The organism is Paraburkholderia sp. RL17-383-BIF-A, assembly GCF_046028015.1.
Taxonomy (GTDB): domain Bacteria; phylum Pseudomonadota; class Gammaproteobacteria; order Burkholderiales; family Burkholderiaceae; genus Paraburkholderia.
Map to the genome: position 1 here is coordinate 1 of NZ_JARESR010000009.1, position 57671 is coordinate 57671.

The 57671-nt window shown below is 61.3% G+C and carries 52 protein-coding genes and 1 pseudogene (1 of these 53 running past the window's edge); 21 read left to right on the top strand and 32 right to left on the bottom strand.

The genetic code is table 11. From position 1 onward, the window contains the following. A partial coding sequence (locus P0D71_RS12725; protein WP_408480309.1) for a hypothetical protein occupies positions 1-204 on the bottom strand: 204 nt, incomplete at its 3' end. A 570-nt stretch (positions 205-774) separates the two neighbouring features. On the opposite strand from P0D71_RS12725, the gene P0D71_RS12730 reads away from it, so the two are divergent. From P0D71_RS12730 to P0D71_RS12755, 6 genes and pseudogenes are all read left to right on the top strand, one after another. Continuing rightward, positions 775-1752 carry a chromate resistance protein ChrB domain-containing protein gene (locus P0D71_RS12730; protein ID WP_408480311.1) on the top strand — a complete coding sequence of 326 codons (978 nt, stop codon included), beginning with the start codon at positions 775-777 and terminating at the stop codon, positions 1750-1752. Then, positions 1752-2924: a chromate transporter gene (locus P0D71_RS12735; protein WP_408480494.1), complete on the top strand. Its 1173-nt coding sequence runs from the start codon at positions 1752-1754 to the stop codon at positions 2922-2924. The genes P0D71_RS12730 and P0D71_RS12735 overlap by 1 nt, the downstream gene beginning before the upstream one ends. Before the next feature lie 104 nt (positions 2925-3028). Next, positions 3029-3223: pseudogene (locus P0D71_RS12740) on the top strand (hypothetical protein); the annotation flags it as partial. Between the two features lie 7 nt (positions 3224-3230). After that, positions 3231-3602, top strand: a complete 372-nt coding sequence (locus tag P0D71_RS12745; protein WP_408480516.1) for a DoxX family protein — start codon at positions 3231-3233, stop codon at positions 3600-3602. Between the two features lie 51 nt (positions 3603-3653). Next, on the top strand, positions 3654-4697 hold the full coding sequence (locus tag P0D71_RS12750; protein WP_408480496.1) for a YncE family protein: 1044 nt from the start codon (positions 3654-3656) through the stop codon (positions 4695-4697). A gap of 65 nt (positions 4698-4762) precedes the next feature. Next, positions 4763-5818 (top strand): Cj0069 family protein, encoded by a 1056-nt coding sequence (locus P0D71_RS12755; protein ID WP_408480313.1) that lies wholly within the window; start codon positions 4763-4765, stop codon positions 5816-5818. 244 nt (positions 5819-6062) lie between these two features. Here P0D71_RS12755 and P0D71_RS12760 read toward each other — a convergent pair whose 3' ends face one another. After that, positions 6063-6248, bottom strand: a complete 186-nt coding sequence (locus P0D71_RS12760) for a hypothetical protein (RefSeq protein ID WP_047897880.1) — start codon at positions 6246-6248, stop codon at positions 6063-6065. A gap of 547 nt (positions 6249-6795) precedes the next feature. Here P0D71_RS12760 and P0D71_RS12765 point away from each other — a divergent pair. The 5 genes from P0D71_RS12765 (at position 6796) to hutG (ending at position 10809) form a co-directional block, all read left to right on the top strand. Further along, a complete protein-coding gene (locus P0D71_RS12765) occupies positions 6796-7545 on the top strand; it encodes an IclR family transcriptional regulator (RefSeq protein WP_091808898.1) in 750 nt (249 codons plus the stop codon). 84 nt (positions 7546-7629) lie between these two features. Continuing rightward, positions 7630-8385, top strand: coding sequence for a transporter substrate-binding domain-containing protein (locus P0D71_RS12770; protein ID WP_091803640.1), 756 nt, complete (start codon positions 7630-7632; stop codon positions 8383-8385). 17 nt (positions 8386-8402) lie between these two features. Next, positions 8403-9071, top strand: coding sequence for an amino acid ABC transporter permease (locus tag P0D71_RS12775; RefSeq protein WP_408302243.1), 669 nt, complete (start codon positions 8403-8405; stop codon positions 9069-9071). Beyond that, positions 9068-9844, top strand: coding sequence for an amino acid ABC transporter ATP-binding protein (locus P0D71_RS12780; RefSeq protein ID WP_408188030.1), 777 nt, complete (start codon positions 9068-9070; stop codon positions 9842-9844). Before P0D71_RS12775 ends, P0D71_RS12780 begins: the two co-directional genes overlap by 4 nt. Beyond that, complete coding sequence (gene hutG / locus P0D71_RS12785) at positions 9841-10809, top strand: formimidoylglutamase (RefSeq protein WP_408480315.1); 969 nt, start codon at positions 9841-9843, stop codon at positions 10807-10809. Before P0D71_RS12780 ends, hutG begins: the two co-directional genes overlap by 4 nt. 327 nt (positions 10810-11136) lie before the next feature. Here hutG and P0D71_RS12790 read toward each other — a convergent pair whose 3' ends face one another. The 12 genes from P0D71_RS12790 to P0D71_RS12845 all read right to left on the bottom strand — a co-directional run bounded on the left by P0D71_RS12790 (position 11137) and on the right by P0D71_RS12845 (position 24982). After that, entirely contained in the window at positions 11137-11637 is a 501-nt protein-coding gene (locus tag P0D71_RS12790) for a hypothetical protein (protein WP_091803649.1), read from the bottom strand. A 250-nt stretch (positions 11638-11887) separates the two neighbouring features. Continuing rightward, positions 11888-12871, bottom strand: coding sequence for a Solitary outer membrane autotransporter beta-barrel domain (locus P0D71_RS12795; protein ID WP_408302247.1), 984 nt, complete (start codon positions 12869-12871; stop codon positions 11888-11890). A 599-nt stretch (positions 12872-13470) separates the two neighbouring features. Beyond that, complete coding sequence (locus tag P0D71_RS12800; protein ID WP_408302249.1) at positions 13471-14472, bottom strand: response regulator; 1002 nt, start codon at positions 14470-14472, stop codon at positions 13471-13473. Then, complete coding sequence (locus P0D71_RS12805; RefSeq protein WP_408186425.1) at positions 14472-15593, bottom strand: ATP-binding protein; 1122 nt, start codon at positions 15591-15593, stop codon at positions 14472-14474. Before P0D71_RS12805 ends, P0D71_RS12800 begins: the two co-directional genes overlap by 1 nt. A 7-nt stretch (positions 15594-15600) precedes the next feature. Next, positions 15601-16935: a sensor histidine kinase gene (locus P0D71_RS12810; protein WP_091803660.1), complete on the bottom strand. Its 1335-nt coding sequence runs from the start codon at positions 16933-16935 to the stop codon at positions 15601-15603. A 21-nt stretch (positions 16936-16956) separates the two neighbouring features. Further along, complete coding sequence (locus tag P0D71_RS12815) at positions 16957-18345, bottom strand: class I SAM-dependent methyltransferase (RefSeq protein ID WP_091803662.1); 1389 nt, start codon at positions 18343-18345, stop codon at positions 16957-16959. Positions 18346-19129: 784 nt separating this feature from the next. After that, complete coding sequence (locus tag P0D71_RS12820) at positions 19130-19576, bottom strand: SRPBCC family protein (protein WP_091803666.1); 447 nt, start codon at positions 19574-19576, stop codon at positions 19130-19132. 107 nt (positions 19577-19683) lie between these two features. Then, a complete protein-coding gene (gene lipA, locus P0D71_RS12825) occupies positions 19684-20682 on the bottom strand; it encodes a lipoyl synthase (protein WP_091803668.1) in 999 nt (332 codons plus the stop codon). Between the two features lies 1 nt (position 20683). Further along, positions 20684-21796, bottom strand: a complete 1113-nt coding sequence (locus P0D71_RS12830; protein WP_408480318.1) for an acetoin dehydrogenase dihydrolipoyllysine-residue acetyltransferase subunit — start codon at positions 21794-21796, stop codon at positions 20684-20686. A 3-nt stretch (positions 21797-21799) separates the two neighbouring features. After that, complete coding sequence (locus tag P0D71_RS12835) at positions 21800-22804, bottom strand: alpha-ketoacid dehydrogenase subunit beta (protein ID WP_091803674.1); 1005 nt, start codon at positions 22802-22804, stop codon at positions 21800-21802. A gap of 89 nt (positions 22805-22893) precedes the next feature. Beyond that, positions 22894-23877 carry a thiamine pyrophosphate-dependent dehydrogenase E1 component subunit alpha gene (locus P0D71_RS12840; RefSeq protein ID WP_091803676.1) on the bottom strand — a complete coding sequence of 328 codons (984 nt, stop codon included), beginning with the start codon at positions 23875-23877 and terminating at the stop codon, positions 22894-22896. A gap of 40 nt (positions 23878-23917) precedes the next feature. Beyond that, a complete protein-coding gene (locus P0D71_RS12845; protein ID WP_091803679.1) occupies positions 23918-24982 on the bottom strand; it encodes an ATP-NAD kinase family protein in 1065 nt (354 codons plus the stop codon). A gap of 440 nt (positions 24983-25422) precedes the next feature. Between P0D71_RS12845 and P0D71_RS12850 the strand changes: the two genes are divergently transcribed. Then, complete coding sequence (locus P0D71_RS12850; protein WP_408480320.1) at positions 25423-27387, top strand: sigma-54-dependent Fis family transcriptional regulator; 1965 nt, start codon at positions 25423-25425, stop codon at positions 27385-27387. 40 nt (positions 27388-27427) lie between these two features. Here the strand turns inward: P0D71_RS12850 and P0D71_RS12855 are convergent, their stop codons facing one another. The 7 genes from P0D71_RS12855 to urtA form a co-directional block, all read right to left on the bottom strand. Beyond that, positions 27428-27757, bottom strand: coding sequence for a zinc ribbon domain-containing protein (locus P0D71_RS12855; RefSeq protein ID WP_408186432.1), 330 nt, complete (start codon positions 27755-27757; stop codon positions 27428-27430). Positions 27758-27875: 118 nt separating this feature from the next. After that, on the bottom strand, positions 27876-29108 hold the full coding sequence (gene fmdA / locus P0D71_RS12860) for a formamidase (protein ID WP_408480322.1): 1233 nt from the start codon (positions 29106-29108) through the stop codon (positions 27876-27878). 36 nt (positions 29109-29144) lie between these two features. After that, entirely contained in the window at positions 29145-29834 is a 690-nt protein-coding gene (gene urtE, locus P0D71_RS12865; protein WP_408302268.1) for an urea ABC transporter ATP-binding subunit UrtE, read from the bottom strand. Positions 29835-29906: 72 nt separating this feature from the next. Then, positions 29907-30650, bottom strand: a complete 744-nt coding sequence (gene urtD / locus P0D71_RS12870) for an urea ABC transporter ATP-binding protein UrtD (RefSeq protein ID WP_408480324.1) — start codon at positions 30648-30650, stop codon at positions 29907-29909. After that, on the bottom strand, positions 30647-31810 hold the full coding sequence (urtC, locus tag P0D71_RS12875; RefSeq protein WP_408302270.1) for an urea ABC transporter permease subunit UrtC: 1164 nt from the start codon (positions 31808-31810) through the stop codon (positions 30647-30649). The genes urtD and urtC overlap by 4 nt, the downstream gene beginning before the upstream one ends. 60 nt (positions 31811-31870) lie before the next feature. Continuing rightward, the gene (urtB, locus tag P0D71_RS12880; RefSeq protein WP_091808902.1) at positions 31871-32788 is read right to left on the bottom strand and encodes an urea ABC transporter permease subunit UrtB; all 918 of its coding nucleotides are present in this window, start codon (positions 32786-32788) and stop codon (positions 31871-31873) included. 74 nt (positions 32789-32862) lie between these two features. Next, positions 32863-34128, bottom strand: a complete 1266-nt coding sequence (gene urtA / locus P0D71_RS12885; protein ID WP_408480326.1) for an urea ABC transporter substrate-binding protein — start codon at positions 34126-34128, stop codon at positions 32863-32865. A gap of 253 nt (positions 34129-34381) precedes the next feature. Here urtA and P0D71_RS12890 point away from each other — a divergent pair, with 253 nt between their 5' ends. Both P0D71_RS12890 and P0D71_RS12895 read left to right on the top strand, forming a co-directional pair. After that, on the top strand, positions 34382-37846 hold the full coding sequence (locus tag P0D71_RS12890; protein ID WP_408480328.1) for a hybrid sensor histidine kinase/response regulator: 3465 nt from the start codon (positions 34382-34384) through the stop codon (positions 37844-37846). Next, positions 37839-38897, top strand: coding sequence for a response regulator transcription factor (locus P0D71_RS12895; RefSeq protein ID WP_408186435.1), 1059 nt, complete (start codon positions 37839-37841; stop codon positions 38895-38897). Before P0D71_RS12890 ends, P0D71_RS12895 begins: the two co-directional genes overlap by 8 nt. Positions 38898-38956: 59 nt before the next feature. Here P0D71_RS12895 and P0D71_RS12900 read toward each other — a convergent pair whose 3' ends face one another. Next, a complete protein-coding gene (locus P0D71_RS12900) occupies positions 38957-39490 on the bottom strand; it encodes a GNAT family N-acetyltransferase (RefSeq protein ID WP_408480330.1) in 534 nt (177 codons plus the stop codon). Positions 39491-40047: 557 nt separating this feature from the next. On the opposite strand from P0D71_RS12900, the gene P0D71_RS12905 reads away from it, so the two are divergent. Continuing rightward, positions 40048-40245: a hypothetical protein gene (locus P0D71_RS12905; RefSeq protein ID WP_091803705.1), complete on the top strand. Its 198-nt coding sequence runs from the start codon at positions 40048-40050 to the stop codon at positions 40243-40245. Positions 40246-40354: 109 nt separating this feature from the next. Here P0D71_RS12905 and P0D71_RS12910 read toward each other — a convergent pair whose 3' ends face one another. Next, positions 40355-40540: a hypothetical protein gene (locus P0D71_RS12910; protein ID WP_091803709.1), complete on the bottom strand. Its 186-nt coding sequence runs from the start codon at positions 40538-40540 to the stop codon at positions 40355-40357. Positions 40541-41610: 1070 nt separating this feature from the next. On the opposite strand from P0D71_RS12910, the gene P0D71_RS12915 reads away from it, so the two are divergent. Further along, on the top strand, positions 41611-42594 hold the full coding sequence (locus P0D71_RS12915) for a GlxA family transcriptional regulator (RefSeq protein WP_091803712.1): 984 nt from the start codon (positions 41611-41613) through the stop codon (positions 42592-42594). Positions 42595-42941: 347 nt separating this feature from the next. Beyond that, complete coding sequence (locus P0D71_RS12920) at positions 42942-43250, top strand: hypothetical protein (RefSeq protein ID WP_408480332.1); 309 nt, start codon at positions 42942-42944, stop codon at positions 43248-43250. A 23-nt stretch (positions 43251-43273) separates the two neighbouring features. Here the strand turns inward: P0D71_RS12920 and P0D71_RS12925 are convergent, their stop codons facing one another. The 4 genes from P0D71_RS12925 to P0D71_RS12940 all read right to left on the bottom strand — a co-directional run bounded on the left by P0D71_RS12925 (position 43274) and on the right by P0D71_RS12940 (position 47564). Next, positions 43274-44521, bottom strand: a complete 1248-nt coding sequence (locus P0D71_RS12925; RefSeq protein WP_408480334.1) for an enolase C-terminal domain-like protein — start codon at positions 44519-44521, stop codon at positions 43274-43276. Between the two features lie 53 nt (positions 44522-44574). Further along, entirely contained in the window at positions 44575-45867 is a 1293-nt protein-coding gene (locus tag P0D71_RS12930; protein WP_091803722.1) for an MFS transporter, read from the bottom strand. 97 nt (positions 45868-45964) lie between these two features. After that, complete coding sequence (locus tag P0D71_RS12935) at positions 45965-46732, bottom strand: SDR family oxidoreductase (protein ID WP_408302283.1); 768 nt, start codon at positions 46730-46732, stop codon at positions 45965-45967. A 109-nt stretch (positions 46733-46841) separates the two neighbouring features. Next, positions 46842-47564 (bottom strand): FadR/GntR family transcriptional regulator, encoded by a 723-nt coding sequence (locus tag P0D71_RS12940; RefSeq protein ID WP_408480336.1) that lies wholly within the window; start codon positions 47562-47564, stop codon positions 46842-46844. A 210-nt stretch (positions 47565-47774) separates the two neighbouring features. Between P0D71_RS12940 and P0D71_RS12945 the strand changes: the two genes are divergently transcribed. The 3 genes from P0D71_RS12945 to P0D71_RS12955 all read left to right on the top strand — a co-directional run bounded on the left by P0D71_RS12945 (position 47775) and on the right by P0D71_RS12955 (position 51654). Continuing rightward, on the top strand, positions 47775-48482 hold the full coding sequence (locus tag P0D71_RS12945; protein ID WP_091803729.1) for a gluconate 2-dehydrogenase subunit 3 family protein: 708 nt from the start codon (positions 47775-47777) through the stop codon (positions 48480-48482). Positions 48483-48544: 62 nt separating this feature from the next. Then, the gene (locus tag P0D71_RS12950) at positions 48545-50317 is read left to right on the top strand and encodes a GMC family oxidoreductase (RefSeq protein WP_408480339.1); all 1773 of its coding nucleotides are present in this window, start codon (positions 48545-48547) and stop codon (positions 50315-50317) included. A gap of 2 nt (positions 50318-50319) precedes the next feature. Continuing rightward, positions 50320-51654 (top strand): c-type cytochrome, encoded by a 1335-nt coding sequence (locus P0D71_RS12955; protein ID WP_408480341.1) that lies wholly within the window; start codon positions 50320-50322, stop codon positions 51652-51654. A 96-nt stretch (positions 51655-51750) separates the two neighbouring features. On the opposite strand, the gene P0D71_RS12960 is transcribed toward P0D71_RS12955, so the two are convergent. Genes P0D71_RS12960 through P0D71_RS12975 form a run of 4 tightly spaced genes read right to left on the bottom strand, consistent with a single transcriptional unit; the run spans position 51751 to position 55508 of the window. Further along, the gene (locus P0D71_RS12960) at positions 51751-52575 is read right to left on the bottom strand and encodes an amidohydrolase family protein (RefSeq protein WP_408186442.1); all 825 of its coding nucleotides are present in this window, start codon (positions 52573-52575) and stop codon (positions 51751-51753) included. Beyond that, positions 52572-53420 (bottom strand): sugar phosphate isomerase/epimerase family protein, encoded by an 849-nt coding sequence (locus tag P0D71_RS12965; RefSeq protein ID WP_408480343.1) that lies wholly within the window; start codon positions 53418-53420, stop codon positions 52572-52574. Before P0D71_RS12965 ends, P0D71_RS12960 begins: the two co-directional genes overlap by 4 nt. After that, positions 53417-54157, bottom strand: coding sequence for an SDR family NAD(P)-dependent oxidoreductase (locus tag P0D71_RS12970; protein WP_408480345.1), 741 nt, complete (start codon positions 54155-54157; stop codon positions 53417-53419). Before P0D71_RS12970 ends, P0D71_RS12965 begins: the two co-directional genes overlap by 4 nt. Positions 54158-54176: 19 nt before the next feature. Then, positions 54177-55508, bottom strand: coding sequence for an MFS transporter (locus P0D71_RS12975; protein WP_408480347.1), 1332 nt, complete (start codon positions 55506-55508; stop codon positions 54177-54179). Positions 55509-55697: 189 nt separating this feature from the next. Here P0D71_RS12975 and P0D71_RS12980 point away from each other — a divergent pair, with 189 nt between their 5' ends. Beyond that, a complete protein-coding gene (locus P0D71_RS12980) occupies positions 55698-56612 on the top strand; it encodes a LysR family transcriptional regulator (protein ID WP_091803748.1) in 915 nt (304 codons plus the stop codon). Positions 56613-56836: 224 nt separating this feature from the next. Here P0D71_RS12980 and ctlX read toward each other — a convergent pair whose 3' ends face one another. Beyond that, a protein-coding gene (gene ctlX, locus P0D71_RS12985) for a citrulline utilization hydrolase CtlX (protein WP_408480349.1) crosses the window boundary here: on the bottom strand, positions 56837-57671 show its 3' portion. It continues 104 nt past the right edge of the window; only the last 835 of its 939 coding nucleotides appear in the window; its start codon lies off the right edge, out of view; its stop codon occupies positions 56837-56839.

Below are 57671 nucleotides of genomic sequence, written 5' to 3' on the forward strand. Positions count from 1 at the left end.
TAACGACTCAAGCATCGTGGTGTATCGCTGGACGCCGCCCGCAATGACTGGAACCGCAGCGAGTGCGACCAAGACAATGCTGGCGTTGCCATTCAGCGTCAATTGACACGGAAATTCCTGACAGGCTGGCAAACGCAGCAACCAATACCGCCGCAAGCTGGCCAACCGTCGAAAAAAGGTGCTCAGTGCTGAAGGTTTATCCATTTCGGAGCAAATTCGTAATCGATGCCGTGCCATACGAATGTCCGCGTCCCAACTACGAGGCAAGCTGTCAATACGATTAGCGCCGCGATAAAAGGAATCCTGGTGACCCGTCCCACGTCATTCCCCTCGTTCACGCTCTGTTCGGAATTTTGGTGGACAAAGGCGCCTGATGCCACTTGTCTTGCGAGGAGAAAAGTTGAGCACGCCTGGTGAGGAACCGAAAGGCCGATCACCTCATCGATCGTGAACAAGGAAACGGTCGCAATGGACCACGGAAAGAATGCTCACACTCACAACACGCCGTCGTTGAGGCGGAACGGTCGATGACGGGAGACGCTGTCAGTCAGAGAGACATTGCCCGGCTCTTCGATTTCCACCGACACACGCCTGTTACCCATACGCACGCGCATTTCCCCGATATTCATCACCGCCACATCCACTGAGGCCGCGAGGGAGTTCTTGTTTCGTGCGCCTGACACCAGAATTCAATTCCATACTGGCCAATACGGCTCCGCCGAAGTCAAAATAAAAAATTTGTAAAGGACGCTACATGCGCGTAGTTTACTTTACATGACCACCTTGACCACCTGGGCCGTACTGGTCCTGACCTTTCCCACCGAGAACGCCACCGCGCGCATGCGGGCGTGGCGGGCGCTGAAAGCGAAGGGGTGCGCCGTCCTGCGCGACGGCATCTACCTGCTGCCGCATACCGCAGAGCGCGAAGACATGCTGCGCGAGCTCGCCGGCAGCATCGACGAAGCCGGCGGCACCGCCCATCTGCTGCGGGCACAAAGCCTGCACCCGTCGCAGGAAGTGGACTTCCGCGCACTGTTCGATCGGAACGACGATTACGGTATGTTTGTCGCGTCACTGGGAGCCGCGCGGAAAACGCTGGGAGGCCAGGCACCAGCGGAGATCACCCGCCTTCTACGTCGCCTGCGCAAGGACTATGACGCGATCCGGACGATCGACTACTTCCCGGGCGCCGCGTCGACCGACGCTGAAATCGCCTGGGAAGACTTCGTAGCGCTCGCGGATACAGTCCTGTCGCCGGGTGAGCCGCATGCGGCCGAGCGGGCCATCCAGCCATTACGGCGCGACGAGTATCAGGCCCGCACGTGGGCAACCCGGCAACGGCTATGGGTCGACCGCGTCGCGAGCGCATGGCTGATCCGTCGCTTCATCGATCCTCAGGCGCGCTTCCTGTGGCTCGTGTCGCCGGAGGCCTGCCCGACGGACGCGCTCGGCTTCGACTTCGACGGCGCCGCCTTTACGCACGTGGGTGAGCGCGTGACGTTCGAGGTGCTGCTCGTGAGTTTTGGTCTCGACGACGACCCCGCGCTGCTGCGGCTCGGTGAGATGGTGCACGCATTGGATGTCGGCGGCGCACCGGTGCCCGAGGCGATCGGCTTCGAAGCGGTGATGGCCGGCGCACGGCAGCGCGCGTTGGACGACGACCGACTGCTCGACGAGATGGGGCACGTACTCGATTCGATCTACGCGCACTTCGCAACGAGCAAGAAAATTAGCAGCGCTGAGGGCCGATGATGAACACCACGACAGCGCCCGCGCCCGGCTACACGCTCGGCCAGATGGTCCTTTACATGCTGCGGCTCGGCACCTTCGGTTTTGGCGGTCCGGTGGCGCTGGTCGGCTATATGCACCGCGACCTCGTCGAGCGCCGGGGCTGGATCAGCGAACAGGACTACAAGGAGGGGCTGGCGCTGGCTCAAATGATGCCAGGGCCTCTCGCCGCACAACTTGGTATCTACCTCGGCTACGTGCATTACCGCGTCGTCGGCGCAACCGTGGCCGGTATCGCGTTCGTCCTGCCGTCGTTCCTGATGGTTGTAGCGCTTGGCTGGGCCTACGCGCAGTTTGGCGGACTCTCCTGGATGCAGGCTGTCTTCTATGGCGTAGGCGCCGCGGTGGTCGGAATCATCGCGATGAGCGCGTACAGGCTGACCAGGAAGACCATCGGCAAAGACAGACTGCTGTGGGCGATATTCCTGACACTCGCTGTCGTCACCGTGGTCACTGAATCCGAGATCGCATGGCTGTTCATCGGAGGCGGGCTGCTCAACTGGTTCCGGCGTGCTCCCCCGCAATGGCTTGGCAAGGGCGGATTGAACGCGCTTGCCGTAACGCAGGCGCCGGGTGCGAGCGGTGTCCTGAGTGGTCTTGACCTGCCGCTGCTCGGTCAGATCGGTCTGTTCTTCGCCAAGGCCGGCGCGTTCGTGTTCGGCTCGGGACTCGCAATCGTACCCTTCCTCTACGGCGGTGTCGTGACCGAACATCACTGGCTCAATGACAAACAGTTTGTCGATGCGGTGGCCGTCGCGATGATCACGCCGGGGCCAGTCGTGATTACGGTTGGCTTCATCGGTTATCTCGTCGCCGGATTCCCGGGCGCCTGCATCGCCGCACTCGGGACTTTCCTGCCTTGCTATCTGTTCACGGTGCTGCCCGCGCCGTACTTCAAAAAGTACGGCAAGTTACCGGCCGTCAAGGCGTTCGTCGACGGCATTACGGCGGCGGCCGTGGGCGCGATCACGGGCTCAGTCATTGTCATCGCGCGGCGCTCGATCGTCGACTGGCCGACTGTTGTGCTTGCTCTTGTGACGCTCTTGCTGCTCTGGCGTTTCAGGAAGCTGCAGGAGCCGGTCATTGTCGTTGTGGCCGCCCTGTTTGGTCTGGCTGTCTATCCGCTTATCCATTAGCACGCCTTCTGAAGGCAGCCGCGTGCGCGCATCCTACGAGGCTCGTCATCATGGCAACACGGCGTACCTTCCTGCAAGACTCCGCTGCGCTCGACGCGGGAATCATGCTGACCCAGGCACAAACCGTACGCGCCGCAGAAGAGCCGGGGCTGCACACCATTTACTGGACCAGCATCTCGGGGAAAGGTGGTGAGCCGAAGGGCAACCTGGCAAAGATCATAGACAGAAATTCCGGTTCCTATGCGAAGTTCAAGGCACAACTGGTTGCCGCGACGATTGCTGTAGAAGCCTCCGGCTGGGGTGTCGTTGGTTACCATCCCGCGACGGGCAAGCTTGTTGTCATTCGGCACCGTTGCCATCGGCACGATCCTTCGCGCGATCGAGATTCTCGCGGGATTGAGTTTCATTGCCGGACTGGGAACAAGGCTGGCGGGGTATCCGATCGTCGCCATCTTCGCCGTGCGGGCAGTGGCCAATTCCGCGAACTCATTGACCTCGCTGCGGGATGCGGTGAGCAGCGTCATCGTGCCTCACGGCGACTGGGGCTATGGCGCAATGTATTTCGGCATAGTGCTGCTCCTTAGCGAGTTGCTGGGCGCCAGCAGCGGCTCATGGTCGGTTGATCACCGGGTTTCAAGGAAATCCAGCGGAGCCGGGAAGTCCGATTCCAGTCGTTGAAATGCACAGACACGTTTGATGCAACAGGACACACGGATGAAAACTCGCATCATGAACGCACTTTGGAATCGGCCTGAAGCTCGTTGGCTGCTTGCTGCCGCGTGCGCTATCGCTGCCGCGCTGGGAGGCGCGGTGTTCTCTGCCTCAGGGGCGGACGACGGTCTTAAAACGGGCAGCCTGCCGTTAAAACATCTCTCCGACGTGCCGCTTGGCGGACAGCCGACCCGTCTCGACTACGCAAGCCTTGACCAGGAGCGCCACCTGCTATTCATTGCCCATCTGGGCGACGGCGAGGTGGTCGTGTTCGACACGCGTGCAGCGCGTGTGATTGCCCGGATTCCGGACGTGGCCTCAGTGCATGGTGTTTTAGCGATTCCAGCACTGTCACACGTGTATGCGTCGGCCACCGGTTCAAATGAGATTGTCGCGATCGATGAAGCCACACTAAAGATCGTCGCTCGCATGCCGGGTGGCAGCTACCCGGACGGCATGGCCTACGCGCCCGATGCGCACAAGCTCTATGTATCCGACGAAACGGGCGACACCGAGACGGTGATCGACGTTCGCTCTAACACGCGGTTTGCAACGATCCCGCTCGGCGGTGAAGTCGGCAATACCCAATACGATCCGGTTTCCCGACATATCTTTGAGAATGTGCAATCCCGGCGCCAACTACTCGAAATCGATCCCGCCACGGACCGGATCATCACACGGATCGATCTGGCAGGCGCGCAGGGCAATCACGGGTTACTGATAGAACCCCAACAGCGGCTGGCTTTTATCGCGTGTGAAGGCAATAACAAGCTGCTTGTGCTCGACATGCGCACGATGCGAGTCACGTCGTCCCTCGGCGTTGGTCAAGATCCGGACGTCCTGGCCTTCGACCCACAACTGCATCTGCTCTACGTCGCGGGCGAAGCCGGCATCGTGTCGCTGTTCAAAGCCGACGCCGGAAACGTGTCGAAGATCGGCGACGGCCGCGTCGGCCCTAACGCGCATGTCGTCGCGGTGGATGAGTCGACGCATCGTGCCTACTTCCCGCTCAAGGATGTTCAGGGACAGGCGACGTTGCGCATCATGGCACCGCAAGGCTGAGGCAGTCGTGGCCCACACGGGGCGGTTAAACACTTCGTCAGTTGGCCGAGTCGCTGGAGGATGAGATGAGTCAAACTGAAACGGACAGGGTGGCCGTATTGTGGCGCGGCGATCTTGAGACGCGTAAAAGTGCGACACCGGGGAATAATCGCTTTTATCGCATCTTCGAAGAACTGACGGCGATCGGCATCCAGGCGGAACCCGCCGTCTATTCCGATGAGATGGTAGACGAAGTGCGTGAGCAACTCCTGAATGTCGATGGAGTACTGGTATGGGTCGATCCGATTCACGACGGACAGACTCGAGTCGTTCTCGATGCGATGTTGCGAGAGGTGGCGTCGCGCGGACCCTGGGTCAGCGCCCACCCTGACGTTATCCTGAAGATGGGCGTCAAGGAAGTTCTACATCGCACCAAGCATCTCGGCTGGGGAACGGATACCCATCTATATCCAGGCAAATCCGCGTTTCAGTCCGAGTTCCCGTTCCGGCTGCAATCGGCAGGACCGCGCGTGCTCAAACAAAACAGGGGCAATGGAGGTCAAGGGGTCTGGAAAGTCGAGCAAATCTCGCCGATGGGCAGCGACACCGTAGTGGTTCGAGTTCTGCACGCACTCCGAGGAAGCATGCCTGAAGAGACGACGCTTCACGATTTCATGGCGCGCTGCGAGGCATACCTCACGCCCGATGGCTGCATTGTTGACCAACCCTTTCAGTCCCGCCTGCCCGACGGCATGATTCGCTGCTACATGGGAACCGACAGGGTTGTCGGGTTTGGACACCAGTTGATCAAGGCACTGATACCGCCGCCGCCGGAAGGCCCCGACTCCGACGCTGCGCAGCCCGGGCCACGTATCATGTACCCTGCCTCGGCCGAACCCTTCCAGGCCCTCAGAGCGAAAATGGAACTCGAATGGACGCCGCAAATGATGGAACTCCTGAACATCGATAGCGCTTCGCTGCCGATTATCTGGGATGCCGACTTTCTGTATGGGCCGCGCACCGAATCGGGCGAGGATACTTACGTGCTCTGCGAGATCAACATCAGCTCGGTTTTCGCCATACCGGAGCAGGCGCCGGCGGCCATTGCTCGCCTCGTGAGTGAACGTCTGCGTAAAAAATAGACCTCGGTCCGAGGTTCCGCTGAGGTGCACGCGTGGTGAGGAATCGCAAGCCCGGTTACCTCATCGATCGTGGACGAGGAAACGCTCGCAATGGCCCTCAGAAAGAATGCTCACGCTCACGACACGCCGTCGAGTTGAGGCTGAACGATCGGTATCGGTGCAGCGCAGTTAAAGTCACCGGAAGCGAATTCAAGGAGGCCCCTCGTTGGCGGGGGCCTTGAGATACGAAATCACCGTGTTTCTGTTAGTACGTCACAGAAGCCCCACTGCCAGTAAAACTGTGCTGCGTAGGAGCGTCATTTGCGTAGTCGGAAACGGCCTGGATGATGTTCACGATCTGCTGCGGCAACCTGCCGCCGCTGACGGCGGTCATAGCAGTACGATCCATCTCAACGGCGACGGGGAGGTCCTTGATTACTAGCGTGTTCATTTCAATTCTCCAAGCGTAAGTTAGTCAGTCAGGATGTCAGAGTGACTTTGAGGGTGTCGGCACTCCTTGATGAGGATTAAGGCAAAGGGCGTGCCATCCGGTGGCACCTCGCCAAGCGATCACACAACCACTTGAAAATATTGAATTTTCAATGGCGACTAGTGCGAAAGGTAGACAGAGGTGCGCGCTGCGGTCGGTGGTTCGGACCCAACTCTTCGTCTGGCGCTGTGGGTTAGATCGCGACACATGCGGTCCGCTTGCGTATCCCGTGTTGGTACGATGTCCTCGAGGCTTAGAAGCCGATCAAAGCCGGGCGCGCCGGATAGCTGCCTCGGTGGAAAAAGAGTTCGGGAAATAACCCGGCCCGTTCTCTATCGTTTCCTTTTCAACGCCACGGCAACTCCCGCGCCAGAACTAACTCGCGCCGCCGACGCCCCTTCCTCGGGAAATCCCTCCCCTTTTATTCCCATCTAATGGGAATATGTTTTTTGAAATCCGAGAATCGTCTGGCATTCTGAGTTCTTGATGGTTTGTGGGTGGCGTGATCGTGAACGTGGAACAGGGTGTGACAGGGGCCGAACGGGTGTTGCTGGTGCTGGCCGCGCTCGCCAGTCATGGCAAGGCGATGTCGGTCAAAGATCTGCTAGCCGTGACCGGGCTTGCGCAAAGCACGCTGTACCGTCAGATCGCGCTGCTCAAGCGTTGGGGTTTTGTCGCCGAAAACGCCGGATACTACGCGCCCGGTCCGATCAGCTTGCAACTCGCGCTTGGCTTCGATGTGAATTCGCTGCTCGTCGAAGCGAGCCGCAGTGAGATGCAGCAGCTCGCGCGCGTGTCGCAGGAAAGCATTGGACTGGTGGTCGCGGTCAGGCATCAGGTGATGTGCCTTGAGATGGTCGACAGCCAGCATTCGTTGCGCTGCTCGTTCGAGAAAGGCCGCGCCGTGCCGCTCAAGGCGGGCGCCTCGGCGAAATCCCTATTGGCATTCATGGCCGACAGGGCGCGCGCCGAAGTGCTCGACAGTGTGTTCGACAACGACCCCGTCGGCCGTGCCGCGATCGAAGCAGAGCTTCAACAGATTCGAGCCCAGGGCTACGCCGTTAGCGACAGCGAAGTCGACCCCGGCGTGTGGGGCGTCAGCGCCCCGATCTTTCATCACAGTGGACGCGGCGCCGGCAGCAGCGCGTCGATCACGTTGATGGCGCCATCAACGCGCGCCATCGGACGAGAAAGCCAATTCATCGACGGGACGCTACGTACGGCCCGCGCCATTTCCGAGCATATGCAAACCGAGTAACGGGACGAAGCTTTTCAATTTCATCCTGCAATTCGGGATCCGAATTAACCGCATGACTTGAAAGAACCACAAGGAGCCTACCCCATGAAGCTGCAACGACTGTTGTCCCTCGCATGCGTCACGTTCGCCGTGACGTTGGGCGGATTTTCCGGCGCGGCATCAGCACAAACGCCGGATGTGCTGAACGTCGCCACCGACGCCACTTTCCCGCCGATGGAGTACACCGAGAACGGCGCGCGCACCGGCTTCGACGTCGACCTCATGAATGCGCTCGCGAAAGCGATGGGTAAACGCGTGCAATGGACCGACATTGACTTCAAAGGTCTGATTCCAGGTTTGATCGCGCATCGCTTCGACGCTGCGATTTCTGGCATCTACATTACCGACGAGCGCGCGAAAGTGGTCGACTTCACCGATTCGTACTACGCGGGCGGTCTGGCCGTGCTGGTCAAGAGCGATTCACCGATCAAGACGGTGACCGATCTGAACGGCAAGAAAGTCTCGGTCCAGGTAGGCACGAAGTCGGTGAGCTTCCTGCGCGATAACTTTCCGCAGATCAATCGCGTCGAGGTCGAGAAGAACCAGGAAATGTTCGACCTGGTGGGGATCGGTCGTGCCGACGCTGCTGTGACGGGTAAGCCGGCCGCGTATCAAGTCGCGAAAACGCGTACCGGCTTCCGCGTACTCGACAAAACGCTGACCACCGAAGCCTACGGCATCGCCGTGCGCAAAGACGAGCCGCAATTGAAGACCTCCTTCAACACCGCGCTCGCCAAGATCAAGGCTGACGGCACGTATGCGGCGATCGTCAAGAAGTGGTTCGGCGCGAGTGCGCAATAAACGGCCGGGCAAACGAAATGGAACTTGACTTCTCGCCAGTGATTGCCGGTTGGCCGGACATCATGCACGGCGCGCTGGTGACGGTCGAAGTGACCGCCGCGTCGCTCGCGCTCAGTTGCGTACTTGGCCTGTTGATCGGCATCGGCCGCCTGACGCCGCAGCGGCGCATCGTGTACGGCTTCTGCACCGCGTACCTGACGTTCTTCCGCGGCACGCCGTTGCTTGTGCAACTCTTCCTGCTGTTCTTCGGCCTACCGCAATTCGGCATTCTGCTGCCGGCGTTTTTGTGCGGCATGCTGGGGCTCGGCCTGTATTCGGCGGCTTACGTATCGGAGATCGTGCGCGGCGCAATTCAGTCCGTCGATCGCGGCCAGATGGAAGCGGCGCGTTCGATTGGGATGTCGTCGGGGCAGGCGATGCGCGCGATCATTCTGCCGCAGGCTATCGTGCGGATGATCCCGCCGCTTGGCAACGAATTCATCGCGTTGATCAAGAATTCGGCGCTGGTGTCGCTGCTGACGATCGACGATCTGATGCATGAAGGCCAGAAGATCATCAGCGTGTCCTATCGTTCGCTCGAAGTGTATCTCGCCATCGCGCTGGTGTACCTCGTGTTGACGCAGGCGACCAATTACGCGCTGCATCGCGTCGAACGTCGTTTGCGTGTGGGAGGAATGGTGCAATGAATACCGTGGCCAAAGTCAATGAGCCTATCGTCAGCATTCGCGGTCTGACGAAATCGTTCGGCTCGCATACCGTGCTCAACGGCATCGATTTCGATATTCAACCGCAGCAGGTCGTGGTGGTGATCGGGCCGAGCGGCTCGGGCAAGAGTACATTTCTACGCTGCTGTAATGGACTCGAACAAGCAGAAGGCGGCACGATCGACATATGTGGGCATCGGCTAGTCGACCAGGGCGAGATGCTCAAGGAGCGTTCGCTCAATGCGCTGCGCACCGAAGTCGGCATGGTGTTTCAGTCGTTCAATCTGTTTCCGCACCTGTCGGTGCTGCATAACATCACCGTGGGGCCGCGCATGTTGCGTGGCGCCAGCAAGGCGCAGGCCGAATCGGCTGCGATGGCGTTGCTGGAGAAAGTCGGGCTCGCGCACAAGGCGCATGTGATGCCGGCGAGTCTGTCGGGCGGTCAGAAGCAACGGGTTGCGATTGCTCGCGCGCTAGCAATGCAGCCGCGGGTGATGCTGTTCGACGAGCCGACATCCGCCCTCGATCCCGAACTGGTCGGCGAAGTGCTGCAAGTGATGAAGCTGCTCGCGAGCGAAGGCATGACGATGGTGGTGGTCACACACGAAATGGGCTTCGCGAAGGAAGTAGCCGATGTGGTCGTAGTCATGGATGGCGGCGTGATCGTCGAAGCGGGGCCGCCCGCGGAGATTTTCTCTGCGCCCTCACAGCCGCGCACACGCGCATTCCTGCAGGCGGTGTTGTCACGCGCATGAGAGTTCCATTCAACGACAAGGTGTGGGCGGGCCGTTCCGACGACGGCGAGCCCGGCGACACGCGGCGTGTTTTCAATCAGGTGACGCCGTTCGGCAGCGCGGTGCAGGTGCAGCGCGATGCGCCGGTAATCGTAGGCTTCTGCTCCGATGAAGGCGTGCGCCGCAATCAAGGCCGGATCGGCGCAGCGCATGCGCCCATCGAATTGCGCCGTGCGCTGGCCGGCTTGCCAGCCAAAACGGCGATCGCGGCACTTGCCGACGCAGGCGACGTGGTGTGCGACGACGGCGACCTCGAAGCCGCGCAGGCGGAACTGGCCCACGTGGTCAGTGAGGTGCTGGCGGGCGGCGGACGCCCGCTGGTGTTTGGCGGCGGTCATGAGGTCGCGTGGGGCACGTATAGCGGTTTGCGGCTGCATCAGCAGAGTGAAGCCGAGAATGAGGCCACGCTGCTCATATCGCGCAAGCTGCTGATCATCAACTTCGACGCTCACTTCGATCTGCGTCAGAAGCGTCCCGCGAATTCCGGCACGCCGTTCGATCAGATCGCGCTTGACTGTGAGCAACGAGGGGTGCCGTTCAACTATGCGTGCTTCGGCATCAGCGATCTCAGCAATACAGCTTCGCTGTTCGCGCATGCGGAGCGACTCGGCGTGCACTACGTGTTCGACGTCGATATGCAGGAAACGCAACTGCCGCAGCGTCTGAAAGAGCTTCAGAAGTTGCTGGACGCGGCGGACGACGTCTATCTGACGATCGATCTCGACGTCTTGCCGGCCGCCACGGCGCCGGGTGTGTCGGCGCCCGCTGCGCTGGGCGTACCGCTGTCGGTGATCGAAGCGATGGTGCTGCGCGTGCGGGCTTCGGGCAAGCTGCGCGCGGCGGATATCGCGGAGTACAACCCCACGTTCGATCAGGACAGGCGCACCGCGAAAGCGGCCGCGCGACTGGCGTACCGGTTGCTTTAAATCACGTCATCACGCTCACCGTATCGCGTGAGTAGTACAGACGTCGCCGGATCCCTGAACTGAATTTAGCAAGTTCTGCCGCTTGCGTTGATGGTCACAGTTGAAAATCGGTTAATTTGCGGCTCGATGAACGTGAGCCGGGCGAGGAACTGATCGATTGTTAGCGATCTTGGGCCTGATGTCGAACGACCCCTCATGGCCGATCGCTACCGCACTGCCCAGCACCCTCACCCGACAAACCAGCCTCATCCTGACGAAGCTTTTCCATACGGATCAACCGCTACATGTCACGCCAGCTATCCGCGCAGCACATCCGCCACAACGCCATCACACTTTCTTGTCTTCACGTTTAGCCTCCGCCATGGCCTCCGGCTCCAACTCTTCCGCCGACCGATTCAGGTGGACGAACACGCCCCATGACGCAAGCAGCAAGGCTGTCGAAGCAATCAGCCAGGCCGCATACCGAAGCTGCGAGGGATCCTGGTGCAGCGCTTTGAACGTTGCCACGAGCCCTTCAATGGCAAGCGCGACGACGACAACCACCAGGAATCGCGACATGAAACGCCGTACCCGCGTCGGCGCGCTCACGTCGGCCTCGCGTATGACCTCTTCCTCTACGATCGTCTCGGCGATCTGCAAGGCGACAACGGCCCCAGCCAGCAGCCCCAAAGCTTCAATGACGGATAGCGCGCTTGCCTCGTCCCATTGACTCGCAAATGCACTCAATCCGACGCGAGCGGCAATCGCAATCAACATCAGCGCCGCGCAGGTGAAGAGAGCCGCCATCAGCCCATGAACGATCGTAAAGAACCGCAAAAGTAACTTCATTCTTTTGGCTCCCTTGAATTGCAAGTGAGTGGTCCATGCCGTGTTCCATCGACTCCTGAACGGCGCGGCGACGAGGGCTGATTGTAGAGGCGGAACGGATGGGCCTGACAATGGGGCCAAACCCGCGGACCAAACCCGCGCCTCACGAATTATCGTTCCGGCCACCAGCGTGCGCGGATGCAACCGCCTTGCAATTCGTCCCTGACGTGGCGGACATGCAGCACACTCGCCACGAAGGTCCGTCCAACGATCAATATGCGAGACCCAAGCTGACTGCCCATCCTTTAACGTGGTGACCAAACACATAGGCTGCGCCAACTCGCAGGCGTTTCGACTGTGCGTCCTGGCTCGAAAGAGGAACTTCAAATCCGCCCCCGACGTTGGCTAGTGTTGAAAAACCCAGCGCGCCGTAATTGGGTCCGAAAAATCCGCCATATCCCGCATTGACAACGTAATTCAGCGGGCGCGCAAATAGCCGGGCACCCGTCGGCCCCGAGTAAGACGACTGTATCGACCATGAACCCGCTGTTTCCCTGAACCGGAGTAAAGGATCCGACTCGTCAAAGCTGGAGACCCACGACCATGCAATATGCCCGCGAATAGTCAGCGTCTGTGCCTGCGCTATATTCGCCGTCCATTCGAGCGCTGCATTCGGCGTGATCAGCCATGCATTTTCGTGCCAGTTAAGCAGGGGTCCGTCGGTAGCGGGTTTCAAGCTAGTGGCCGCGCCTGCATACGAAGCGTCATTGAGCAGCCTGGCGACGCTGAGGTCGAGGCCGGGCTCGAATGTAAACCCATAGCCGAGTTTGCTTTTCAGGAACAGACCGCCCGTCGCGCTGAAGGCCGACCACCTGCTTACGATGCTCCCTGCCGCGCCGTTTGGCGCATTGATCATGAAATCAGCTTTTTCATGAAAGTAACCACCGGACACTCGCCAGCCAATACTGTTGCGATCGGAAAAAGTGAGCAGACTGCCCTCGTAGGGGATTCGGGTGACAGTAAGCGATTGCGGCACGGCACCGTCCGAAATGTCGAGGTGCGCGGAGCTGATGTCCGGGGTCGCGCTCAAATTGACGATTTGCGAATACCCCGAACCGAGACGTGCAGCGCCGATGAGGTCCCGGGTGGACTGCGCAACGGCAGGGGCCGCGCTGGTGACAACGGAAAAAACGAAGAGAAACTGGGCCACACAGACCGGCGCAACGCTACATTGGGTTTGAGCCGAAGATCGCATGCGGGGTTCTCTCCGTGTGGCGAATGAATACGCGCTAGGTATTCAATGTACCGCATGCAATGTACCGCATGGATCCGGGCGAAGTCATTGAACTAGAAAACGGCGCGTTCACCGGGACGGCGCACTCGGCTCATATGTGCTTCAGTCATGCCGAAGGTATTTCAAGTCTGAGAGCTGATTCGCGGGGAAAATGGACTCGGCGAGTTCCCGCAACCTCAATCACCATCCAGCAGGCTGTTGAATCAATCGGATGCGTTACGTTTTAAGCAATGACCATCAAATCACGCTTATTTCGCGTGTGCGGCAATCCTCTCCCTGTTCCTTGCGTGATCTCGGCTTTTCTATGGCGGACTTTAGGCTCGATATCCGCTTTGCTTTGCGTCGCTAAATGGTCTACTGGCATCGCCGCGATTTACTTGTATTTATTTGCGTGAGCCAAACGGAAGAGCAGCGTCGCCATTGAGTCTCTTTTGGCATTAGCGCGCCGCCGGCTGATTCACGACTTCTCGCCCACACATATCGGAATGGTCTGCCCGAGGTGGGCGCCACTGTCAGCAATGGACGAACAACGCCACTCCCACTCCCACCCGCAGCGGCGCTCAGAACTGCTCGATCCACGTCGCGAGGCGATCGGCAGAAAACTCTGTTTTATATTGGGTAGGCCGAAACGCGACGGCGTTGCCTTCACGTACCGGCTGGAGCGCGAGGTCGTTCGCGTCCAGCCAAAGCAGGCTTGCCAACCATGCAGCGTGCCGGCTCGATACGGCCTGGTTTGCCGGTTCTCCCAGAAATTCGGTAAGCGCCGCAAGCTCGTCCCACACCAGAGCATCCGCTTCGCGCCTGACCCTGATGCCCGCCTCCTCCAACGTGTCAGCCAGCGCCGCCACAGCGTCGCCACCGCCAGAAACGGCACGTCGGTTACGCAACTCCGCGAGCTTCGCCGACACCATGTTGCCAAACGCCCCGCTCCGGCTACTTTCGGCCGCGACCAGATCCGAGTAGTCCAGCAACAGCCAGTCCGGCTCGGCATTGTGCACGTCGGCGAGCAGTGCGGCCGCGAGGTACGTCTCCACCGGTTGGAAGCGCTCGGGCCCGATCAGCGTGGCGGACAGCGCACGAATCAGACCGATCCGCGTGGCGAGAGTCTGCTTTTGCAGCACGCCGAGTTTCTCGCGCAGCAAATGGTCCCGCTCCTTGCGCAGTTCGGACAGTTCGAGCGCCTGCTTCAGTTCCATACGCAACGCTGCAATGTCCCACGGCTTTTTGATGTAGCGGTGGATATGACCGAGGTTGACGGCGGCAACAGTCTGGTCGATCTCCGAATAAGCGGTAGTCAGTATCCGCACGACATGCGGATAGCGCTCGCTTGCATAGCGGAGCAACTCGTTGCCGAACTCGCCCGGCATGCGCTGGTCGGAGACAAGGACTCCCACCGTGTCACCATGTGCGTCCAGTAGCGCTTTGCCCTCTTCCACCGAGTTGCCAGTCAGGACTGGCGCCAGGCTTCCGATGGCACGCTGGAAGTATTTCACGGCCGTGGCCTCGTCATCGACGAAGATGATCGCCGCCGACGACTCCTGTGTGGCTTTCGCTTCGTTCATCAACAACTCCTGTGCGTTTGACCTTTGATAGGGGGGAAATCCAGCATGACGGTGGTGCCAACCCCCGACGTGGACTCGATCTGGAGTCCGCCGCCACAGGACTGCATGACGCGATTGCACAGAATCAGGCCCAAGCCGTTCCCGCCGGATTTCGCGTGCGTTGTAATCGGGTCCGTCAACAGGCGGGCCTTTATCTCGGGCGGAATTCCTGGCCCGTTGTCGCTAATGCGAATGCCGGGGCCGTGCTCTGCTGTCACGGTAAAGCGCACCGACGGAGAAGGCACATCCGCCAGCGCGCGCAGCGCATTCGACAATAGCGAAGAGAGCACGAGCGCCACGCAATTGGGCTGCGTCACGACGGGAAAGTCGCCGATGATCTCAACCTGCACCCACGACCGCTGCGCCGCCGCAAACGGATAGGTGTCGAGCAAAGCCGAGATCAGTCCATGTGCCGTGATCTCGGTGCGGGCATCGCCCTCCGCCATTTTCCGGTGCCCATTGTGAACCGATCGCCAGAAGGACGAGACCACCGCAATGCAGTATTGTGCGCTCTCGCGCATCGCTCTAACGGCCCCGGTGATCTCGAGCGGCGAATCGTGCTCCCTGTCGTCGCGATTTTCGATGCTGCTCGCGTTCAACGCGATGGAAGCGAGCGGCGTGTTCAGTTCGTGCGCCAGAAAGGCGAGCGTCTCGTCTATCGCCATCAACCGCTGGTTCTGAATGGCGCGCTCGCGATAGCGCTCGATCGCCATTTGCAGCGTCTCGCGCACGGAAGCGGGCTTAAGCGGTTTTTCGAGGATGCGGAAAACCTCGCCGGTATTCACCGTTTGTAGCAGCACGTCCACGTCTGCGTAAGCGGTGACCAGAATACGAACGATGTGCGGGTATTCCTGCGCCACCTGTCGCAACAGGTCGCCGCCATCGCGGCCAGGCATGCGGAAATCCGTCACCAGCACGGCAATGCGGGCGTTGTCCTGTTGCAGGATCGCAATTGCTTCGTCACTGCTTTTCGCGAGCAGGACCTCATAATCCGCATCGACCGCGCGTGCGAAATATTTGCCCGCCAACTCTTCGTCGTCGACGTAGAGAATAGTGGGCTGCGTCTGCCTGATGTCGTTCATGGGGTTCTCACGGGGCGCGCGACAGATCGAAACTGAACGATGCCCAACTTCCCAGTTCGCTCTCAGCGTACAGCAGGCCGCCATGGCGTTCGATAACGGCATAACTGATCGACAGACCCAGGCCCAGGCCCTGCCCGACATCACGCGTGGTGAAGAACGGCTCGAACACGCGCGCCAGATGCTCATCCGCGATACCCGGCCCGTTGTCCCGCACCGTCACATGCAGGCGTTGCTCCGACCACTTCACCGAGATGTGAATCGTCGGCCCGGCGGTGCCCGCATTGCGCATGGCCAGCACTGAATTGGAAAGCAGGTTGATCAACACGCCGATAATGGCCGCTTCGTCGCCCAGCACGAGCGTATCCGCGGGAAGGTCACGCGTCACGGCTACACCGCGCAATTCATGCGCGATGAGCCGAATTGCCGAATCGAGTGCCTTTTCGAACAGGAAAGGCGTGCCCGCCTCCGCCTCGGCGCCGGGCCGGCGGTAAGCGAAGGTCTTGAGGTCCGACACGATGTGCTGGATCCGCTGCATGCCCTGCCTCGCGTCGACAAGGCATTCCTGCAGCGTCGGTTCCGTTTTGGTCACGGGCTCCTCCAACGCGACCTCGATCGCCATCAGGCAAAAATTCACCGGGTTGTTGACTTCATGCAACAGGCCCGCGGCCAGCGTACCGACTGCCGCCATTTTTTCCTGCTGCAGCAGTTGGCCTTTGATGTCGAGCAACTTGCTGTTGGTCTCTTCGAGTTGGGCATTCTTTTCCGACACTTCGGTCTTCAGGCGGAACAACATGAAGCGCACCCGCTCATTGAAGAAAGTGTAGACAGCACTGGCGGCAGCGGCGAACAGAAGAAGCAGTACGTTGACGGTCATCGTGCCGACCAGCACGGCGCCATGCGGAGGCAGCAGGCAGGCAAGCAGGTACAGGACGCAGGACAGCACCCCGAAAACCAGGTTCTGCCACAGCCCGAATGGTAATGCGATACCGGAAGCGAAGATGGCAAGATTCAGACCCATATAGTAGGGCGACTGAACACCGTCGGTCTGCCAGATCATCCACGAAATCATGGCCTGCGGCAGCAGCAGCCAGGAGAGCGTCAACCATGGGGACATGCGTCGGCCCCATGCGGTGCCCAGCATGATCACGATGCCACCGATCAGCAGCGAGACGAGCAGACGCGCGGCGGCGAACGACGTCTGCAGTTGCGGATACTGCGCGTGATCCAGCCCCACGCCCAGCAGGACGAGCACAATGGCCGTATACGCGCCGCCGCGGCTGAACGTCACGCGGAAGTCCGCCAGCTCGGTCTGATAGCCTGTGTGCAGTTGACTGATACTCATGGATGGGTGTCTGCTGACGTGTCAGAGGATCGTGGCTTCAGCGAACACATTCACCCCGGTCTCGTCGACGTAGAGCTTCTGTTCGGTGGACTGTGCGGGCAGCAGCGAGCGCATGCCGCTCTCGTCCCGATAGATCAGATACCACTCGAGCAGATGCTCCATGCCGAACTTCTCGGGGTTCGCCGAGTGGACGTTGGTGACCAGCAGTTGCCCGCCAGGTCGCGTACGCGCAGCGAAATAACTCAACAGGCGCGCGCACACCTTGTCCGATAGATAGTCGAACAGGCCCGCACAGTACACGGCGTCGAATTCCCGCAGAGACGCATCGGGTGTAATTTTGCGTTTCAGCAAATCGTGCACCGATTGATGCACCGTCTCCACCGAAACCGTTTTTCCGGCCTCGGCCGCCGCGCTTTCGATGGCGGCCTTCGTGAAAGCCAGTGTTTCCTCGCTGAAGTCCACTAACTGGAACGACAGCAGATCGGGACGCGCGTATTCGCGCACGAAGCGCTGGATCTCGAAAGCCGGTCCGCAGCCAACGTTGAGTATCCGGAACGGTCTGCCGGCAACGCGCGCCGCTTCGGCCTGACGCGTCAGAAAGTCGATCAGCAGCGTGATCCGGTTCCGGTGCGCGGTCGCCACGGCGGCCTTGAGGAAAGCCGTATTGACGATCTGGAAGTAGGTGGTCGGTCCCTGTTGCGGATCGTTCAGGATCTGGTTGACCATCTCGTAGTCGCCGGCATAGCCCAGCGGCTTCGTAAACGTCCGGTAAACGAAAGGGGCTCGCAGCAGCAACGGATGCAGTGCCGCTTGCGCGTACGTACGATGCACGGGGGCACTGTCTACGTCGACGAGTCCGGCCTCTTCTTCGAGCCGCACGAGGTACGACTTGACCTTGTGCATGATCGGCGTGGCGAGTTCGTAGAACAGATCCTCGCGCAGCCTGCCGTCGGTCTTTGGCAGGCTCTCGGTGAGATCGACCTGCTCGACCCAGCGCGACACTTCCGAGAGGAACGCGCGCATCTCGTTGACCACGATCTGGTAGCCGCGCCGGATATTGAAGCGCGCATCCCAGTCGCTGATAAAGAGTTCGGCTTCTCGCCCGACCGACCTGGGTTCATTGGACAGGACGCTCAGCTCGCGCCATTCGTCGATCAGCGCCAGCGATACCACCGCCGTGAGGCCGGTGTTCACCAGACTGACGACCACGGCCTTGCCCAGATAGGCGTTCTTGCTACCCATCCGCACGCTCAGCTCGCTTAACACCTCGCTGACCTGCACGATCGAGTAGGGGTTATAGACCTCCATCACCAAAGACTTTCTCTGGAGGTTAATGATCGTCCCACGCACGTGCTCGCGTTGCGAGTTGCGGAAGCTGACTACCGGATCGATTTGCGTTTGAGAGTACACGGTATAAGAACCTGAGGAATCTGGAAAACGCAGTTGGGTGTTGGATGAAGTCCAGTGATTGGCTGCCGCACTTACGACATGGGATACGAGCCGTGGACGTGGATCAAACCAGTGTTGCGCGGGCAACAATAAAACCCTTTGCCAGAAGCTGGCCTCCGGCGAGTCGCAGTGTAACACCAACAACGGTTAATTCTGAACCACGCCAAATTAGCGGGGAAGCACGTCGGCAAGTTTGCCTTACGAGCGCCTACACGTGCTGGAATTGGAGTGTTGACGAGCCGTCTTTCTCAATGGCCGCTACTGTGGACAGGAAGATGATTGCTATAGCGCGAATTAGTCCGCTACGCAATAGCGACGCTCAGCCGCGCTGGGTCTACGAATGCGGGCGTGACTCACCGCGCTATTCCGAAGCCGGCACAAGGGCTCTGGCGGTTCGCTCGGATTGAGCTTCCGGGAATTGACCCAAATAGCTTTAGCTTTCCGTTTTATTACGTGTTAAAAGGCGCCTGCGCACGGGTGAATTACGCAAATAGCATCTTGATTTGACCTTTGCCAACCGTATAACGTCCAATTGCAAAATTGTTAGCTATTGGCTTTGCCGCGCTCTTGGGCCCGATGTGCTTCGAAATACGAATGCCTTTGCCAGCCCTACGGCGCATCTATCCAATTGGACAGCATGCGCCGGCCGGAACGCGCGTGTAAGCACCTCATAGACCGCGGTTCGGCATAAGCAGTGAATCGCGGTATGAAGGACAGCACCGCGCCCACGCCCATGCCTGCGCAGTCAACCTGGAATCTCGGGCTCGACCAGCTTGGCCAGTTGAACCAGCGACTCTTGCCAGCCGAGGTAGCACATCTCGACAGGAATGACCTCGGGCACGCCCTCCTGCACGACGGCGAGTTCGGTCCCGCAAGACACCTGCCGCAGTGAAATGGTGGTGATCATCTGGCCGGGCAGGTTCGGATCGTCGAACCGGTCCGTATAGCGGATCTTCTCGGACGGCACCAGCTCGAGGTATTCGCCGCCGAACGAGTGACCGTTGCCGGTGCCGAAGTTACGAAAGGACATCTTGAACGTACCGCCCACCCGCGCGTCCATGTGGTGAACCTGACAGGTAAATCCGTAAGGAGGAAGCCATTTTGCCAGCGCATCGGCTTCGAGGAATGCCCGGTACACGCGTTCGGGAGTAGCGCGCAGGATCCGATGAAGGTTGACGGTTCCGGTAGTCATGGTGTGTTCGCCTTTCACTAAAGAGTTGGACATACTCCTACGACGAACCGGCGCCAGCAATATCGACATGGCAATGACCCGGGAAAACCCGTAGACACCAACGGACTTCACCCGTGACCGTTCCTCCGGCCTGCGGCCGTCACCACATCGGCGGCATGATCCGCGTGATACGACGAACGCACGAGCGGCCCCGCAACCACCTCGCGAAAGCCCATTTTCAAACCCTCGTCGCGCCACGAAGCAAACTGTCCCGGCTCGACGTATCGACGCACCGGCATATGAAAGCGCGACGGCGCAAGATACTGGCCGATGGTGAGGATATCGACATCATGCGCGCGCAAATCGCGCATGGTGTCGATTAATTCCTGGTCGGACTCGCCAAGTCCGACCATCAATCCCGACTTCGTCAATACGGCCCCATTCGCCTGCTTGACGCGCGCGAGCAACGCGAGCGAGCCGCGATAGTCCGCGCCGGCACGCGCGGCCCGATACAGCGACGGCACCGTTTCGATGTTGTGATTGAGCACGTCGGGCCACGCCTGCGAGAGTTCGGACAAGGCCCGCTCCACGCGCCCCCGAAAATCCGGCGTCAGCACTTCGACCCGGATGCCCGGTACACGCTCGCGCAGCAACGCGATGCAACTTGCGAAATGCGCGGCGCCGCCGTCGCGCAAATCGTCACGATCCACCGAGGTCACCACCACATAGCGAAGACCGAGCGCCGCCACGGCTTCGGCGAGCCTGCGCGGCTCGCCATCGTCCAATGGCTCCGGCCGGCCGTGCGCGACGTCGCAGAACGCACAACGCCGCGTACAGATGCCGCCCATGATCATGAACGTGGCGGTGCGCTGTGCAAAACATTCGCCGATGTTCGGGCACATCGCCTCCTCGCACACCGAATGCAATCGATGCTCGCGCAGAATCGCCGCCACGCCGGCAACCGTCTCGCTCATCATGGGCCGCGCATGCAGCCACGGCGGCTTCGGCAAGGCTTCGCCGCCGGCGAGCGGCACGATCTTCACCGGAATCCGCGCGAGTTTGTCGCCACTGCGCTTGCCGTGCTGGCCAAGTGCAGTGACGCTATCGCCATGCAGGGCGGCGTCCATCTCAACGCCCCAGGAAGTCGTTGAGCAGGCGGTTCACCTCCGAGGCCGCCTCCATCTGCACCATATGCCCCTTTCCTTCGAGCACATGAACGCGGATATCGCCCTGGAGTTCCTGTGCATGCGAAGCCGGAATGATCTGATCCTGAGCACCCCAGATCACCAATGCGCGAGGAACCAACTCCGCAAGCCGGTCGCGATAGCCCGCGCGTTGGGCGTCGCCATCGAAAGCAGACGCGGCAATCTTGCGTAGCGTGTCCTGCACGCCTTCGAGCCGCTTGTACTTGACGATGTCCTCCACGAGTTGGCGCGTCACGAGCGTGGGGTCGGCAAACAGCTTCGCCAGGTGCGGCTTGAGCGCGTTGCGATTGCTGCCCTCCGTGAATCCGCTGATGTACCCGCCATTGATTTCATTGCCGAGCCCCGCGCCCGCGATCAGCGAAAGCGACGCGACGCGCGCAGGCGCTCTGGCGGCCACCGTCATGGCCACCAGCGCGCCCATCGAATGACCGACCAGATGAGCGTTGCCGATACCGCGGTCGTCCATGAACGCGATTACGCTATCCGCCAGTTCTTCCGCACTGCCGGTCTCGACCGCTTTGCCGGATTCGCCGTGGCCGGGCAAATCCAGCGCCCACACGGTGCGATGCGCGGCGAGATCGGCATGATTGAAAAGCCAGTTGTTGAGGTCGCCGCCAAAGCCGTGAATCAGCAACGCGGGCGTGCCGCCATCGCCCAGTTTCAGATAGCGCACGGTGCGCCCGCCGATCTGCGCTTTTTCCGGCTGGGGTCCGGATTCGCCGGCCTCGGCGCTCGCCGGCACGAAGTCGCGCTGAAATGCTTCGACCGCCGCGTCGATCTCCGCATCCGCCGCCTCCGCGTCGGCTACCACGGCAAGCAACGCGCCGATCGGCAGCGTGTCGCCCTCCTGCGCGATCTGCCGCCGCAAGATGCCGTCGAACGCGCACTCGACGCCGGACGAAATCTTGTCCGTCTCCACGTCGAGTATTTCCTCGCCTTTGGTGACCTTGTCGCCGATCGCCTTGAGCCAGCCGTTGACCTGCCCCTGCTCCATCGAAAGGCCCCACTTGGGCATCGTAATCATATGGATCGGCATCGCTTAACCTCTCACTTTCAACACGGCGTCAGCGATCTGCCTGGCCGACGGGATATACATATCTTCGAGCACACCGGCGAACGGCGTGGGCGTATGCGGCGCGGTCACCATTTCGATCGGCGCCTTCAGCGAGTGAAATGCGCGTTGTGCTATGAGTGCGGAGATATCCGTAGCCATCGAGCAGCGCGGATTCGCTTCGTCCACGACCACGACGCGGCCAGTGCGCCTCGCGCTTTCGAGAATGGTCTCTTCGTCCAACGGCGAGGTGGTGCGCAGATCGATCACCTCGACCTCTATGCCGTCTTTCGCGAGTTTTTCCGCGGCCTCGGTGGCGTAATGCACCATGCGGCCGTACGTGACGATCGTGGCGTCGTCCCCGTCCCGTACGATGTTCGCCTCGCCGAACGGAATCGCATACGACTCTTCGGGCACGTCGCCTTCGCGGCTGTATAGCAGCTTGTGCTCGCAGAAAATCACCGGGTCGTTGTCACGAATCGCCTGGATCAGCAGCCCTTTCGCGTCGTACGGTGTGGACGGACACACCACTTTCAGTCCGGGTATGTGCGTAAACAGCGAGGTCAGCATCTGCGAGTGCTGGGCGGCCGCGCGCAAACCAGCGCCCTGCATTGCACGTATCACGACCGGCGTCACCGCCTTGCCGCCGAACATGTAGCGGAACTTGGCGGCCTGATTGAAAATCTGGTCGAAGCACACCCCCATGAAATCGATGAACATCAACTCGGCCACCGGCCGCATGCCGCACGCGGCCGCGCCCACCGCCGCGCCGATATAGCCGCCTTCGGAAAGCGGCGTATCGAGCACGCGGCCCGGATACTTGTGAAACAGGCCTTTCGTGACGCCGAGTACGCCGCCCCACGCATCCTGTTCGCCGGGCGAGCCTGCGCCGCCCGCGTTGTCCTCGCCCATCACGATGACGGTTTCATCGCGGGCCATTTCCTGACTCAGTGCTTCGTTGATTGCCTGAGAAAATGTGATCTTGCGTGCCATGTCTGTCTCCTGGCGACCGGCGTTAGCGCTGTCGCGCCGACTTCGGTTCCGTGAAAGTTTGCGAATCGTTCGGGTTTGCCGCGGGCGCGTTACGGATAGGACACGTAGACGTCGCTCAACAGGTCTTCTGCGGTTGGCAGCGGAGCGGCCTTGGCCTCGGTCACGGCGCTATCGATCAACACCTTGACTTCCGCATCGACGCCGCGCAATTGATCCGCGCTGAGCATCTCTGAGCGCACCACGCGTTCCTCGAAACGCTTCAGGCAGTCTTTCTCGTCCCGCAGTTTCTGCACTTCGCCCGGCGCGCGATAGGTTTGCGCATCGCCTTCGAAGTGGCCGAAGTAGCGCGAGAATTTCACTTCGACGAGCGTTGGTCCGCCGCCGTGACGCGCCCGTTCGATCGCCTCGCCAAGCGCCTCATGCACCGCGAAGAAATCGAAGCCGTCCACGATTACGCCTGGCATGCCGAAACCGCTCGCGCGATCGGCAATGTTGTCGGTCGCCACGGACCACGTCGAAGAAGTCGCTTCCGCATAACCGTTGTTCTCCGCAACGAAGATCACCGGCAAGCGCCATACGGACGCGAGATTCATCGATTCGAAGATCACACCCTGATTCGACGCGCCATCGCCGAAGAAACACACGCCCACGCCGCCCGAGTTCTTGTACTTGGCCGCGAGCGCCGCTCCGCAAATCAGCGGGCCGCCCGCGCCGACAATACCGTTCGCGCCGAGCATGCCCTTCGACAGATCGGCGATATGCATCGAGCCGCCTTTGCCGTGGCATACACCGGTCTTGCGGCCATAGATTTCGGCCATCATGCCGCGCACGTCGACACCTTTGGCGATGCAGTGGCCATGACCGCGGTGCGTGGTCGCCACGTAGTCCGCGTCGTTCAGATGCAGCATCGTGCCGACCGCGGACGCTTCCTCGCCCGCATACAGGTGCACGAAACCGGGTATTTCGCCGGTCGCGAATTCCACGTGCAGGCGCTCCTCGAACTCGCGGATCGTGCGCATCATGCGATACGCCTTCAGCAGTTCGTCCTTGCTCAACTCAGTTGAAACCGACATGGTGTGTCTCCTTGGAATGAATGCACTGCTTGCCTACAACCTACGTTTGATGCGCAACCACATTTGCCACTTCACGAACCAGTTGCCGCGACGCCGAGTAGCGCAGCGTGCGTTCGACATCGACGGTGAGCGGCCCGTCCCAATCCAGCGAGATTTCGTATTGATCGCCGCGCTCCAGTTCGATTTCGCGCTCGCCGTCGAACGCGAGCGTGCCGTGTTCGGCATCGAGCGGCGTCCAGTTGCCGACTTCGAAACGCTCGCAGGTCCGCATGAAGACCCGCTCGACGCGCCCCGGTGCAATCGGCGCGACCAGCGGCACGCCGGATTCGCCGGGCCGCGCAAAGCGCAGATGCAAACCGTGCGACGCCGTGCGCTCGACGGGCGCCCACGCGCCGCCGATCGACGAGAGCCCGATGCCGTCCGGCGACGCGAAGGTGAGAAAGAGCGTGTCGATATCGGCCGGATCGGATACGGCGCGAGCACCGACGAAGCGTTGCCGGCTCACGCACACATCCACTAAGGCGATCTCTTCACGGCCGCGGTTCGGACCGGCCACGCAGCGCACCACAAGGCGTTTGTTACGCGTGAACGCCACTTCTGGCGGCACCGCGCCGGACGCTGCCAGAGCGCCGGCGAGACCGGCGACCGTCGCCTCGCGCAGATCGGGAAACGCGTTGTTCGTGCCGGTCGACAAGGTCAGCAACGGCACCCTGCCGCAATGCGCGGCCACCGCGCGATGCGTGCCGTCGCCGCCCAGCACCGCAATCAGTTCGACGCCGGCCTGCAGCATGGCGGCGACACCCGCATGCGTGTCCACGGCGCTATCGGTGATCGGCTGTTCGATGAAATCGACCGCGGGCCAGCGTTGCTGCGCGGCGACCGCGGCATGCGTATCGAGCGCGCGCAGCAGCAACGCGGCAACGCCGGTCCGGTCGCGCAAGGTCAGCACACGATCCACGCCGAGCACGCCCAAGCCCGCCAACAGACGAACGACCATGTTGGCTTTCTCGGCTGTCGGAAACACCGATGCGTAGGAGGTAAGGCGGCGAATGTCACGACCCGACGCGGGGTTCGCGATCACGCCGACGGTCACTGGCGATGGCACTGGGCTTGTCTCCTGCCCGCGTCTTGCGCGGACTCATATCTGGAGCGCCGTCTTCGAGCGACGGCACTTTTGTCATGAGCAGAACACTGCAAGGGGTGTGCCAATTTCACCGCGCGAGCGTCAGACCAGGCGAACGTGCCTTGTTTAAAGGGTCTTGCGCCTCGAACACGTTGCGAGGCGGGTTGGTCGCGCCGTGCGCCGCAACGCGCGGCGCGTCTCACGTACCGCGTGTGCGACGTGCAGCGGCCGGCATCACTTGCGCATTGAGTCGTGCAAACGCTTGTGCCACCTGCATCGAGGCGATGCGAGACGGCGTCTCATCCCGAGTTGAGACAAACGTCTCACGCGTCTCGCGTGCTGCATTGCAATGTGATTGATGCGGCAGGATGTGCTACAAGAACAGCCTGACCTGACTGCGTGTCGCTCGACCGGAGCCGACCATGCCTTACGTTTCGCAAAACCAGCACGTCGAACGCGTGCGCGGCGCCATCGAAGGACGGCTTCCCGCGCCGGCCGATTCCACGCGCCTCGTATCGTCGTGGCAACGCTCGTTCGAACAATATCGGCTCGATCCCGGTGCGGCGATCGGCCCACGCGTGCTGACGTCCGCCGAATTGCGCGAAGTGCAGGGAAAAGAGGAGGCTTTCCTGCGTGCCTCGGGCCAGTGCCTGAGCCGCCTGCACGACATGATTCGCGTCGCCGACTATTGCGTGATGCTCACGGATGCGCACGGCATCACGATCGACTACCGGATCGAGCGGGAACGCCGCAGCGATTTCAAGCACGCGGGACTGTATATCGGATCATGCTGGTCCGAACGGGAAGAAGGCACGTGTGGCGTGGCAAGCGTACTGACCGATCTCGCGCCGATCACGGTGCATAAGACCGATCACTTTCGCGCCGCCTTCACGACCTTGACCTGCAGCGCCGCGCCGATTTTCGCGCCGACCGGCGAGATGATCGGCGTGCTCGACGCCTCCGCCGTGCGCTCGCCGGATAACCGCGACAGTCAGCGGTTGGTGTTCCAACTGGTGCGTCAGAGTGCCGGCCTGATCGAGGACGGCTATTTCCTCAATCAAACCGCGCAGCACTGGATCCTGTTCGGTCATTCGAGCCGCAACTTCGTCGAGGCGCAACCCGAAGTGCTGATCGCGTTCGACGAATGCGGCAATCTGGTCGCCGCCAATCGCAAGGCGCGCGAGTGCATTCCCGCGTTGAACGGTCCACGCCACATCGACGAAATATTCGACACAGCCGACGTGCACCTGCACGACGTCGCGCGTACCGATGCGATTGTCTGCTTGCGCCTGCGCGCGACGGGCGCCACTTTGTACGCGCGCATTCGTGCGCCGCTCAAACGCGCTTCGCGTGCGACAACCGGCGCGGCGGCCGGTGCCGCGCGGCAACCGCACGGCGGGACTCAGGACGATCTGCAAGTCGGCGCATTGGGCCGTTTTCTGAAAAGTGCCGATGCACGCATCGCGCACAACGCGTCGGTGGCATTGCGCATCATCGGCAAACGGCTGCCGATTCTGATTCTCGGCGAGACCGGCGTCGGCAAGGAAGTCTTCGCGCACGCCGTGCATGATTCGGGCGCGAGACGTACACGGCCATTTATCGCCGTGAATTGCGGGGCGATTCCCGAATCGCTGATCGAGAGCGAACTATTCGGCTACGCGCCCGGCGCCTTTACCGGCGCACGCAGCCGCGGCGCTCGCGGCAAGATCGCGCAGGCGCATACCGGCACGTTGTTTCTCGACGAAATCGGCGATATGCCGCTCAATCTGCAAACACGGCTGCTGCGCGTGCTGGCGGAAGGCGAGGTGATGCCGCTCGGTGGCGATGCGCCCGTGCGCGTCGATATCGACGTGATCTGCGCCACGCACCGCGATCTCGCGCAGATGGTGGCGGAAGGATCGTTCCGCGAAGATCTCTATTACCGCTTGAGCGGCGCCAGCTTGCCGATGCCGCCGTTGCGCGAACGCGCGGATATCGGCGACATGATCGCGGCCGTATTCGACGAAGAAGCGCAAATGGCCGGGCATGTCCTCACGCTCGACCCACGCCTCGCCGAACGCCTCGCGGCCTTCGCATGGCCGGGCAACATTCGCCAGTTACGCAACGTACTGCGTTACGCCTGCGCGATGTGCGATTCCGCGCGCGTTGAATTGCGGCATATCGCGCCGGACGTTGCGGCATTGCTGGCACCCGAGGGCGCGGGCAATCGCGCATTGGCCTCGGCGTTCGCGCAGCAGGACCCGTGCGACGAGCGTACGCGCATTGTCGAAGCGCTGACGCAACATCAATGGCGGCCAAACGCCGCGGCGCAATCACTGGGCATGTCGCGCGCGACCTTATACCGGCGTATCGCGAAACTGGGGATCGTCGGGCCGCATCGCTGCTAATGCTTTTTCCGCAGGCGCCGATAATCCATCGGCACTAGCGTCAGTGGCTGATCATCCATGGCCTGCCCGCGGGATTGGTCTTGAGGCCGCCCGCGGTCGTCGCGCCCTTGGTGCTGCCCGATCCGCATCCACAACCCGGCCCATGCCGGTGCTTGTACTCACCCGAGCGTTGCGGCGCATGCGCCGAACGCTCGTTGACCTGATGCCCGGCGCGCGCGCTCGCCGCCATCAACGACAACGAAGGCAAGCTCAAGGTGCGTTGCGCCGGCGTGTCACAGGTGGGGCATGCGCAAGGCATGTCGCGCTCGGCCACGCGGCGGATCGCCGCGAATGGGCCGCAGTTCTCGCAACGGTAATCATATGTCGGCATGGTATGGTCCTTGAGTACCTTGATTCGTTCTATCTCCAACGACCGCCGCGCCAAGGACAAACTCAGCACGGTGGTCTTCCAGCCACGACCCTTTCGGGTGTTTCAACAGCCGCCTACGTCAGACCAGATCCGGTGACAAAGGCAGATCCACGCCGCCGGTAATGTGCTTGACGGGCCCTGCGGAAGTCGGCTGGATATCGAAGTCGAAAATCTGCGTCGGCAACCAGAGCGTCGCGCACGCGTTAGGCACATCCACGACGCCGCTGATATGCCCCTGCACCGGCGCCGTGCCCAGAATCGAGTAAGCCTGAGCGCCCGAGTAACCAAACTTCTTCAGGTACTCGATCGCATTCAGGCACGCCTGACGGTAGGCGATATGCACGTCCAGATAGTGCTGCTTGCCCTGTTCATCGACGGAGATGCCTTCGAAGATCAGGTAGTCGTTATAGTTGGGTGTGATCGGACTTGGTTTGAAAATCGGGTTCTTGATCCCGTATTTCTCCATGCCGCCTTTGATCAACTCCACCTTCATATGCACCCAGCCGGCCATTTCAATGGCGCCGCAGAAGGTGATTTCACCGTCGCCCTGGCTGAAGTGCAGATCGCCGACGGAAAGACCCGCGCCGTCCACGTACACCGGGAAATACACCTTCGAACCGCGCGACAGGTCCTTGATGTCGCAATTGCCGCCATGCTCGCGCGGCGGCACGGTGCGCGCGCCTTCGGCGGCGGCGTTGTCGCGCGCGTCTCCGGCGAGGCGCCCCATATGCGCCGTGGCGGCGAACGGCGGATTAGCAAGGCCGGGAACGCGTTGCGGGTCGGTGGCGATCAACCCGGCTTCGCGCTCGTTCCAGGTGGCCAGCATCTTCGGATCAGGCAGGCAGCCGATCAGCCCCGGGTGAATCAGGCCCGCGAAATTCACGCCGGGAATATGGCGCGAACTCGTGTAGAGACCATGAAAATCCCAGATCGACTTTTGTGCTTGCGGAAAATGGTCGGTCAGGAAACCACCGCCATTCTTCTTCGAGAAGAAGCCGTTGAAGCCCCATTGCCTCTCCTGCTTCGCGCCGATGTCGAGCAGGTCCACCACCAGCAGATCGCCCGGCTCCGCGCCCTTCACGCCCACTGGTCCCGAGAGGAAGTGCACGATGGAGAGATCGATATCGCGCACGTCGTCGGCACTGTCGTTGTTCTTGATGAAGCCCCCGGTCCAGTCATAGGTCTCCAGAATGAAATCGTCGCCCGGATTGACCCAGCAGGCCATCGGAATATCCGGATGCCAGCGGTTGTGGACGTTCTCGTTGTCGTAGGCCGACTGGTTCAGATCGACCTTGATTAGCGTTTCAGCCATTGCAAACTCTCCTCTTGGAAATTGCAGACAGTCGGCTCACACCGACAGATACTCGCGAATCTTCGCGGTGTCGGCGTCGCTGCGCGTGCTCTCATGCACGAGGCGCCCGCCTTCGATAACGAAGAGCCGGTCAGCCACATCGAGTGCGAAACTCAGGACCTGCTCGGACACGACAATGGTGATGTCCCGCAGCTTGCGAATCTCATTCAACGCGCGCGCAATGTCCTTGATGATGGACGGCTGAATGCCCTCGGTGGGCTCGTCGAGCAACAGCACCTTGGGCTCCGTCACCAGCGCGCGCGCAATCGCCAGTTGTTGCTGCTGACCGCCGGACAGGTTGCCGCCCTTGCGCGAGCGCATCTCATAGAGCACCGGAAAGAGCGCATAGATTTCGTCGGGCACGCGCTTCGTAGGCGAGTTCTCCAGACCGGTCTGGATGTTCTCCTCCACGCTCAAGGTGGAGAAAATCTGCCGCCCCTGTGGCACGTACGCGATACCTTTGGCGACGCGCCGGAAACTTTCATCGCGCGAGACCTCTTCGCCGTCCACCTGCACCGAACCCGCCTTGAGCGGCAAAATGCCGATCAGCGACTTGAACAGCGTGGTCTTGCCCATGCCGTTGCGTCCCATGATCGCCACGGTCTCGTTGCGGGCGGCGTTGAAGCTGATGCCGTGCAAGGCTTCGCTCTGGCCATAACTGACGAATACGTCGTCGACATTCAACATGCTGGGCTCCTCGTTGCTCGTTTCACGGCCGCCTCCTGTTTAACTCGGGGTTCGTTCGACTTCGTACACGACTCAGTGGCCCAGATAGACATCAATCACGCGCGGGTCGTTTTGCACCTGCTCCATCGCGCCCTCGGCGAGAATCTTTCCCTGGTGCATTACCGTGACCTTGTGGGCGATCTGCTCGACGAAAGCCATGTCATGTTCGATAACGATCATCGAACGGTTCTGGCAGATCCGTTTGAGCAGCTCGGCCGTGACCTCGCGCTCGCGCACGCTCATACCGGCGATCGGCTCGTCGAGCATCAACAGTTCGGGCTCCTGCATCAGCAACATGCCGATTTCCAGCCACTGTTTCTGCCCGTGCGACAGCAAGCCGGCTTCGAGATCGAGCTGACTGGCGAGGCCGATCTCACCAGCCACGCTTCTCACGCGGTCCATCACGTCGTCGGTGCGGCGAAACGCCAGCGCACCGAACACGCCACGTCCTCGCGGGAACGACACTTCGAGGTTCTGAAACACGGAGAGGTTTTCGTAGATCGACGGTGTCTGGAACTTGCGGCCTATCCCTCTGCGCACACGGCGAAACTCCGGCAACTGCGTCATCTCTTCGTTGCGGAACTTGATGCTGCCGTGGGTCGCACGCGTCTTGCCGCAGATGAGATCGAGCAGCGTGGTCTTGCCCGCGCCGTTCGGTCCGATCACCACGCGCAGCTCGCCGCGATCCACATACAGGTTGAGCGAATCGATCGCCTTGAAGCCGTCGAACGAGACGCTCAGCTCTTCCACAGCCAGCACGAAATCGGTATTGCTCATGAGGCGCTCCTTGCGCCGCGGCGCGCGAGCCACGGCTTCACATGACTGTCGTAGAGACCGGCGAGCCCGTTCGGAAATGCCATCACCACGCCAATGAAGAGCGCAGCCATGAGGAATAGCCACAGGTTCGGAAAGCTCTCCGAAAACCACGTCTTGCCGAGATTGACGAGCACCGCGCCGTAGACCGCACCGACCAGCGACATGCGTCCGCCGACAGCGGCATAGATCACCATTTCAATGGAAGGCACGATCCCCACGAACGACGGTGACATGAAACCCACCTGCAACGTGAACATCGCGCCACCGATCGCGGCCAATATCGCGGCGACGCAGAACGCGAACACTTTGAACATGGCCACGTCGTAGCCCGAAAAACGCACGCGGTCTTCCTTGTCGCGCATGGCGAGCAGCAGCGTGCCGAGCTTGCTGCGCTGGATTTGCCGGCAACAGAGAATTGCCACCAGCAGCAGGACGGCATTGACGAAGTACAGGATCAGCTTCGCACCGTCGCCGCGAATGTCCCATCCGAGCAGCGTACGCAAATCCGTGATGCCGTTCACACCGCCCGTATACCCTTGCTGGCCGATGATCAGCACCGAAAGAATCAGCGCCACCGCCTGCGTGATGATGGCGAAGTACACGCCGCCCACGCGCCGCTTGAACATGGCAAAGCCCACCACGAACGCCAGCGCGCACGGTACGACCACCACCGCCGCGAGCGCGAACGGCAGCGAATGAAACGGCTTCCACCAGAACGGCAAAGCGGTGAGCTGGTTCCAGTCCATGAAGTCGGGAATGCCGGGCGTCGACTGGATTTTCGTGCTGATCGGGTCGGAGGCTTCGAGCTTGAGGAACATGGCCATGCAGTAGCCGCCGAGGCCGAAGAACACCCCTTGCCCGAGGCTCAGCACGCCGCCGTACCCCCACGCCATCACGAGGCCGACGGCAACGAACGCGTAGGTCAGGTACTTGCCCATCAGGTTCAGACGGAACACGTCGAGCGCGAGCGGAAACACCACGAGAATCAGCGCTGCCAGCACGGCGATGCTGCCGTAGCCATCGGTCGTCAGCCAGCGCCACAGCGCGGGCCGCAGGCCGGCGCGCCCGGCTGCATGATCCGGCGAGGCGGGCACGCCGGCGGAAGGGTTCAGCGGGTCCATATGCGTTTCTCCGGGCTGAAGCAATTGATAGGTCGGTTCAGAGGCGCACTCAATGAAAGATCACGCACGGCGCACCTTCGACGCGAAAAGTCCTTGCGGCCGGAGCATCAGCACGATCACGATGGTCAACAGCGTCACCACGCGCGCCGACGAACCCGTCATGAAGAACTCGCTGATCGACTGCATCTGCGCAATGCCGAACGCGGACGCCACCGTGCCGAGCAGGCTCGCGGCGCCGCCGAACGTCACCACGAGGAATGAATCGACGATGTAGAGCGAGCCGCTAGTCGGCCCGGTGGAACCGATCGCGGTGAACGCCGCGCCCGCGACGCCCGCCATGCCGCAGCCGATCGCAAAGGTCAACCGGTCGGTCTTGCGTGTGTCGATGCCCGCGGCATTCGCCATCTGCCGGTTCGCCACCGTGGCCCGTACACGCAGGCCCCAGCGCGAGCGGTATAGCGCCAGCAGCACGCCGCCTGTCATCAGCACGGCGAGGCTCATCACGAAGAGGCCGTTGATCGGAATGTCGAGGCCCGGCTTCGGCGACCATGAGCCCATCAGCCAGTCGGGCAAAGTCGGGCTCACTTCTTTCGGACCGAACACCGAGCGGAATACCTGCTGCATGCCGAGGCTCAGCCCCCAGGTGGCCAGCAAGGTGTCGAGCGGGCGCCGGTATAGATGACGGATCAACGCCCACTCCGCGACCCAGCCTGCCGCGAACGCCAGCGCGAAAGCCGCACAAATGGCGAGCGGGAAATACACGGGCGCGAAGCCGTGCCAATAGTTGTCGGCCAGCTGCGAAAACATATAGATCGTGTACGCGCCGATCGTCATGAATTCGCCGTGCGCCATATTGATGACGCCCATCTGGCCGAAGATCACCGCCAGCCCCAGCCCCATCAGCAGCAACACGCTGAAAAGGCTCAAGCCCGCGAAACCCTGCATCAGCGTGATGTTAAGAATGTCCGAAGCCGACATGTCGCTCTCCTCGAATTGATCGGCGCGCGCCCGCACTGCGGCGGGCGCGCTGCACGCGCGGCTTGCCGCGGTGATTACTGGTAGCCCTTCGGGAACGGATTGGGCTCGATCAGATCCGGCGATTCCGCGACCACCTTGAACTGGCCGTCGGCCTGTGCCTGACCGATGCGCGTGCGGCTCCACAGGTGATGGTTCGCGTGGATCTTCACGTAGCCTTCGGGTGCGGTCTTCAATTCGATGCCGGGCGAGGCCGCCACCACCTTGTCGACGTCGAAGCTGCCGGCCTTCTCCACCGCCGCTTTCCAGAGCCATGGCCCGAGGTAGGCCGCCTGGGTCACGTCGCCGATCACGGATTTCGGTCCGTATTTCGCCTTGAATGCCGCAACGAATTTCTTGTTGTTGTCGTTCTCGAGCGATTCGAAATACTTCATGGCCGAATAGAAGCCTGCGAAGTTTTCGCCGCCAATGCCGAGCACTTCGTCTTCCGTCACCGAGATGGTCAGCAGGAACTGCTTGTCCGCGGTGATGCCCGCCGCTTTGAGCTGCTTGTAGAACGCCACGTTCGAACCGCCGACGATGATCGCGTAGATGCAATCCGGCTTGGCGATCTTGATCTTGTTGATCAGCGAATTGAAGTTGGTGGTGCCGAGCGGGTAGTACTCCTCGCCGACCACCTTGCAGCCGGTCAGATGCTGCTCGATGTGCTTGCGCGCAATCTTGTTCGAGGTGCGCGGCCAGATGTAATCCGAGCCGATCAGGAAGAAGCTCTTGGCCTTCTTCGTCTGGTTCGCCCAGTTCAGCCCCCAGAGAATCTGTTGCGTCGCTTCCTGGCCGGTGTAGAACACGTTGTGCGACTGCTCAAGGCCCTCGTAGAAGGTCGGGTAGTACAGCAGGCCGTTGTCGCGTTCGAAAATCGGCAACACGGCCTTGCGCGAGGCCGATGTCCAGCAGCCGAACACGGCGGCGACGTGATCGTTCTCCAGCAGCTTCTTCGACTTTTCAGCGAAGGTGGGCCAGTCGGATGCACCGTCTTCCTGAATGACCTTGATCTGGCGGCCAAGAATACCGCCCGCCGAATTGATCTGTTCGATCGCCAGCCGCTCGGCCTGAATCGAGCCGGTTTCGGAGATCGCCATCGTGCCGGTCGCCGAGTGCAACTGCCCCACCGTCACTTCGGTATCGGTGACGGCAAGGTGCGTGGTGTTGACCTTCGCGGTCGGATACTGCTGGGCCCGCGCGATGCCGGGCATGGCCAGCGCGGGCGCGGCAGCGAGCCCCATCAGCAGTTTGCGGCGCAGCGCCGAGGGCATGCCGGACTCGTTCTGATCATCGTGTGACATCGAATTCTCCTTGTAGTCGTGGTCGGGCGACCCGCGCTGGGAACCGGATGGCGGTGTCGACGCCACGAAAGGTAGGTAGCCAATTTGCGCGGCCCAATACGTCAGTTGACGTAGGGCGCGACGAAAATCCGCTCCCTATAATCGCGGCGGCGTGGCGTGCCCCAATGGCGCGAGGGGAAGGAGGCGAGCGCGAATGGAATGCAATTTGCATGGCCGCACCGCTAGCCACGGAATCCGCCGACGAAAGGCCTCGATGCACCAAACGCAACCACAGAACCCGCTGCCTGCGGGTCCCGCCACCCAAGCTGGGGCATCGCGCCCGCCCGCAGGCGGCACGCAGCGTATCGTCAAGATCCGCCGCGACTACAACGCGTGGGTCGGCGACGAGACGCTCGAGGACTACGCGCTGCGTTTCACGCCGCGCACGTTCCGGCGCTGGTCGGAATTCCGCGTCGCCAATACGGCGATCGGCGCGGTGTCGTTTCTGGTGCTCGAAGCGATTGGTGGCGCGCTGGTGGTGAACTACGGTTTCACCAACGCGCTCTGCGCGATCCTCGCCGTCTCGCTGCTGATCTTCCTGACGGGCATTCCGATCAGCTATTACGCCGCACGCAACGGCGTCGACATGGACCTGCTCACGCGCGGCGCGGGCTTCGGCTACATGGGCTCGACGCTGACCTCGCTGATCTATGCGGTCTTCACTTTCGTTTTTTTCGCGCTGGAAGCGGCCATCATGTCGCTCGCGCTGGAGCTGTATCTGAAGGTGCCGCTTTCCGTGGCTTACGTGATCAGCGCGCTCGTGATCATTCCGGTCGTGACCTTCGGCATTACGTTCATCAACCGTCTGCAGGGCTGGACCCAGCCGTTGTGGCTCGTGCTGCTGGTCGTACCGTACGTCGTGGTGTTGTGGCGTGAGCCGCATGTGCTCGCGCAATGGGTGACGTTTCGCGGCGTTTCGGGCAACGGCCACGAGTTCAATCTCGTCGCGTTCGGCGCGGGCTGCACCGTGGTGTTTTCGCTGATCGTGCAGATTGGCGAGCAGGTCGACTATCTGCGCTTTTTGCCGCCGCGCACGCGCGCCAATCGCTTTCGCTGGTGGGCCGCGCTGATCGCGGCCGGCCCTGGCTGGATCGTGCCCGGCGCGATGAAAATGCTGGGAGGCGCGTTTCTCGCCTTTCTCGCCATCCAGCACGAGATCGATCCGGTCAAGGCCGTCGAGCCCACGCAGATGTATCTGGTCGCGTATCAGTACGTGTTCCACTCACCCGAAGGCGCGCTCGCCGCGATGACGCTGTTCGTCATCGTGTCGCAACTGAAGATCAACGTGACCAACGCGTATGCCGGTTCGCTCGCGTGGTCGAATTTCTTTGCACGGCTCACGCACAGCCATCCGGGGCGCGTGGTGTGGCTTGTGTTCAATGTGCTGATTGCGCTGCTGCTCGTTGAAATGGGCGTGTTCGAAGCCATCAGCAAGGTGCTTGCGCTGTACGCCAACGTGGCGATTGCCTGGATTGGCGCGGTGGTGGGCGATCTCGTCATCAACAAGCCGCTCGGGTATAGCCCGCGCCATGTCGAGTTCAAACGCGCGCACCTGTACGACGTCAACCCGGTCGGCGTGGGCGCCATGCTGATCGCTTCGCTGATTGCCGCGCTCTCGCATGCGGGTGTCTTCGGCGCCACGGCTGAAGCGCTGTCGTCGTTCATTGCGTTGCTGGTCGCGTTCATCTGCGCGCCGCTGCTGGCCATCGCCACACGCGGACGCTTCTACCTGGCGCGCGACGGCCGCGACCTCGAACAGGGCGCGATACTGCGCTGCGTGATCTGCGAGAACACCTTCGAACGCGAGGACATGGCGCACTGCCCGGCTTACGCCGGTTCGATCTGTTCGCTGTGCTGCTCGCTCGATTCCCGCTGCAACGACTCCTGCAAACCGCACGCGCGGCTGCCCGCGCAATTCGGCAGCTCGATGCGCACGCTCTTTCCCAAGCTCAAGCTCGGGCCGGCGGGCTTGCGGCTCGCGCAGTACGCCGGGTTGCTGATCGCCGTGCTGACGCTACTCGGCGGCGTGCTGGCGGTGCAGTGGTATCAGAGCGTGCGCACCCTGCCCGATCTCGACACGACCGTCCACGACGTGCTGCTGCAGGGCTATCTGAAGGCGTTTTTTGCGCTGGCGCTGGTCGGGTGTATTGCGGCGTGGTGGCTCGTGCTCGCCAACGAAAACCGCAAGGTCACGCAGGAAGAATCGCAACGGCAAGCCGAATTGCTGATGCAGGAAATCGAAGCGCACCGCAAGACCGACGCCGCGCTTCAGCGCGCAAGCGCCGCGGCCGAATCCGCCAACCGTGCCAAGAGCCGCTATGTGACGGGTCTGAGTCACGAACTGCGCACGCCGCTCAACAGCATCCTCGGTTACGCGCAACTGCTGCTGCAAGGCACCGACGAACTGCCGCCAGCGCGACGCAATGCCGTGGAGACCATCTACCGCAGCGGCGGGCATCTGCTGGCGCTGGTGGACGGCCTGCTCGACGTTGCGCGGATCGAAGCCGGCAAACTACAGTTGAACGTAACCGAGATTTCGCTGCCCGATTTCGTCACCCAACTTTCCGCGATGCTGGAACCGCAAGCCACCGACAAAGGCCTGCAGTTCGAATTCCAGACGGGCGGGCGCATGGCGGAGGTGGTGCGCATCGACGAAAAGCGCGTGCGGCAGATTCTCATCAACCTGATCGGCAATGCGATCCGCTTTACCTCTCACGGTTCGGTGAAGGTACGCGCGAGCTATGCGTGGGAGACCATTACCTTCGAAATCGCCGATACCGGCCCCGGCATGCCGGCCACCGAGCTGGAACGGCTGTTCCTGCCGTTCGAGCGCGGCACGGCGGCGCGCGAACACGATCATGGCGCCGGGCTGGGATTGACCATCTGCCGCATGCTCACGGAGTTGATGGGCGGCAACCTGGAAGTGCAAAGCGAAGTGGGCAAAGGCACGCGCTTTATCGTCAAGCTGTTCGCGCCTGAAGTGCGTGCGCCGCAGTTGCTGGCGAGCGGCCCGCTCAACGTGAAGGGTTACGATGGGCCGCGCCGCACGGTGCTGGTCGTGGACGATCTCGCGGAGCAACGCCGCATTGTCGTGCAGACGCTGACGCCGCTGGGCTTTCACGTCGTGGAAGCCGCCAGCGGACCGGAGGCGCTGCAATGGCTCGGGACCGCGTCCGCGGATCTGATCGTGATGGATGTGTCGATGCCGGACATGGACGGCTTCGAGGCAAGCCGCCTGATTCGCGACAACCATCTGTCGGCCGCGCCGGTTCTGATCCTGTCGGCCAACGCATTCGCGGACGATCGCGACAAAGGCGCCGCAGCCGGTTGTGACGACTACCTCGCCAAGCCGCTCTACATTCCGCTCCTGCTCGACAAACTGGCCGCGCTGCTGCAGTTGCACTGGATTGTCGAGCCGACCGAAACCGCTGCGAGCGCCTCCCCCGTTGCACGCGCCGACGTGACGGCGAGCCTGCCCGCCACGTTGCGCGAGAAACTGCATGCGCAACTGGAAATGGGCTACGTGCAGGGCTTTATCGAACAACTCGACGCCGCCGAGCATGGCGCACCGGAACTCGCCAGCGTGCTCGAACCGTTGCGCGCGCTTGCGCGCCGCTTCCGGCTGACCGAACTCGCGCATCTGCTCGCGCCTACCCAGCAGGTCAATCCCGATGCATGACGACACTTTGCTCCTGCCGCCCGACACGCAACCGGACTTGCCCGACGGCAAACCGGTGGTGCTGATCGTCGACGACACGCCCGACAATCTCGCTCTGCTCTCCGATACGCTGCAGGCGTCCGGCTACGCGGTACTGGTGGCGCTCGATGGTCAATCCGCGCTGCAACGCCTCGCGCGCATTACGCCCGACGCCGTTCTGCTCGACGCGTTGATGCCTGGCCTCGACGGCTTCGAGACCTGCCGGCAGATCAAGGCCGATCCGCGCAACCGGCATCTGCCCGTGATCTTCATGACTGCACTGACCGATAGCGAACATGTGGTGCAGGGATTTCGCGTGGGCGGTATCGATTACGTCACCAAGCCGGTCAAGCCAAGCGAGGTCAGCGCGCGGATTGCCGCGCACGTGCAGCGTTCGCGCCAGCAGCGTCAGGCGGACAGGGTGCTGGAGATCGGAATGCGCGCGGCGCTGATCGCGGCGGCGAGCGGTGAAATCAGATGGCAGAGCGATCTGGCGCGGCAACGGCTCGCGTGGTATGAGACGGGCCGCAAGCTGACAGAAGGGGGAAATGATGACGGAGGCTGCCTGGTTTCGGCTTCGTTGACACCCAGCCGTGCTGACGAAGCCACGCTGTTGCATCACCCGCTCGTCGAAGCCGGCCCGCGGCTGCCTGCCGTGCTGGCGCAATGGCTCGCGCGCTGGATCGAAGCCGGCTGCGACCTGCAAGCCGCCTTCGAGACCGCCGCCGACCGCGTGCGCCGCGTGGCGCGTGTACTGGGACCCGCGACGCGCGGCGAATGGGTGATCCTGCTGGAAGAATTCGACGACGCCGCTCATACCAGCGCCCTCGCCTCCCAATTCGGCCTGACGGCGCGAGAAGCGGAGGTGCTGCTGTGGCTCTCGCGCGGCAAAACAAACCGGGATATCGGCGACATTCTCGGCATGGCGCCACGCACGGTGAACAAACACCTCGAACATGTGTTCGGCAAGCTGCATGTTGAGACGCGCGCGGCTGCCGCAGCGATTGCGGCGAAGGCGAGCACGCGGTATTGACGCAACTGGACGACGGCGGGTTCGGTCGACGCACCGGGTGCGGCACCGGCCAGAATTGTCTATCCCTTGCTTGTGGGCGATTGGCCAGGAATACGGTACACGACAGACTTGTACTTCGGCGTTACACCGCCTTCCACGATAACACCGCCGAGAGATTCGGCAATGCGGCGGCTGGGTCGGTTTTCCTCGGCAACCGGATACGTAAAGCTCTTACAGCCTATCGCGCGCGTTGCCCATTGTGCAACCAAAGTTACAGCTTCACGGCCAAAGCCCTGCCGATGGCGATCTTCACGAATCCAGATGCCGAGTTCCGGAGCCTCGGTCCTTACGTGATGAAGCCCTGCCAATCCGAGAAAACTCCCGTCAGCGCGTTGACGCACCACGAAGACGTAGTCCGATCCGTCGTCTATCTTCGGTATCCAGGACCGCCAAACAACATTGAAATCATGCCGGGAAGCGGGAGGCTCCCACCCCATGTAGCGGGTCAGCGAGGGGGTGATGCACATGAAGGCGGCGTCCGCATCGTCGACCGAAAACGGCCTGATCGAGAGCCGCGCTGATTCAAGCCAAATATCCGTCTGTCGCTGCACCATCTGCCGCCACCCATTGAGCGTCGTCTATATGTCTACGATTGTCGAGGAATCAGAAACCTGCGTCGACTGTCGATTCATGGCTGTATGCATGGCCCGTACCGTAATCAGCCGTTGTGCCTCAGTGCTTCAAGCGCCGGTTGAAAGAGCAACTTTCTGCTAAAGCTCTTCAAGCGATTTTATTCCCGGCCGATGGTCAAAAACAAAAGTTGTGCCCCCCCCGATTGGGGCGAAACCTTGGCATCGCCATTGCGTGTTTGGACCAATTCCGCCTGAATCAGCGCTTTCATATGTCCTGTTCGGTCAAGAGCGTGACTTCATCCGCCGTGTGCGTCCGCCGCCCCCTTCGAGCGACTAAACTGGGCTTCGGTCTTTCGAGGGGGCTTCTCTCAAGCGAACCCCACCCCTCGATTTTTCGGCCTGCCGCTCCCTCGGGCGGCAGGCTCTTTTTCGTGGACCTCTTCAATATCAGGCCGTACGCATGACGACTGCCGGCCTCACCATCGGGTGAAAGACGACCCGCTCCAGTTGCAAAACCGCAAGACGCTTTCGAGGAAAGCATGCAACTACCGCACGTAGATAATTTCATCAAGGATTGGCAACACGGCGTCACCTACAACATCTGCGCCTATCGCAAACTTTCAGGGCAGGAGATGGCGCGCGCGATGCAAGTCTTCATTCAGCAACAGGGCGAGCGTCAACCGAAGCAAGGATCGGTTGTCAAGATTTTCTCTGTGATCGGCCTTGGGGACCCTTAGCCGAGGTGATGTGTCAGACACGTCCGCGATCGTGCGCGTGACGTCTCGCTGGGCAATAGCTCCGAAGCGCGCCGAATGGGAGCACACGCCGCCGTGCCGACGCCGCGGTCTAATCGAACATTGACAGCAGTTCCGCAATGTCCGCGTCAGGCAATCGCTTGGCGAGCATGTCCCAGAAGATCACGTCGCGCATTGCGCTGGCATCTTCGGCCGTTTTCCACTCGCGCGCACCAACAATGGAATTGGCCGTCTCGCGAGCTGCGGAAACAATTGTCTGAATGTCTTGTTTGTGCATGAATCCGTTAACGGTCACGCGTAGAGCTTATTTAGCCTGAGGCGCAATCGTTTGCTAAAAATTTTTTCCACCTCGACCCGGCCGCAAGACGATGCATGTGCGGTGAACGAGTTGAAGATAGCGCTCCACATGATACAAGCGCGTTCCGTGCGCAAGGAGACAGGAAACTCCTTACTCGAAAACCCGCGCGGATCGCGAGGCCACGCCTGCTGAACACCGACAGGCCGCACACGCCGGAAAGACTGCCAGGCGGGCAGCCGGCGCGAATTCGTAGCTTTGGTTGATCCGGAAGGAAATCGACACGCTCAACGCTCGTGCCCGGACCGATGCCGAACGCACCGACTCGTGATGACGAGGCTCCGCAGTGACGGGAGAGTCGGCTTGCGAGGGTGTCACATTGAACAAATGTGAAGGCGGTCGTTTCCTGGGACGTATCGAGTTGCAGCATCCTCGGCAGATGGACAGTGCCGGCGACGGGCGACGACCTATATGGTCCCATCTCCAAGCGCACGGCCTGACCGACCGGACGTCATTCTAACGCTCCCGATGTGTTGCACCGCTTTGCGGCGGTTATCGGAAAGCTTCTGTCCGAGAAGACCAAACCTCGGGACGCCATGCGCGAGGAGCTGAGGCACCCACTTCCCGATACCAATGGCAGACATTCGTGACAGTGCACCACGCGACGAAGCGGAAGCACCCAAGTGAGATAAACCTAACCGCAAATACATTCCTCGCGATATATTTCGCCCATATTGGCCATTTCGCCAATATCGGACAGCAATAATTCCGCATCGCGGATAAATGAAGAATATATGCGCTATACATTCCGTCTCGCTTCTGTTGAAAATTGCACCGGCAATTTCGAAACATTACCCGCCTGCCGGGACGAATCAGACGCCCAGCAAGGCTGTGGACCACCTGACTATTCCGTGTCGTAAACAGCCAACGTGTTGGCCAATTCAGCCATGAAATATTGTCGTCAGAATCAAACGTATAGCATGAGCCAATAAGAAAAAGACAGGGTCTTGGGGAGAAGACTTTGCAGACCACAAATTTCCGGGGAAAAATAAATGGATTTGGTACATACTCTGCCGCGCAATTCACGGCAAAGTGCCGTGCCGATGCAAACCAGCGCTCTGACTCGCGTCGACATCGCACTGTTCAATGGTTTCGCATTGCCTAAGGTCGCTGCAATCATCGAGATTTTTCAGAAGGCTAACTCGCTCGCCGCGACACAGCGATCGGGCCGCGCACGCTACGACGTCTCGTTGCTCTCCGCGGCGGGTGGGCGCATTGCCAGTTCGTCATCGGTATTCGTCTGGACCGACGACGTCCAGTCGCACCGAGGCACGAACGAGTCACACCTGTTGTTCATTGCAGGCGGTCCGGGCGTGCAGCAGGCGTGTCGCGACGAGCGATTGAGTGACTGGCTGCGCCGCAGGCATCCGTTCAGCGAGATCGTGCATCCGATCGCGGAAGGGCAGTTGCTGCTCGCGGCGGCCGGGCTACCTAGTCGCTACTGTCCGCTTCTTTATGGAGGCAGCGAAGCCCACGGCCTGCATCCGGCGCGATCGCTGACAGAAGCGCCGAGTGCCGTCATGACGGCGCTGCGCATCGTCGAAGAGGATCTCGGCGCCGATCTGGCACAACAGGTCGCCGGGTCGATCGCGCCTCAGCCGAAAGCGCCCTTCAACGCGTCGCTCACACTTGGCGCGACGCCCCAGATCAGCGAAAAAATTCTGGCGTCGGCGCGTTGGCTGGAAGCGAACGTCGATCGTCCCATCTCAATCGACGACGCCGCGCAGGTCGCGGCGATGAGCGAGCGCAACTTCCTACGCCGCTTCAAGAGCGAGATCGGCATCACACCCTCCGACTATCTGCTTCGCGCGCGTTTGAATATGAGTTGCCGGATGCTGGTCGAATCGCGTCTGCCGGTCGACAAGATCGCGCGCCGTTGCGGTATTGGCAGCGGCGGGCAGTTGTCGAAGCTGTTCAGAAAATATCTGGCGACAACACCGACTGATTACCGGATGCGCAACCAGGTGGCACCGTAAAAGTCTCCCCACGAAGGTGCGGGGTCAACGGGATGCGATTCAATCGCTCCTCGCCGACGAACAGGTGCTGGCGTATGAGTCGCAGACCCGGCTAACAGACTGCGAGTCTTGCGAAGACGGGTCCGGGCAACCGCTTGACGGACGGCGACCCTTGACTCTATCGGCCAAGATTGTGGTTCATTCAGCCGAGCTTTCGTTGCGCTAATAGAGCTTCAGTAACATTCAAACCTGTCGATTCGTTCTTCAATGCGCAAGGACGATCGCCCCAACCAACTGGCCATTCGATCCCAAAGTTTGAATGAATGGCTTTTTATTCCGACGGTTCAACGTAGCGAGTGCATAGGAGTATGGGCGAGTTCATTCCAGAGTATCTGATCCGCGAACAGGCGGCGGTGGGTGCGCTCGTTCTGTTCGCCATTATTCGCATTGTCTGCGCTGCCGTCGCCTTCGAGAAGGGATGGCGCATATCCGTCGTGCAAGCTTATTGCATTGCGATCGCAGCGCTTTACTGCCTTCCCCAGCTATTCGATCTGTTCGTGTACTCGTATGGAATGCAGGCCGCGACTGCGGCCGCGGAACTCGAGGGTAAAGCAGCCGGCTCCGCGATTGCACTCTTTTTCGCCCCCATTCTGAGTCACAGGCTCGGCTACGAATAGTTGCCCTTCAAGCTTCACGCCCTTCACGGCGTCTGCAACGTCCCGTCTTTCAATCGTGTCTGAGTCCACGTCGTAACGTTGTTCTCGCACGGATATTTCGCCGCCTCGGCTTCATCGAGCTCCACGCCGAGACCGGGTTTGTCATTCGCATAGACGTAGCCATCCCTGAACTCGGGAAGCCCTGGGAAAACGTCGAGCAACGCAGCCCGCGGACCTTTGAGGTCCTGGATCACGAAGTTGGGCGGCTCGGTGCCGGACCACTCCTGCACGCCGAAATTACGCGCGGCGAGATCGATATGGATATTCGCCGCATGCGCCATTGGCGACATGTCACCCGGTCCGTGCCACGCCGTCCTTACGCCAAACTGCTCGGCGAAAATCTGCAGCTTGCGTCCGGCCGTGATGCCCCCGATCTGGCTCAAATGCACGCGAATATAATCGACAAGACGTTCGGTGATCAGAAAGCGCCATTCGTACGGATTGTTGAATAGCTCACCCTGAGCCAACGGCGTGGTGGTCTTCGCGCGTAATTGCCGCATCCATTCGCCCTCTTCGAGCGCGATCGCATCTTCGAGAAAGAACAGATCGTATTGCTCCAGTTCGCACGCAAAGCGGATCGCTTCAACCGGTTTGAGACGTTCGTGCACGTCGTGGCACAACGCGACGTCGAAACCGATCTTGCTGCGAATGCCGTCGAACAGCTTGAGGGTCTCGCGCATGTACTTTCGGCTGTCGAGATACACGCCCTCCGCCGAACCCGAAGGCGCACTCGACGGCGCCCTGCCATAGCCGCCCCCGCCATAGCCCCCGCTCTGGCAGCGAATATGCGTGATGCCCTGCTCGCGATACTTCTGGATGTTCTCGCAAAGTTCATTGAGGTCGCGGCCGTCGGCATGCCGGTAAATCGGCACGCCTTCACGGCACTTGCCGCCGAACAACTGATACAACGGCATATTGGCCTGCTTGCCCTTGATATCCCACAACGCCATATCGATGCCGGAGATCGCGTTGTTCTCGATCGGCCCATTGCGCCAGTAAGCGTTCTGATGCATCAATTGCCAGATTTCCTCGATCGCCTCGGCATCGCGTCCAATCAGCAGCGGCCGCAAATATTCCTCGATCAGACATTTGACCGCTACGTGGCGGTAAGCAAATGTCGCGCAGCCGAATCCGACCAGACCCGGCTGGTTGGTCTCCACCTTCACGACGATCAGGTTGATGCCTTCCGGCGCGGTCAGAATGACCTTTACATCGGTAATCAAAGTTGCCATTTTTCAGCCTGCCAGAAACGAATCAGAGAGCACCAGTCTGCACGGTCAGCGTATTACGTGCGATTCAGCGAGAGCGGCGCTTCACGCTTCGCACGCTGATCGGAATGCGCGGGCACGGTCATCATCAGGATCACGGAGAGCAGCAAGCCGCCCGCCATGAAAATATACGAAGCCGCCGGGCTGCCGGTCGCGCCGTTCAGGTAACCCACCACCCACGAGCCCGCGAAAGCACCGAGCGCGCCGCATGCGTTGATGAGACCGATCGCGCCGCCGAGCACGTTGCTCGGAATCAACTCCGGCACCAGCGCGAAGAACGGACCGTACGGCGCGTACATCGTTGCGCCCGCCACGACCAGCAGCGCGAACGATATCCAGAAATGCGAGCCGCCGATCAGATACGACGCGACGAACGCAACCGTGCCCACCAGCAGCAACGGCCATACGAACAGCTTGCGATTGCGTGTCTTGTCCGAGAGCCACGAGGCGAGCAGCATGAGGATGATCGCTGCGAGATACGGCACGGCGGCGAGCCATCCGACCGAAACGATATCGATCGTGGACGCTGCCTTGAGGATCGACGGCAACCACATGATGAAGCCGTACACGCCGATGCTCCAGAGCGCGTGGATCGCGCAGAACTTCATCACGATCGACGAACGCAACGCCGTCTTGTAGTCGCGCACCGGCGCAATGTCGGCCTGCTCGGCTTTGAGGCGCGCGGTAAGTTCGGTCTTTTCGGCTTCGCTCATCCACGGCGCGTCGGCCGGACGATCCTTGACCGTGAACCACCACACCACCGCCCAGATGAGCGCCGGCGCACCTTCAATAACAAACATTTCACGCCAGCCGAAACTGCGCACCAGATAGCCCGATACCACCGACATCCACAAGACCGTCACCGGATTGCCGAGAATCAGGAAGGTGTTGGCGCGCGAGCGCTCGGTGCGGGTGAACCAGCGGCTGATGTACATCAGCATCGACGGCATGACGGCGGCTTCCACCACGCCGAGCGTGAAGCGCAGCACCATCAGCATCGGAATATTGCTGACCATGCCGGTTGCGGCCGCGCACAGTCCCCACAGAATCAGGCTGAAGAAGATCAGCTTCTTCACGCTGTTGCGCTGCGCGTAGATCGCGCCGGGCACCTGGAACAGGCAGTAGCCGAGAAAGAACAGCGAGCCGATCAGCGAGGACGTGCCGTGCGTGATCCCGAGATCCCTGTCGATCCCGGCAGCGGCGGCAAAGCCGTAATTGGCGCGATCGAGATAGGCGAGGCTGTATGTAATGAAGATGATGGGCATCAGATACCACCATCTTTGAGTTGCTACGGGCTTGACGCTTTCCATGATGTCTCCGGATCGGTACGGCGCATACAACGGTTGACTGCGCGCGAGTCGTTTATTTGTTCTGCTGTACTCGCGCGGACCTGCATTCAATAAAGTTTCAGAGTACGGCCAGCCATCCGCCGTCCACGTAGATGATCTGGCCGTTCACATAGCTCGACGCAGGCGACGCGAGAAAGACCGCCGTGCCGACGAGTTCTTCCGGTTTGCCCCAGCGTTTCGAGGGGTTGCTGCTTTTCACCCATGCGTCGAAAGCGGCGTTCTCGATCAGCGGTTTGTTCATGTCGGTGAGGATGTAGCCAGGGCCGATCGCGTTCGCCTGGATATCCGAGGCGGCCCACTCGGCGCTCATCGCGCGGGTCAGCATCTTGATGCCGCCCTTCGCCGCGGTGTAAGCGCCGACTGTCGCGCGGCCTGCTTCGCTCGTGAGCGAACCGATGTTGATGATCTTGCCGCCCGTGCCGCGCGCGATCATGCGTCGCGCAGCCTGCTTCGCGACGATGAATGCGCTCGTCAGGTTGGTGTCGATCACGCGCTGCCAGTCGCTCAGTTCGAGATCGACGAGCGGCTTGCGAAACTGGATGCCCGCGTTATTCACGACAATGTCGATCTGCACGCCGTCTTTGTCCCACTGCGCGAAAGCCTCGGCGACAGCGGTCTCGTCGGTGACGTCGAATGCGCGACCCAGTGCCTGGTAACCCTTGCCGGCAAGTTTGCCGACCGACTCGGCAACCGTATCCGCACGCGTGCCGTTGAGCACGACGCGCGCGCCCGCCGCGGCCAGCCCTTCGGCCAGCGCAAAGCCAATGCCGCGTGCCGAACCGGTGACGAGCGCCGTGCGGCCGGTGAGATCGAATAGTTGGGTCATGCTGGATCCTCTGTGCAATCGGGAGAAAAGGCGCGAGTACGCCCATCGCGACGGCGCTGCGCGTCGCGTTTCAAGTTCATGGGGTGGCCGTCCGCGAGAGAGGCTTGCGTCAGGCCGGTTGATCGTTGGCGGTGTCGTTCAATGCCGCGCGGTCTTCGAAATCCTGCTCAGCGCGTTTGATGAGCGTGAGTACGGCTTGTTCAGCGGCCTCCGGATCGCCCTGCTCGATTGCGATGCACAGCGCCTCGTGCATGGGCAGTGAACGGGCCGGGCCACCGGCGATTTCCGAGCTGAGCTCGAAGCTCGTGCGGAGAATCGCCGACAGCGCGTTCTGCATCTGCTGGACGAACTGGTTGTGACAGGCCGCCAGGATCGCGCCGTGAAACGCGAGGTCGGCGGGAACGTATTCGCCGTGACCAGCCACCGCGCGCTCCATCGCCTTGAAGGCATGGCGCACCGCCACGCGATCTTCCGGCGTTGCGCGTTTGGCGGCGAGTTTGGCGGCGTTCGGTTCGATGATCAGGCGCAATTCCATCAGGTCTTCGATCAGACCCGGCTCGACGGTGCCGGCGCGCGCGCGCCAGGTGATCACGTCGGGATCGAACAGTTGCCACTGCGAGCGCGGCAGCACGATCGTGCCGTAGCGGCGGCGTACCTGCAGCATGCCCTTGGCCGAGAGCGACTTCATCGTCTCGCGGATGGTGATGCGGCTCACCTGCATCTGCTCGGCCAGAATCGGCTCGGCGGGAAGGATATCGCCGGGCATGAACTTGCCTGAACAGATCTGTTCGCCCATCTGGTTCAGGACCTGCCTATGTAACGTCGCCACCATTCACTCTCTAGGTCATACGTATGATGTAGAAGATAGGCGTGTACCGGTTCCATCGCAACCAGGGATGACCCTCGGGGTGCGTTCCGCCCTGACCACGCTTTGACTCAATTTTAACTAACCAGTTAGAATATATTGGAATCGGAGATTCGGGACGAGTCACGAGCCTTCTATTTTTGTTCGCATTTGCGATGATTTTCTGGGGAAAACGACGTGTTACGCCGTAAGTTTCTATCGTCAATGGTTCTGATGGCTGCGGGCATCGCAGTCGCCAAGGCCCGTGTGATTTTCGGCGGCATGCCGTGGTTCAAGGATCCGGTGGTGCTGCCGGAGCCAGTGGTGGCGGACGGCTGGAAGTTCTTCACGGCTCAAGAGGTCGCCGCTGTCGAAGCAATCGCCGACCGGCTGATTCCGTCGGACGAATTGAGCATCGGCGGCAAGGAAGCGGGCTGCGCGCTCTTCATCGATCGCCAGTTGAGCGGCGACTACGGCCGTGCAGCCACGCAATACCGGCTGGGAGAATTCAAGCCGGGCACGCCGAGCCAGGGTCCGCAGATCAAGGACACGCCCGCCGAGCGCTATCGCGCGGGCCTGAAGTCGCTCGACGACCACTGCAAGCAAAATTTCAGCGGCAAGGCCTTCAATGCGCTTTCGCCCGAGCAGCAGGATGGTCTTCTCAAACAGCTCGAAGCCGGCGCGCTCGCGCTCGGCAGAGTCGATTCAAAGGCCTTCTTCAACCTGGTTCTACAGAACGTGCGCGAAGGGTTCTTCGCCGATCCGATCTACGGCGGCAACAAGGACATGGCCGGCTGGAAGATGCTCGGCTTCCCCGGCGCGCAATACGATTTCCGCGACGTGATCGGCCGTCAGGGCGAAGACCTGAAGATCATTCCGATCAGCCTCATCAGCCGCAAGAGCTGACGCGCGCGGATCCAATTGCATCACTGCATCACTGCACCCCACTGCAACAAGCGGAGAATTACATGGCACTCAAACGTGCTAAGGCCGACGCCGTAATCGTCGGTCTCGGCTGGGCCGGTTCGCTCATGGCGAACGAATTGACCCAGGCAGGTCTGAACGTGGTCGCGATCGAACGCGGCGCATGGCGCGATACCAGCAGCGATTTCCCCACCACGGTCGACACCGACGAACTGCGCTTCGCCACGCGCCGCGCGCTCATGCAGCCGCCCGCCGTCGAAACGCTGACGTTTCGCAACACGTCGGATCAGAACGCGCTGCCGCTGCGCGACTGGAACACCTACCAGTTCGGTATCGGCGTGGGCGGTGCCGGTACGCACTGGAATGGCATGACGTGGCGCTTCCTGCCGAACGACTTCCAGACCTATACGAACACGGTCGAGCGTTACGGCAAGAGCAAATTCCTCGAAGGCATGCAGGTGCAGGATTGGGGCGTGACGTACGCCGACCTCGAACCGTTCTACGACAAGTTCGAGCGCCTCGCCGGCACCTCGGGCCGTGCGGGCAACATTCAGGGCAAAATCCAGGAAGGCGGCAACCCGTTCGAAGGTCCGCGCAATCGCGACTATCCGTTGCCGCCGCTCGAACGCACGCGGGTCGCGACGATCTTCGATAAAGCTGCGCGCGAGCTCGGCTACCACCCATTTCCGGTGCCTGCGGGCAATACCTCAGGCGCGTATGTGAATCCGCTGGGCGTCCATATGGCGCCCTGCACGTATTGCGGCTACTGCGAGTTCTTCGGTTGCGGCAACTGGTCCAAGAGCAGCCCGCAGGCGTGCATCATGCCCGCGCTCATGCAGCGCAAGAATTTCAGCGTGATCACCGAATCCGAAGTGCTGCGCGTGAACCTCGCCGAAGACAGGAAAACGGCGACCGGTGTCACCTTCGTGGACCACGACAACAACGAGTGGGAGCAGCCCGCCGACATCGTCGTGATCTCGGCCTACCAGATGGACAACGTGCGCCTGATGCTCCTGTCGGGCATCGGCAAGCCATATAACCGCGAAACCGGCGAAGGCGTGGTCGGACGCAACTACGCGTATCAGACCATCTCGGGCGCGTCGATTTTCTTCGAAAACGAGCGGCTCAATCCGTTCATCGGCGCGGGCGCACTCGCGCAGGCGATCGACGACTTCAACAGCGACAACTTCGACCACAGCAACCACGATTTCATCGGTGGTGGCGTGGCGCTCGTGCACTCGACCAATGGCCGGCCGATCGGTTTGAGCAACGGTGTGCCGCCCGGCACGCCGCGTTGGGGCAGCGAGTGGAAGAAGGCATATCAGCACGCTTATCAGAACTACAACTCGATTTACGTAATGGGCAACAGCTATCCGCATCGCGACGTGTATCTCGATCTCGACCCGGAGTACAAGGACCGTTTCGGCAGACCGCTATTGCGCGTGACGTTCGACTGGATCGAAAACGACAAGCGCTCGGCGAAATTCATGGCCGACAAGTCCGAGGAACTCGGTCATGCAATGGGCGCGAAAACCGTTGTGCGCAGCGAGCCGACCACCAAGCCTTTTTCTCCGATGGACAATCTGTCCTCGCATACGACCGGCGGCGCGATCATCGGCGACGATCCGAAGACGAGCGCACTCAATCGCTACCTGCAAAGCTGGGACGTGCATAACACCTTCGTGGTGGGCGCGTCCGCGTTCGCCAACAACGGCGGCTACAACCCGACCGGCACCGTCGGCGCCACCACGCTGTGGGCCGCGGAAGCGATCAAGTCGCAGTATCTGAAGTCGCCCGGCCCGCTGGTGAGGATCTGAACGTGCGCGCCAAGACATTCATCGGTTCATTCAGCGCGGTGGTGCTCGCCGCCGCGGCTTTCGTCGCGTGGGATCATGCGGGCGATGCGCACGCGCAGAGCAACGCCGGCAGCCAAAGCGCATTGAACGCGCCTTCGCCGAAGGCGGCGCAGCTTTCATCCGCCGATTCGGACGCCGTCAAGCGCGGCCTGTACCTGGCGCGCGCCGGCGACTGTATCGCCTGCCACACGGCCGAGGGCGGCAAGCCCTTCGCAGGCGGCCTACCGCTGGAAACGCCGTTCGGCAAGATCGTCGCGAGCAATATCACGCCCGACAAGGACACCGGCATCGGCACCTGGAGCGACGCGGAGTTCATTCGCGCCGTCAAGGAAGGACGCGGCAAGCACGGCGAATTCCTGTACCCGGCGATGCCTTATACGGCCTATGCGAAGGTCAGCGATCAGGATCTGCGCGATATCAAGGCGTATCTGGATACCGTCCCGCCTGTGAACAACAGGGTCGACGCGAATCAATTGCCCTTCCCGTTCAACATCCGCATGCTGATGTTCGGCTGGAATCTGCTGTTCTTCGACAAGACGCCGTTCAGGAATGACGACAGGCAGTCGGTGGAATGGAATCGTGGCGCCTATCTGGTCGAAGGGCTCGGTCATTGCGCGTCCTGTCACACCGCGAAGAACTTCCTCGGCGGCGACGAGGCCGCGTTGCAAGGCGGCTCGCTGCAGGGCTGGCACGCGCCTGAAATTACGGGCAATGCGTACACGGGGCTCGGCAAGTGGTCGACGGATGACATCGTCGAATACCTGCATACAGGTGGCAACAATCGCAGTGTCGCGTCGGGCCCGATGGCCGAAGCGGTGACGAATTCGCTGCAACACCTGAGCACTTCAGACCTCCATGCAATGGGCGTGTACCTGAAGAGCTTGCCGGGATCCGATCGCAAGCCAGCGGCAGCGCTTGCGGCAAACGACTCCACCATGACGCTTGGCCACTCGCTGTTCATGGCGAACTGCGCCGCGTGCCACCGTTCGTCAGGGCAAGGCGTGACGGGCATGGTGTCGTCGCTCGCGGATAGCGCGGGTGTACAGGCACCCGATCCGACCAATATGCTGCGCACGATCCTGATCGGCAGCCGCGGCGCTGTGACGCAAAGCAATCCGACCGGCGCGGCCATGCCGAACTTCAGCTGGAAGCTGACGGACGGCGATATCGCAGCGATCTCGACGTATGTGCGCAATAGCTGGGGCAACGCGTCGGCGCCGGTCTCCGCCGACGATGTCAAGAAAGCCCGCAGCAGTCTCGGCGCACAATCGGCAATCGGTGTGGCGCAGAACCGCTAGCAGGTCACGCGCCTATTCTTGCAATGTCAAAAGCCGGCGTGGTGTCACGCCGGCTTTTTTGCGTCGCGAGCCATTCAGCGCATTTCACAGGTCTGGCTAAAAGCCGAACAGGCTGCGAGGCGTCGTCCACAAGACGCGGCGGCGCGCGTCGGCATCGGGAATCAGGCGCTGAAGCAGCGTCAGCAGCGGGGCATAATCCATCCGCACCGGCGAGCGCAGGAACGGCCAGTCCGAACCCCAGACGCAACGATCCGGTCCGAAGGTGCGAAGAAGTTGCCGCGCGAAAAACTGCGCATCTTCGTACGGATAGTCCAGCTGCGAAAACTTCTGCAGACCGGAAATCTTGACGGCGGTGCGATCGGTATCGGCAAGACGCATCAGCGACTGAAAACCTGGCTGGTTGATACCGGCCGCCGGCTCAGGTCGACCGCAATGGTCGATGAGCAACCGCGTCGCGGTTCGCGCGATCAGCGGCTCGAGTGCGACCAGTTGATCACCCGTCACCTGAATCTGCGCGAACATATCGAGGTCCGCCAGCATGCCGAAAAGCGGCTCGGCATGCTTCATCGCTTCGACGCCTTCCATTGCCGGATTGAAGGCGACGCCGACCACGCCCGCAGCCTTCATTTCCTGCAGCGCTTGCCGGTTCACATTGTGGTCCACCACGGCAATGCCTTTGAAGCGATCTCCATGCTGCGCAATGGCGTCGAGCATGCAGCGATTGTCCGTGCGGTAGCCGCTCGTCGGCCCGACTAGCAACGCATGCTGCACGCCGCACGCATCCATCACGCGGGCAAACTGCGCAGCGGTGCCGATTTCCTGCATCGACGGCCGGTACGCGGTGTCGGCGCGATAGGGAAAGCGTGCGGGATCGAAGACATGGTTGTGACAGTCGATCTTCTCTTCGTCGAAAATTGTCATTGGAGGGACTCTCCGAGAGATCCGCGGCGGCGGCGTGCCGTCTCGAACAGAGCGTACGTGCTTCGATAGGCGAGGTCGAGCCGTTCTTTCACGGGCAGCGACGGCATCGGCATTTCCACACTCACGGCCGTGCCGACAGGCAGCGCGTCCAGCAGATCGTCGAGCGGCAATGCACCCTGACCGGGAGGCAAGCGGCCAGTGCGTGCCTCGAGAATCGTCGCTTCGTCACCGACGGGATCGTCGTGCGACGCGTCGCAAAGCTGTACCGCTTGCAGCATTCCCGGCGGCAGTGCCCGGATGTCCGCCGCACTGCCGCCCGAGCGCGCGAGATGCAACGCATCGACGAGAATCGCGAGATTTGCACTGCCCGCGCGCTCGACAATCGAGCGTGCCTCACCCAGCGTGCCGACGTGGCGCCAGCGCATGAACTCAAGATCGACGCGCAAACCATATCGCGCGGCAAGTTCGCACAAGGCCGCGACGTTGGCGGCCAGCCGCGCTGCGTCGGGGTCGTCGCCGGAAATCGTCACGCATGCAGCGCCCAGATCGGCGGCTGCATCGAACATGGGCGCATAGGACGCCACGTCGATCTCGGGCAACACCGGAATGAACTCCACGTCCTGCACTGTCATGCCTTCGTCGGCGAGAACGCGTTTGAGTGCGCGATGCGCTTCGCTACCCACCACGGACGGATAGGCGATCGCACCTGGCGACGTGGGGTTGGACCTGAGCCCCACCACGTCGAAGCCCGCGCGCCGCGCTTGCACGACCCACTCCAGCGGAGCCAGCTCCAGCGCCGTGAGATGCGCCACCGCAAGCTTTGGCGCTACTGTGGAAGCGTTCAATATGTCGCCCTCCCGCCAGTCAGATCGAAAGTAAAGCCGCTCGTGAAGCTGCATTCGGGACTGGCGATCCAGCTGACCATCGCGCCGACCTCTTCGACCTGCAGGAAGCGGCCCATCGGAATCTTGGCTTTGCTTGCCTCGATATGCGCGTCGGACATCTCTTTGAACAGCTCGGTTTCGACCATTGCTGGCGCGACGCAGTTGATCAGCACGTTGTCCTTCGCCAGTTCCTTCGCTGCGGCTTTGGTGAACGCGATGACACCTGCTTTCGCCGCCGAATACCCGGAGATGAACTGTACCCCTTCCTTACCCGCGATCGACGCCACGTTGACAATGCGGCCGCCGCCGCGTGCCCGCATATGCGGAATGGCGGCACGGCAACAGTAAAACACGCTGTTCAGATCCACGGCGATCACACGTTCCCACGCATCCACGGGATATTCCCAGCACGGCGCGACCGGCCCGTTGATTCCCGCGTTATTCACGAGAATATCGACTTGCCTCAACGTGTCGAGCGTGGCCGCGAATGCCTGCTCGACCGAGCCGATCGAGGCGACATCCACCTGCTGCACATGGTCCGGCGTGAAGCCGAGCCGTTGCGGGTTGCAGTCGCTCACATCGAGGTCCCATACCGCCACGCGCGCGCCATCCGCTTTCAGCTTTTGCGCGATACCGAGGCCAATGCCACGCGCGGCGCCTGTGACGATGGCCACTTTTCCGTCGAGAGAGCGAGTCATATCCGGTTACTTCCTTTCGTTAAGAGATGATGTTCTTGAATTCGATGCGCTTGATATCGCCGACCACGAAGATGTACGACAGCGCGCCAACCAGCGTGACGGTCGAAATGAAGGCGAGCGCGTAGACGAACGACCCCGTCGCGTTGACGATCAGGCCGATCACGAGCGGCGTGACGATGCCCGCCGCGTTGGCGAACAGATTGAAGATGCCGCCGCTCAGGCCCAGCAATCCTTTAGGCGCGATGTCCGAGACGATCATCCAGGCGAGCGCCGACATGCCTTGAGCGAAGTAGGCGACACACAGAATCGCGATGACCATCGCGGTCGATTCGACATAGTTGGCGAGGACAATGCTCGACGCCGCCAGCAGGCCGGCGATCACCGGCAGCTTGCGCGACCAGTTCAACGAGATGCCACGGCGCAGCATGGCGTCGGAAATCCAGCCGCCCGCAAGCGTTCCCACCGATGCGGCGATGAAAGGCAGCACCGCGATCAGCCCGACCTTGAGCCACGGCATATGACGCTCGGTCACGAGGTAAGTCGGGAACCACGTCAGAAAGAACACGTTGGTCGAGTTGCAGGCGAACTGGCCGATGCAGATGCCAAACATGCTGCGCCGCCTGAGCAGCGCGCCAATATCGGACCAGCGGAAGTTCGTGGCCTTCTGGCTGCCGTCGACCACGCCCCCGCCCTCGGCGATGTAGTCGAGTTCGGCCCGATTCGCGCTCTTCGACTGGTGCGGCTCATGAAAGCGCATTAACCAGATGCCGCCGAACAGCACCCCGACCGTGCCGACGATACCGAACAGCGCGCGCCATCCATAGCGTTGTTCCAGCCAGAACAACAACGGACTCAGGAACGCCAGCCCCACGTATTCCGCGAACGTATAGATACCGGTCGCTCTAGCGCGCTCGCTCTGCGGAAACCAGATCGCCACGACGCGGCTGTTGGTCGGAAAACACGGCGCTTCGGCAATGCCGATCAGAAGACGCATGATCAACAGCGACACAAAGCCGGTCGCCAGACCCTGCAAACCCGTGAACAGCGACCAGAGCGTGAGCGCGAAGAAATAGGTCCAGCGGGTGCCGACGCGGTCCAGCATCACGCCGCCGGGGATCTGCGACGCGGTATAGGTCCACGAAAACGCTGAAAAGATCACGCCCATCAAGGCCGGATTGAGGCCGAGTTCGTGACTCATGCTCGGCGCGGCAATGCCGGCGACGCTGCGATCCAGATAGTTGATCATCGTGCCGACCGCCAGCAGCGCGAGGATGCCGAAGCGGGCGCGGGTTCGCCGCGCGGTCGTGGCGACGTCGATTGTCGCGGCGCCTGACTGAGTTGCGTGGTTCATGGTGTCTCCATCCTGTCTGCTTTCTGGCGCGGCGCGCGTTGCCGGTGCAACCGGTGCGCGTTACGCGATGCGGAAGTCGGGCTCCCGATGAGCAGATACTAGATAGGTGACGCGCGCTTGTCGTATGCCGAGTTTCAGCTACCCTATAACTTTTGGTTAAGATCTCCGGATACGCGTTCTGGAGGATCCATGCGGTTCAAGCTGAGGCAAATGGAAGTGTTTCGCGCGGTCATGCTGACCGGGTCGATCAACGCGGCGGCGAAGATGCTCTACGTGTCCCAGCCCGCGATCAGCAAACTGGTTTCCCACACGGAAACCACGCTGGGACTGCGCCTCTTCGAACGCACCAAGGGGCGGCTCATCCCGACGGCGGAAGCGCAGGCGCTCTTCAGGGAAGTGGAACAGGTCTATCAGGCGGCGCTAAGCGTCGATGAATTCGCGCGGGCGTTGGCGCTCGGGCCGGCGAGCCTGTTGCGGGTGTCGTGCAGTCCGTCGTTGGCGACCTCGATCGTCGCGCCCGCGATCGTCGAGTTGAAGCGGCAGTTGCCGGCGCTGAGCGTGGACTGGCACACCACGCTGATGGCCGACATGCCGCTCGAAGTCCTGAGCAAGGCCGTCGACGTAGCTATAACGTCAATGCCGATCGAACATGAACATCTCGACGTGGTGCCGTTCATGCGTGGCAGGATGGTCTGCGTGGTGCCGCCCGGTCACCGCCTCGCCGCAGCCGAACCCATTGCACTCAGCGAGTTGATCGGCGAGCCGATGGTTCTGTTTCGGCGCGACATTCCGTTCGGCACGATGATCGCGCGCGCGTGCCAGCAAGCCAATGTGGAACTGGAATCCGTGGTGGACGTTACGCGCGCCGATCAGGCGCTGGCGCTCGTCAAGGGCGGTCTCGGGCTCGCCATTGTCGACGAGTTCGCCGCGGAGGCACAGGGTTTGATCATCCGCCCGCTGGTCGAGGAACTCGAACTCGTCTCGACGTTTGTCTATTCGAAGTTCTCTCCCCCATCGCGCAACACCGCACTGTTGATGCACGCGGTCTACGAGCAGGCGCAGCGGATCGATCGGCATATTCATGGTGTGTCGCTGCCGGAGTGAGGCCGCAATGGCAGCGCGCCGTACCCGACCGCTGATATGGATGGAGGCCGACACTGCCGATGTTGCGCTGGCGTCGTAGTCCACAAGCACGCCCATGTTGCCCCAAAAAACGCATCACAAAATCGCAGCGGTCGGCACATTCAGCAGAGCGCCGTTTGCAGAGGAATGCCGGATAGTCCGAAGGCACTTCTACGAGTGCGTCGCTCTCGATAACATGGATAGGCTCAACGCCTCGCGAGATGGATGCCCGCGAGCATGCATCGCACGGACCCGCCTGCCATTTCGATGGTCGGCACCTCCAGCGGAAGCAGCTGCGCAGAGCGCTCGATCAGCTCGCGCTGCTGGTGCGTGAGGCACTCGAAAGCGCGCCTGGAGAGCGCGAGCACCCGTCCATCCCGGCCCGACAATTCGAGCGCGTTGCCGGCGAAGCTCGCGATCTGTGCATTCTGCAATGCGATCACCGTGCGACCGGTCTCCGTGAGACGCCGGTGAATATCGTCGCGGCGCTTCGGGTCGACGATCAGATTCATGCCGACCAGCGCGAACTCGGTGGCGACGCTCATCATGACGTTAGTGTGATAGACCGGGTGACCATCGGCATCGGCTGTGTCAAAGCATATCGGTTCAAAGTTGAAATGCGTACAGAACCGTTCCAGCGCAACAGGATCCGCTCGGCGTGAGCGCGCTGTATAGGCGATACGAGCGATGTGATCGAGCACCATCGCGCCCGTGCCCTCGAGAAAGACGTCGTCGTGCTCCAGCCCGGAATAATCGATCACGTCCTGAACGCGATATTCGCTCTTGAGCATCTCGATCACGTCGGCCCGGCGCTCGCGCCGGCGGTTGACGTTATGCATTGGATACAGCGCAACATGACCGCCGGGATGGGTCGAAAACCAGTTATTGGGGAAGACGGAGTCCGGCGTGCCCCGCTCTCCATGATCGTCGAACAGATGGACGCACACGCCCGCAGCACTCAGCACACGCGCGGCTTCGGTTACTTCCGCGTGTGCCGCGGCAGCCAACGAGTGTGCCGTGCCTTCGCCGCCACACGGCGCG

What these genes read in the sequence shown, in the direction of transcription:
- P0D71_RS12730 (WP_408480311.1), top strand. Translation starts at nt 775, where the DNA reads ATGACCACCTTGACCACCTGGGCCGTACTGGTCCTGACCTTTCCCACC.
- P0D71_RS12735 (WP_408480494.1), top strand. Translation starts at nt 1,752, where the DNA reads ATGAACACCACGACAGCGCCCGCGCCCGGCTACACGCTCGGCCAGATG.
- P0D71_RS12750 (WP_408480496.1), top strand. Translation starts at nt 3,654, where the DNA reads ATGAACGCACTTTGGAATCGGCCTGAAGCTCGTTGGCTGCTTGCTGCC.
- P0D71_RS12755 (WP_408480313.1), top strand. Translation starts at nt 4,763, where the DNA reads ATGAGTCAAACTGAAACGGACAGGGTGGCCGTATTGTGGCGCGGCGAT.
- P0D71_RS12760 (WP_047897880.1), bottom strand. Translation starts at nt 6,248, where the DNA reads ATGAACACGCTAGTAATCAAGGACCTCCCCGTCGCCGTTGAGATGGAT.
- P0D71_RS12770 (WP_091803640.1), top strand. Translation starts at nt 7,630, where the DNA reads ATGAAGCTGCAACGACTGTTGTCCCTCGCATGCGTCACGTTCGCCGTG.
- P0D71_RS12775 (WP_408302243.1), top strand. Translation starts at nt 8,403, where the DNA reads ATGGAACTTGACTTCTCGCCAGTGATTGCCGGTTGGCCGGACATCATG.
- P0D71_RS12780 (WP_408188030.1), top strand. Translation starts at nt 9,068, where the DNA reads ATGAATACCGTGGCCAAAGTCAATGAGCCTATCGTCAGCATTCGCGGT.
- hutG (WP_408480315.1), top strand. Translation starts at nt 9,841, where the DNA reads ATGAGAGTTCCATTCAACGACAAGGTGTGGGCGGGCCGTTCCGACGAC.
- P0D71_RS12790 (WP_091803649.1), bottom strand. Translation starts at nt 11,637, where the DNA reads ATGAAGTTACTTTTGCGGTTCTTTACGATCGTTCATGGGCTGATGGCG.
- P0D71_RS12795 (WP_408302247.1), bottom strand. Translation starts at nt 12,871, where the DNA reads ATGCGATCTTCGGCTCAAACCCAATGTAGCGTTGCGCCGGTCTGTGTG.
- P0D71_RS12800 (WP_408302249.1), bottom strand. Translation starts at nt 14,472, where the DNA reads ATGAACGAAGCGAAAGCCACACAGGAGTCGTCGGCGGCGATCATCTTC.
- P0D71_RS12805 (WP_408186425.1), bottom strand. Translation starts at nt 15,593, where the DNA reads ATGAACGACATCAGGCAGACGCAGCCCACTATTCTCTACGTCGACGAC.
- P0D71_RS12810 (WP_091803660.1), bottom strand. Translation starts at nt 16,935, where the DNA reads ATGAGTATCAGTCAACTGCACACAGGCTATCAGACCGAGCTGGCGGAC.
- P0D71_RS12820 (WP_091803666.1), bottom strand. Translation starts at nt 19,576, where the DNA reads ATGACTACCGGAACCGTCAACCTTCATCGGATCCTGCGCGCTACTCCC.
- lipA (WP_091803668.1), bottom strand. Translation starts at nt 20,682, where the DNA reads ATGGACGCCGCCCTGCATGGCGATAGCGTCACTGCACTTGGCCAGCAC.
- P0D71_RS12830 (WP_408480318.1), bottom strand. Translation starts at nt 21,796, where the DNA reads ATGCCGATCCATATGATTACGATGCCCAAGTGGGGCCTTTCGATGGAG.
- P0D71_RS12835 (WP_091803674.1), bottom strand. Translation starts at nt 22,804, where the DNA reads ATGGCACGCAAGATCACATTTTCTCAGGCAATCAACGAAGCACTGAGT.
- P0D71_RS12840 (WP_091803676.1), bottom strand. Translation starts at nt 23,877, where the DNA reads ATGTCGGTTTCAACTGAGTTGAGCAAGGACGAACTGCTGAAGGCGTAT.
- P0D71_RS12850 (WP_408480320.1), top strand. Translation starts at nt 25,423, where the DNA reads ATGCCTTACGTTTCGCAAAACCAGCACGTCGAACGCGTGCGCGGCGCC.
- P0D71_RS12855 (WP_408186432.1), bottom strand. Translation starts at nt 27,757, where the DNA reads ATGCCGACATATGATTACCGTTGCGAGAACTGCGGCCCATTCGCGGCG.
- fmdA (WP_408480322.1), bottom strand. Translation starts at nt 29,108, where the DNA reads ATGGCTGAAACGCTAATCAAGGTCGATCTGAACCAGTCGGCCTACGAC.
- urtE (WP_408302268.1), bottom strand. Translation starts at nt 29,834, where the DNA reads ATGTTGAATGTCGACGACGTATTCGTCAGTTATGGCCAGAGCGAAGCC.
- urtD (WP_408480324.1), bottom strand. Translation starts at nt 30,650, where the DNA reads ATGAGCAATACCGATTTCGTGCTGGCTGTGGAAGAGCTGAGCGTCTCG.
- urtC (WP_408302270.1), bottom strand. Translation starts at nt 31,810, where the DNA reads ATGGACCCGCTGAACCCTTCCGCCGGCGTGCCCGCCTCGCCGGATCAT.
- urtB (WP_091808902.1), bottom strand. Translation starts at nt 32,788, where the DNA reads ATGTCGGCTTCGGACATTCTTAACATCACGCTGATGCAGGGTTTCGCG.
- urtA (WP_408480326.1), bottom strand. Translation starts at nt 34,128, where the DNA reads ATGTCACACGATGATCAGAACGAGTCCGGCATGCCCTCGGCGCTGCGC.
- P0D71_RS12890 (WP_408480328.1), top strand. Translation starts at nt 34,382, where the DNA reads ATGCACCAAACGCAACCACAGAACCCGCTGCCTGCGGGTCCCGCCACC.
- P0D71_RS12895 (WP_408186435.1), top strand. Translation starts at nt 37,839, where the DNA reads ATGCATGACGACACTTTGCTCCTGCCGCCCGACACGCAACCGGACTTG.
- P0D71_RS12900 (WP_408480330.1), bottom strand. Translation starts at nt 39,490, where the DNA reads ATGGTGCAGCGACAGACGGATATTTGGCTTGAATCAGCGCGGCTCTCG.
- P0D71_RS12905 (WP_091803705.1), top strand. Translation starts at nt 40,048, where the DNA reads ATGCAACTACCGCACGTAGATAATTTCATCAAGGATTGGCAACACGGC.
- P0D71_RS12910 (WP_091803709.1), bottom strand. Translation starts at nt 40,540, where the DNA reads ATGCACAAACAAGACATTCAGACAATTGTTTCCGCAGCTCGCGAGACG.
- P0D71_RS12915 (WP_091803712.1), top strand. Translation starts at nt 41,611, where the DNA reads ATGGATTTGGTACATACTCTGCCGCGCAATTCACGGCAAAGTGCCGTG.
- P0D71_RS12920 (WP_408480332.1), top strand. Translation starts at nt 42,942, where the DNA reads ATGGGCGAGTTCATTCCAGAGTATCTGATCCGCGAACAGGCGGCGGTG.
- P0D71_RS12925 (WP_408480334.1), bottom strand. Translation starts at nt 44,521, where the DNA reads ATGGCAACTTTGATTACCGATGTAAAGGTCATTCTGACCGCGCCGGAA.
- P0D71_RS12930 (WP_091803722.1), bottom strand. Translation starts at nt 45,867, where the DNA reads ATGGAAAGCGTCAAGCCCGTAGCAACTCAAAGATGGTGGTATCTGATG.
- P0D71_RS12935 (WP_408302283.1), bottom strand. Translation starts at nt 46,732, where the DNA reads ATGACCCAACTATTCGATCTCACCGGCCGCACGGCGCTCGTCACCGGT.
- P0D71_RS12940 (WP_408480336.1), bottom strand. Translation starts at nt 47,564, where the DNA reads ATGGTGGCGACGTTACATAGGCAGGTCCTGAACCAGATGGGCGAACAG.
- P0D71_RS12950 (WP_408480339.1), top strand. Translation starts at nt 48,545, where the DNA reads ATGGCACTCAAACGTGCTAAGGCCGACGCCGTAATCGTCGGTCTCGGC.
- P0D71_RS12960 (WP_408186442.1), bottom strand. Translation starts at nt 52,575, where the DNA reads ATGACAATTTTCGACGAAGAGAAGATCGACTGTCACAACCATGTCTTC.
- P0D71_RS12970 (WP_408480345.1), bottom strand. Translation starts at nt 54,157, where the DNA reads ATGACTCGCTCTCTCGACGGAAAAGTGGCCATCGTCACAGGCGCCGCG.
- P0D71_RS12975 (WP_408480347.1), bottom strand. Translation starts at nt 55,508, where the DNA reads ATGAACCACGCAACTCAGTCAGGCGCCGCGACAATCGACGTCGCCACG.
- P0D71_RS12980 (WP_091803748.1), top strand. Translation starts at nt 55,698, where the DNA reads ATGCGGTTCAAGCTGAGGCAAATGGAAGTGTTTCGCGCGGTCATGCTG.